Raw genomic sequence first — 57,671 nt, forward strand, 5'->3', positions numbered from 1 at the left:
TGTTTTTTCTCTATCAGCAGCGTTGATTCTATTCATTGCGTTTTTAACTTGAATATCAGGATCAATATCAGTAACCAAAGTATTGATAATGTCGTATCCATAAGTGGTCATTGCCTCGTTCAATTCACGTTTTACAGCAATGGCAATATCATCTTTTCTAACGAAAACGTCGTCCAAAATCAATTTAGGAACTTCAGCACGAACCACGTCAAAAACATAAGCCGTAATCTGATCGTGTGGGTATTCTAATTTATAAAAAGCTTCATAAACTTTGTCTTGAATTACTTTAAACTGAACCGAAACTTTCATTTTGATAAATACATTATCTTTTGTTTTGGTTTCAATCAATACATCAAGTTGTTGAATTCTTAAGTTTACTCTTCCGGCAACTCTGTCAATAATTGGAATTTTAAGTTGTAAACCTGAGTTTCTAATACTTGTAAATTTTCCAAAACGTTCAATGACTACCGCGGTTTGTTGCTTTACAGTAAAGAAAGAAGAGAATAAAATAATTAATCCGAAGAAAGCTAAAACAATTAAAAAGACTTCCATTATATAATATTTAGTTTGTTAATACAATTATTATACGAGAATAACTTATGTTTGTTACAAATTAATTCTACATAATGAAGAAATCTTTTTTTACAATTGCTTTTTGTGTTTTTACAACTTTATGTTTTTCTCAGTATAGAAATCGTGATGGAAATAGAATAGGGTTGTCTGCCGGAGTTTCACAAACTAGTTTATTTACAACAGATTTTGATTCCAAACCAGGAATGGGCTTTGCAGGTGGACTTTCTGTAAGAGGAAATTATTACAACAATTGGAGTATGATTTATGGAATGCAATTTTTCAGCAATAATTTTAGTCTTGAATCAACATCGTTAACTTCATTAGCTAAAGAAACAGAATTCAATTTACAAGGCGTACAAGTGCGATTATTGTTAAGTTATAATGTTGTTGAAGATCATGTATCGTTTGATTTTGGTCCTGTTTTACAAATAAATGGAAAGCTTTCTGTTAACGAAAGAGATCAAAATAATATTCTAAAAGGAACTATATTAACAGCAAAACAAATTGAAGAAGTTTCTACTATTAATGGAAATTTTTATGTTGGATTTTCAGCTGGAAGTAAAGTAGTTCGTGCAGTAATTTTTTATGAATACGGATTTACTAATATCTTCAGTAAATTGAATAAGAATGATGATTTTAAATTACTTACAGGTAACGAAAGTATAAAAGGAAATCTAGGAACAATTAATGGACAGATTATTTTTAACTTATAATAAAAAAGCCCTGAATTTCAGGGCTTTTCTTTTTCTATAAATTTGCAATTGCTTTTTCTAATCGTTTGATGGTTTCGTCTTTTCCAATCAATTCTACAATATCAAAAAGATGTGGACCTTTTAATGCGCCAACCAAACTCAATCGGAAAGGTTGCATTACTTTACCCATTCCAATTTCATTTTTAGTCATCCAATCTTTTACGATTGTTTCAATATTTACCGAATTGAAATCTTCGATTGGTTTTAAAACTTCAATCAATTGTAGCATTAAATTAGGTGTTTCTTCTTTCCAGTTTTTAGCTGCTTTTTCATCGTAAGAAGTTGGTGCAACAAAAAAGAAGTCACTCATTTCCCAAAAATCTGAAACGAAATTAGCACGTTCTTTTATGGATGAAACTATTTTTATTAAGGTTGTATAATCTACATCAATTCCTTTTTCATAAACAATAGGAGCAAAGGCTTTCGCCAAATCTTCATCATTTTGCTTTTGCAAATACTGATGATTGAACCATTTGTTTTTTTCAGGATCAAATTTTGCTCCAGCTTTATGAACTCTATTTAAATCAAAATTTTCTGCCAATTCTTCTAATGAAAATAGTTCTTGATCTGTTCCGTCATTCCAACCTAAAAGAGCCAAAAAGTTAATTACGGCTTCAGGAAAGAATCCTTTTTCTCTATAGCCAGATGAAATTCCTTCTTCTGTTTTCCATTCTAAAGGAAATACAGGAAAGCCCATTTTATCGCCATCACGTTTTGATAATTTTCCGTTTCCAATTGGTTTTAAAATTAATGGTAAATGCGCAAATTCTGGAGCTTCCCAACCAAATGCTTTGTATAATAAAACATGTAAAGGCATACTTGGCAACCATTCTTCACCACGAATAACGTGAGAAGTTTCCATCAAATGATCATCAACAATATTGGCTAAATGATAAGTTGGCATACCGTCTGACTTAAATAAAACTTTATCGTCTAATAAATTTGTTTCAAATTTAATATCACCACGAATGATGTCATTCAAATGCAACGTTTCATTCACTGGAGTTTTAAATCGGATAACATAATCTGCTCCAGACGCAATTCGTTTATCAGTTTCTTCTTTAGAAATTACTAATGAAGTATCTAATTTTTCACGATTATGCCAGTTGTAAATAAACGTTTTTCCTTCTGCTTCGTGCTGTTTTCTATGTGCATCCAAAGTTTCTGCTGTGTCAAATGCATAATAAGCCCAACCTGAAGCAATCAATTGGTCAGCATATTGTTTGTATAAATCTTTTCTTTCAGACTGACGATAAGGTCCAAATTTTTCGTTTTTCCCAACGGTTTCACTTGGTGCAATTCCCAACCATTCCATAGCTTCCATAATGTATTCTTCTGCTCGAGGAACAAATCGATTTTGGTCGGTATCTTCAATTCGTAAATAGAAAACACCACCATTTTTTTTCGCAAATAAATAATTAAATAAAGCGGTTCTTACACCACCAATATGCAATGGTCCAGTTGGACTTGGTGCAAAACGCACACGAACTTGTTTAGACATTATGTAATAATTTTTGCAAAGATACAATTTGCTATTGAAATTGTTATTGTCATTGCTTTTTGTGTTTAATAAAGATTTAACTTTTATCGTAAGTATAAATTTGTATTTTTATCGGTTATAAACAAAGTATTAACAATTTTGGAACATCAAAACATAATATTCGATAAACTCGAACAGTTTATTAAGAAGTTTTATACAAACGAATTACTACGTGGAACCATTTTCTTCGTCGGAATTGGGTTGCTTTATTTTCTTTTTACACTTTTTGTAGAATATTTCCTTTGGCTAAAACCAACAGCGAGAACAGTTTTGTTTTGGACATTCATTGCTGTAGAACTTTTCTTGTTGTCACGATTTATTTTATTTCCTCTCTTTAAATTATTCAAACTTCAAAAAGGAATTAATTATGACGACGCTTCCAAAATTATTGGAAATCATTTTAATGAAGTAGGTGATAAGCTTACCAATTTTTTACAATTATCTCAAGATAAAAACAAATCAGAATTATTAGTTGCTTCAATAGAACAGAAAGCGAATACACTGCAACCCATTCCTTTTGGAAATGCAATTAATTTCGGAAGTAATAAGAAATTTTTACCGTTAGCAATTATTCCAATTTTGTTTTTTGCGTTTTTCTATTTGTCAGGAAATAGTAGTTTTATTTCTCAAAGTTTGAATCGTGTGGTTAATTACAAACAACAATTTTTACCGCCAGCTCCATTTGAATTTCAACTTTTGAATAAATCTTTACAAACCGAACAAAACCAAGATTTTCTTTTGAAAGTTAAAACAGTCGGAAAAATAGTTCCAGAAAATGCTATGATTTTTATTGGTGAGGAAAGCTATTTCATGGAAAGTACTAAGCCAGGAGAATTTCAGTTTGTTATTCCTAAACCAAAAGAGAATTTAGAATTTCATATTGAGGCAAATGAGGTTTCGTCTAATGATTATGAATTGAATGTTTTTACAGTTCCATCGATAGCAAACTTCGAAATGGTTTTGAATTTTCCTGGGTATTTGAATAAAAAAGCAGAAGTAATTAAAGGAACAGGAAATGCTGTCATTCCAGAAGGTACGCGAGTAACTTGGAGAATGAATACCTTAGCTACTCAAAAAGTGGAATGGTTGGATGCTTCAGCTAAGTATGCTTTTACAAAACAAGAAAATCAATTTTTGTTGTCAAAAAATATTGTTCAAAATACAGATTATCAAATTGTTACTTCAAATAATAAGGTTCAAAACTACGAAAAACTTAATTATCAGATTTCCGTGGTTAAAGATCAATTTCCAACAATTACTGTAGGAAATGCGCCAGACAGTCTTAAAATCGAAAAAAACTATGTTTTAGGACAAGTGTCAGATGATTACGGGCTTTCAAAATTACAAGTAGTTTATTATCCTAAAGACAAACCAAATTTTGCCAAACGTGGAGCAATTGCAGTAAAAAGAGATGTCTACGACCAATTTGTATTTGCTTTTCCAAGTAATTTACCAGTTGAAGAAGGTGTTTCTTATGAATATTATTTTGAGATTTTTGATAACGATGCTTTACACAATTTTAAAAGTGCCAAGTCTTCTGTTTTCACTAATAGAGTTGCCACAGAAAGTGAAAAGGAAGATCAAGTATTACAACAACAAAATGATAATATTAATTCTCTAGAAAAGTCTTTAAAAACTCAAGACAAGCAATTAAACGAAATGGAGAAGTTGCAAAAAATGGGTAAAGAGAAAGACAATCTTGAATTTAAAGAACAGCAAAAGGTTAATGATTTTTTAAACAAACAAAAGCAGCAAGATGAATTGATGAAAAATTTTGCTGAAAAGATGAAAGAGAATTTAGACAAAGTTAAAACTGAAAAGAAAGATGAAGTAAAAGAGGTTTTAAAAGAACGTCTAGATAAAGTTGAAAAAGATTTAGAAAAAAATAAAAAGCTTTTAGATGAACTTCAAAAGTTAAATGAAAAACTTCAAAAAGAAGAGTTGTTTGAAAAGATGGATAAGCTCAAACAGCAGAGTAAAAATCAAACAAAGAGTCTTCAACAATTAGTTGAATTGACTAAGAAATATTATGTAGAAAAGAAAGCAGAACAAATTGCAGATAAATTAGATAAGCTTTCAGAAAAGCAAGAAAAGTTATCGGATAATGACAAGGAAAATTCTACTGAAAAACAAGAAGAAATTAACAAAGAGTTCGATAAAATTCAAGAAGAGCTTAATGAATTAGAAAAAGAAAATAAAGAATTAAAAACTCCGGTTGAACTTCCAGATACAGCTCCGAAAGAGAAAAGTATTGATGAAGATTTAAAGAAAGCATCAGATGAATTAAAGAAAGACTCTAAGTCAGCTGCAAAACCAAAACAAAAAAGTGCTTCAAAGAAAATGAAGCAAATGAGTCAAGACATGCAAGCTAGTATGGAATCTGGCGAGATGGAACAAATGGATGAAGATGTTGCAATGTTGCGTCAAATTCTTGATAATCTATTAGCTTATTCTTTTTCACAAGAAAACGTTATGAAAGAGTTTAGAGGTTTAAAAAGAGTTTCTTTGAGTTTTAATAAAAACCTTAAAATCCAACAAGATTTAAAACAACAGTTTAAACATGTAGATGATAGTTTATTTGCACTTTCATTACGTAATCCTAAAATAGCTGAAGAGGTAACTACTGAGGTAGGTAATGTTCAATACAACGTTGACAAATCTTTAGAAACTTTGGCAGATGCAAATGTCCCAAAAGGAATTTCTCACCAACAATTTGCTACAAGTTCGGCTAATAAATTGGCAGACATGTTAGCAGATACCATGAATAATATGCAGATGTCTATGTCAATGTCTGGCGCAGGAAAAGGTAAGCCAAAACCTGGTGAAGGAAGCGGAATGCAATTACCAGACATCATTAAAAAGCAAGAAGGACTTGGTGAAAAAATGAAGAAAGGCATGAAACCTGGTCAAAAGCCAGGTGATGGAAAAGATGGAAAAGAAGGTGAACAAGGAAGTGGTAAAGAAGGTCAGAAGGAAGGAAAAGATGGTAAAGGTAAATCTGGAAAAGACGGAAAAAGCGGCGGTAGCGGAAATAGTCAAGGTGATTCTGATGGAGAAAACGGCGAAGATGGAGAAGGCGATGCAAAAGCAATCATGGAGATTTATAAAGAGCAACAACAGTTAAGAGAGGCTTTACAAAATGAACTTAACAAACAAGGTTTAGGTGGTCAAGGTCAAAACGCTTTAAATCAAATGAAGCAAATAGAGAAACAATTATTAAACAAAGGTTTTAATAATGAAGTGCTTCAGAAGATGCTTAATCTAAAATATGAAATGCTCAAATTAGAAAAAGCAATTCAACAACAAGGCGAAGAAAAGAAACGTCAGTCAGAGACTAATAAAAAAGAATTTACTAATTTAACGAATGCTTTACCTAAACGTTTGCAAGAATATTTGAATAGCGTTGAAATTTTAAACCGACAAACCTTACCTTTGCGCTCCAATTTTAACCAAAAGGTTCAAAAATATTTCAAAACAAATGATTAGTTTCAATTACGAATTAGAGTTTCAACTTGAAAACGAAGAACAATATTCTTCATGGATTTCAAATGTTATTTCATCTGAAAACAAAAAGGAAGGTGATATTAATTATATCTTTTGTGATGACGAATACATCCTTGAAATCAACAAGCAATACCTAAATCACGACTATTATACAGACATTATTAGCTTTGATTATTCTGTAGGAAACGAATTACACGGCGATATTTTTGTTTCTATAGAAAGAGTTCGTGAAAACGCTATAGAATTTGAAGTTACTTTTGATGAAGAATTCAAAAGAGTACTTGCTCATGGTGTTTTGCATTATTGTGGTTATAAAGATAAAACAGGAGAAGAAGAGCTGTTAATGCGCTCCAAAGAAGATGAGAAAATCAAAATGTTTCACGTGGAACATTAATTGTTTTTTATAAATTGAATTTACAAACGTTCCACGTGGAACAATAAATAAATCGAGCATATAGTTGTCTCGAATCAAAATAAAATGTTTTTAGAAAAATACGATGTTATTGTTGTTGGTGCCGGTCATGCTGGTTGTGAAGCCGCTGCTGCTGCTGCCAATTTAGGCTGTTCAACCTTGTTGGTTACAATGAGTTTGCAAAACATTGCTCAAATGTCTTGCAATCCTGCTATGGGCGGAATTGCTAAAGGACAAATTGTTCGTGAAATTGATGCGCTTGGCGGTTATTCAGGAATTGTTTCTGACAAAACAGCTATCCAGTTTAAGATGCTTAATAAATCAAAAGGTCCAGCAATGTGGTCGCCAAGAGTTCAATCAGACCGAATGCGTTTTGCTGAAGAATGGCGATTAATGCTTGAGCGAACTCCTAATGTAGATTTTTATCAAGAAATGGTTTCGGGTTTGAGTATCAAAAACGGAAAAATTGAAGGAATAAAAACTTCTTTGGGAATTGAAATTAAAGCTAAAACAGTTGTTCTTACAAATGGTACTTTTCTAAATGGTTTGATTCATATAGGTGATAAACAGTTTGGAGGAGGAAGAGCTGGTGAAAGCGCTGCTTATGGAATAACAGAAGATTTATTAAAAGTAGGTTTTGAATCAGGAAGAATGAAAACCGGAACTCCACCAAGAGTTGATGGTCGTTCATTAGATTATTCAAAAATGCAAGAAGAAGCTGGAGATGTAAATCCAGATAAGTTTTCGTATTCAGATGAAACAAAACCACTAATACATCAAAGATCTTGTCACATGACGTATACTTCACTTGAAGTTCACGATATTTTGAGAGAAGGTTTTGATAGGTCACCAATGTTTAATGGAAGAATTAAATCACTCGGACCAAGATATTGTCCGTCTATTGAAGATAAAATTAATCGTTTTGCAGATAAAGAAAGACATCAACTTTTTGTCGAACCAGAAGGTTGGGATACGGTTGAAGTTTATGTAAATGGTTTTTCAACATCTTTACCAGAAGATGTTCAGTTTAAAGCATTACGTTCTGTTGCAGGTTTTGAAAAAGTAAAATTCTTTAGACCAGGATATGCCATAGAATATGATTATTTTCCACCAACACAATTGAAACACACTTTAGAAACCAAGTTAGTTAGTGGTTTATATTTTGCTGGTCAAATAAACGGAACAACTGGTTATGAAGAAGCAGCTTCTCAAGGAATGATGGCTGGTATTAACGCTGCTCTTAAAGTAAAAGATCAAGAACCAATGATTCTTAAAAGAGACGAAGCTTATATTGGCGTTTTAATAGATGATTTAATTACTAAAGGAACAGAAGAGCCTTACAGAATGTTTACTTCTCGCGCTGAGTTTAGAACACTTTTGAGGCAAGATAATGCGGATTCTCGTTTAACGCCAAAATCATTTGAGATTGGTTTGGCTTCAGAAAAAAGAATGCGTAGAATGGAAGAAAAGTTTGCGAAAAGTGATGCTATGGTAAATTTCTTTAAAGAAACTAGTGTAACTATAGAAGAAGCAAATCCTGTTTTAGAAGCTAAAGGAAGTTCGCCAATGATTCAATCGGATAAAATGTTTAAAGTTTTTTCTCGTCCACAAATAGATCTAGACGATTTCATAAAATTTGATAAAGTAAAGCAATATATTGAGGATAATAATTTAGATAAAGAAATTATCGAACAAGCAGAAATTAATGTTAAGTATTCAGGCTACATTGAAAAAGAAAGAAATAATGCCGATAAACTTACACGTTTGGAGGATATGAAAATTCCGGAGGATTTTGACTACAATAAAATAAAATCGATGTCAATTGAAGCACGACAAAAGTTAAGTAAAATTCGTCCTGTAACAATTTCACAAGCTTCAAGAATAAGCGGAGTTTCTCCAAGTGATATTTCAGTATTGCTAATTTACATGGGAAGATAATTCAAAACAAGATTAATAAAGTTTAGAACACGACGTAAAATAAATATTGAATTTTAACCTTCGTATTTTGTATTTCTAACTTTTAACTTAGAAATGTTCCACGTGAAACTAACTTTGTTAACACCTATAAATAAAGAGAATTTAATGAATATTGAAAAGACAAAACATTTTTTAAACGTAAAAGATCATTCGGTTTCAAAAGAAACTTTTAAATTGCTTTATGAAGAAGATTTGGATATGTTGATTACGCATCCACAACCTTCTTTAGAAAAACTTCCTAGTTATTATGAAAGTGTAGATTACATTTCTCACACTGATGGAAACAAATCGTTGTTTGAAAAAATGTATCAGTTTGTAAAAGGAATTGCTTTAAAAAATAAATTAAGGTTAATCAATACAGAATCTGCAAAAGGAAGAATTTTAGATATTGGAGCAGGAGTTGGTGATTTTTTATCGGTTTGTAAAAATGATGGTTGGGAAACAATTGGAATTGAACCAAGCGATAAAGCTAAAACAATTGCAATCAAAAAAGGAGTTTCATTCGTAGAACATCTTTCAGAATTAGAAAGTAATTCATTTGATGTAATCACAATGTGGCATGTATTAGAACACGTTCCTGATTTAGAAAACCAGATTAAAGAATTAAAAAGATTAATCAAACCAAACGGAACGATTATAATAGCTGTTCCAAATTTTAAATCATTTGATGCAAAACATTATGGAGTTTTTTGGGCTGCATACGATGTGCCAATTCATTTATGGCATTTTTCTAAAACAGCAATTAAAAAATTATTTGCTAAAGAAAATTTAGAATTAGTAAAAGTGCTTCCAATGAAGTTTGATAGTTTTTATGTTAGTCTTTTATCTGAAAAATATAAATCTGGAAAAATTAATTTCATCAAAGCATTTTTCGTTGGATTGAAGTCAAATTGGAAAGGAAGTCAAAATTCTGAGTATTCTTCGCATATTTATGTGATAAAAAACGCTAAAAACTAAAATAAACGCTAAATTTTAATCATTTTCAACACAACAATCACTTTGGTTGTCAAAAACGAGAAGGTTTCTTAAACTGCTTTATTTCGATTCGTTTTTAATAGAGGATTACTATTTAAGTTTATAAAACAATAACAAACACTTATATTGCTAAAATTCGCCCAATTTTATAACTTTTTATCTTTTACGACTAAAATTTTATACTTTTGGCAAATAGAAAAAAATAACACTTTTAAAATGAAAAAAATTATAGTATGTCTTGCAATGGCAGTTGCAATTGTATCATGTAACAAAACTACAGACGCAAAAGAATTTAAAACAGCTTATATCGATACCAATAAACTTTTGGATGAATCTACAGAGAAAAAAGATATTGAAGAAAAATACAAAGCTAAAGCTGATGTAATGGATTCAAGATTGAAAGTCGCTGCAGAAAAATTCCAAAGTGAAGCAGCTAGTTTCAAACAAAATGCAATGGCCAATGGTCAAGCTTGGGCTCAACAAAAAGGTGCAGAATTGCAACAAAGAGAACAAGAATTACAATATGCTCAACAAGGAATGTTGCAACAATTGCAAACAGAAAGCGGAAAGGAAATGGATTCTTTAGTAACTAAATACAAGAAAATTTTCAAAGAATACGGAAAAGACAAAGGATACGATTATGTTTTCGGAACAGGTGAAGCTGCTACCGTATTGTATGCTAAAGACAGTTACGATATCACTAAAGAATTAATCAAATTGGTTAATGATAAATACAAGTCTGAAGGCAAAAAAGAGGAAAAACCTGCAGATAAAAAAGAAGAAGCTAAGAAATAATTTTAGTTTTAAATTTTAGATAAACGCCTTTCAAAAGAAGGCGTTTTTTCTTTGTATATTGATTAACAAACTTTTATATTTGCTTTTTAAAATATAAGCCATGGAATTTGTATCAGCAGAAGCAAAATATGTTTTGCAATTTATTAACCAAACCAACCGTTCTGTATTCCTTACAGGAAAAGCAGGAACCGGAAAAACTACTCTTCTTAAAGAAATTATTAGAACCACTCACAAGAATTGTGTAGTTGTTGCACCCACAGGAATTGCCGCTTTAAATGCCGGTGGCGTAACAATTCATTCAATGTTTCAATTGCCTTTTGGTGGGTTTATTCCGGATAATTCTACACCACAATTTGCAGAAAATTCTAAGTTTGAAAGCCGATCTACACTTCGTAGACATTTCAAAATGAGCGGATTAAAAAAATCCGTAATAAAAAATATGGAATTGCTGATTATCGACGAAGTCAGTATGTTGCGTTCCGATTTATTGGATGCTATGGATTTTATGTTGCAATCGGTTCGAAAAAAAACGCAGCCTTTTGGAGGAGTTCAAGTACTTTTTATTGGTGATTTACTACAACTTCCACCTGTTATTCGCGATGATGAATGGAGAACTTTAAAACAATATTACAGAGGAAAATTCTTTTTTCATTCACATGTTATCGAACAAAATCCTCCTTTATATATTGAACTTTCGAAGATCTTTAGACAAACAGATGATCGTTTTATTTCGGTGCTTAATAATTTGAGAAACAATCGAATAACGCAAAACGACATCCAAATTTTAAATGAGTTTGTTAAACCAGATTTTGATTTAAAAGCAAATAAAGGTTACATAACACTTACAACACATAACGTAAAAGCAGATACAATAAATTCAGAATCTCTTCAAGATTTAGAAGGAAGATCAAAAATCTATTATGCCGAAATAACTGGTGATTTTCCAGATAAGATTTATCCAATTGAAGAAAAATTAGAGCTCAAAGTTGGAGCTCAAATCATGTTTATTAAAAATGATTTGTCTTTTGATAAGAAATTCTTTAATGGTAAAATGGGCTTCGTAAAATCTATTTCAGAAAAAGAAATAATGATTCATTTTCCAGATGAAAATAAAACCATTGAAGTTGAAAAATATGAATGGCAAAATATTAGATATTCAATAGACGAGAACACAAAAGAGGTTCAAGAAGAGGTTTTGGGTACATTTGTTCATTATCCAATTAAATTGGCATGGGCAATAACCGTTCATAAAAGTCAAGGACTAACTTTTGACAAAGCAGCGCTCGATGTTTCGCAAGTTTTTCTTCCAGGACAAGCGTATGTTGCACTTTCTCGTTTACGTTCTTTAAACGGTTTAATTTTACTTTCTCAGTTAAGAATGAACGGAATTTCTAACGATCAAGATGTAATGGATTATTCTTTGAATAAAGCATCAGAAGATCACTTAGAAAATGCTTTACAAAATGAAACTAAGAGCTTTATTCATAATTATTTAATAAACAGTTTTAATTGGACTGAACTTGCTCAAGAATGGCGTAATCATAAATTTAGTTACCTTGATAGTGATAAATCTGTAAAGTCTAAATCTGCCAATTGGTCTACGCAACAGTTAGAACTTTGTGATTCAATTATTGATCCGTCTAGGAAATTTATTTCTCAGTTAAATAAGTTGTTTTCACAAGAAAACACTGATTATCAATACATAAATGAAAGAATTCAAGCAGCTTACAGTTATTTTTTTGATAAATTAGACAAGCTAGAATATGAAATTTTATACAAAATTGAAGAAATAAAAAGAGTCAAACTAGTAAAACAATTTTATGATGAGTTGTTAGATCTGGAAGATTTACAAACCAAAGCTGTTTTGCGATTAATGAAAGCTAAATTGTTAATGGAAACGATTATGAATAGAAAGACCATTAGCAAAGAAAGTTTAAACTCAACAGAAATAAAGAATTACAAATTGAACAAAATTGAGAGAGTTGTTGAAGATTTCAAACGAAACAATCTTAATTTGATAGAAGATAAAGAAGGCGTTAGTTATTACGAGCCAAAGAAAAAGAAGTCAGAAAAAACGCCAAAAAAACCAACGTCTCAAATCACTTATGAACTTTGGGTAGAAAGAAATACAATAGAAGAAATTGCCAATTTGAGAAAGCTTACTGTTGCAACAATTTTATCACATTTTACAAAACTTATTCAAGATAAAGCCGTTAGCATCAACGATATTATGCCAGAAGATAAAATTGAAATTTTAACTAAAGCATTTTATGGTTACAAAGAAGAGTCATTAACACCAATGAAAGAACAATTAGGCGACGATTTTTCTTGGGAAGAATTAAGAATGTTTAAGGCGAGTTTGAATGTTTAACTCAACCAAAAAACGCCTAAAATAGCTATAACAAAGTAAATAGCTATCGTTCTAGCTCCATCGAAATCTTTTGCCAATCGTTGACCAAATAACATCATTAGTAGTGAGATACAAGAAAAAACGGCACCATAAAAACCAAACATTCTGCCACCATTAATGTAAAGTTCGATGATTCCTACAACACAAGAAATTCCTGCTATTAATTCGAAAAAAACTAAAACTCCAACAGCTTGAGGAACATAGTTTTTTAATATAGTTTTTTCAAAATGAGGTTTCATCCATGCCATATTATCATTCCAATGAAAAAGCTTATCGTGTGCCGACATTATGAAAGTTATAGTTAGAAAAACCAAAACCAAAACAGATGCAGTATTATTCATATATGTAAAATTTATTTTTTAGCGGTCATATATGGTATCGCCTTTTTATTTATTGGGGTTTGCTTGCGCAAACAAGTTATTAATGGCGATTTCATAGTTTATTTTTTGTGAATTAATCGAGTAAGTTTTATTGATAAATCAGTAAGAATTATTTTTGCGTTTCCATTGCGTTCAATGTGATACGATGCTTCTGATAGTTCTTTAAAAATTTCAGTAATATTGTTTCCAGTTACAAAAGGCGCAAAATTTTCTAGTTTAAATTTATCAACCGTTGGTTCCATGTAGACCAATTTTTCAGCTTGATAATTTAGCAATAATGCTTGGCGGAACATATCGATACAATAATTTAAAAATTTCTTTTGTGCTTCACGACCCAAACTTGCAATTTGTTCACTCCAGGTGATTAAATCCTGTATAGCAGCAGCATTTCCTTTTGCTCTAAATGCAGCACGAACCCAATCTACAAACCACTTTTCAAAAGGCAACTCGTCATTATCTTCTTTTAAGATGTGTAAAGCTTTGTTATAATTTCCTTGAGACTGGTGAGCAATCTTATTGGCTAATTTTTCATCAATATTTTCACGTGAAACCAAAGCTTTAGTTATAATACTTTCTGGCAAAGCATTAAAGTGTAATACTTGACAACGCGAACGAATAGTTTGAATTATATCTTCTTCGTTTTCAGAAATTAATATAAAAACTGTTTTATCTGTTGGTTCTTCAAGTAATTTTAAAAGTTTATTGGAAGCATCTAAATTCATTTTATCTGCCATCCAAATAATCATTATTTTGTAACCTCCTTCATGGGATTTCAATGCTAATGATTTTAATACTTCAGAAGCATCTTCAACACGAATCATTCCCTGTTTATTCTGAACTCCCAATATTTTGTACCAATCAAATAAGCCACCATAAACATTCTCAGCAATGAATTGACGCCATTCTTGAATAAAATCTAAACTTTTTGGTTTTGTTTTTACATCTTCAGTAGAAACAGTTGGATAAACAAAATGTAAATCAGGATGTTGTAAGTGATTGAATTTTAAATTACAAGCTTCATTCTGTCCAATATTTTCATTTTCAGAATTTTGGCAGACGATATATTGTGCATAAGCAATTGCCATTGCTAAAGTTCCACATCCTTCTTGACCAACAAATAGTTGTGCATGTGGAATTCTTCCAAGACTTGCACTTCTAATTAAGTGGTTTTTAATATGTTCTTGACCTAAAATTTCTGAAAACTGCATAAGCAAAGATAATAAAAATTAGCATTTATTTTGTTAATAACTTTATAAAAAAAGTAAGAAAAAACGTTCAAAATATTAGAAAACAGCAGGAAACACCCTCTAAAAACATTAAAAAACAGCATTTAGTCGTTGAAAAAACACATTTTGTCGATATTTATTATAATTTTGAATTGTTAATAACCATTGTTTTAAATGTTTTAAAGACCCCAATCTAAAAAACTTAGAATTATGAATGCTAAAATTACTCTTCGAAAAATAGTTTTGCTAACTATGCTATTGGTTTGCGCAACCAATTTTGCTCAACTTTCGGTTCCGTTTAAAATTCGTTACCAAGGATTTGTTAAAGGTGATATGACTATAATTGCCAATAACATCGTAAACAGAGTTGACTTTACAAGTGGGCCAAACGAGCCATACTATAATCTTACTTCGTATGCCAAATTGAATGATGAATTTGATATGGCTTATATTGATATTGATGAAGATGAATCTACTTTTTCTTCAAGTAGCGCAGAGTTATATCTTGATAATTCAAACAGAAAAAAAATTGTCTATGCAGGATTATATTGGTCTGCAACCTATCGTTACAATACAGGAATTCAAAAATCAGAAAAAAAGTTTGTTCCAACAGATGCTTCGAGAGGAACTTTTTCTAGTGTAAAATTAAAGTTACCTAATAATGAGAAATACATAGATATTTCAGGTCAAGTACTATTTGATGGTGCTGGCAAAAATGAGTTTGATGAAATTGCTCCCTACGCAGTTTACGCTGATATTACAGATTATTTAAAAGCATTATCAAATGCTTCTGGTGTTTATTCAGTTGCTAATGTGAAAGCAACTCAAGGGATAATCGAAGGTGGTGTTTCAGCAGGATGGACTATTTTTGTTGTCTATGAGGACCAAAATATGAGTGGAAAATTTGTAACAAGCTATGATGGTTTCGCGGGTGTTACAGACAAGTCAACAGATATTGTATTTAATGGATTTCAAACTTTACCTGAAGGAAATGTTAGAGCTAAAATTGCCTGTGCTACTTTAGAAGGCGATAATAATCTCTTGGGAGATCAATTACTTTTTAGTTCTAACGAAAGTAAATTTTTTACACCATTAAGCACAAATATTAGAAAAGACAACAACTTTTTTAATAGCTCTATTACGATAGAAAATCAGAATTTCATTAATAGATATCCTGATAGTAAAAATACACTAGGTTACGACACTTGTCTGTTTACAATACCAAATCTGAATAATACAATAATAGGAAATAATATAAAAGAAGCTACTTTAAGACTTAAATCAAATGGTGATAGATGTTTTATGTTTTTTACAGCGTTTGGAGTAGAAGTAACGCCATCAACTGACGAAATTATTTATGCTGCAACTGATGATAAACCATTAAAAGTCGCTTCAAAAAACAATCTATTAAAATTTATACCAGCCAATAAAGATTTTTTAATCGAAGATTATAGAACAAGTTCATCTATTAACAGAAATAGAAAAAACACTTTTATCGATAGTAAAAATAACATTATTGAGGTTCAAACGGCATCAATTTCATCAGTAACTTCGGGTTATTATATAATAGCTAATATTTTCAAATCAGAGCAAAGCGCAATAGAATTCGTAACTTTTCTAAAATCAAAAGATATTGAAGCAGACTTTTTTACTAATATTTTAAACAATTATCGATATGTTTATCTAAAGAAGAACAATGATTTAAATGAAATAGTAGATTTATATCTTTCAAAACTAGACGATACATACGAAGATAGAATTCAGATTTTAGCAATCAACAAAAACAACAATGATTTGATAGCCGATGCAAGTAAAAAAGAGTTGCCTAGCAAACAAGTAGTTACAATAAAAGAATCAAACAAAAAAGAACTTTTTGATGTTCAGATTGTTTCAATACCAAATGAACCAAGAGGATATTATATTGTTGCCAATGTGTTTTCAGTTTCAGAAAATTCGGTTAACTTTTTCAATTCACTAAAAGCAAAAGGATTGACGCCCAAAGTGTTAATTAACCCAATGAATAACTATAAATATGTTTATTTAAAAAAGGTTGAAAATGAACAAGAAGCGCAAGCATTGTATTTATCTAAAATAAATAATACTTATCAAGGTAAACTTTGGATTTTATCAGTAAACAATAACAACTCTTTAATTACAGACAATGACGATTAATATACTTATATACGGAATCTACAAATCAGTTATAGAAAAGAAAAATATGTTTCCAAAAATTATTCAAGAAATTGAATTTAAATCAAGTATTTTTGGACGTGAAGGAGTAAAAATACACTCAGTACGTGACGAAGAAACAGATAGTGAGTAGACTTGATATTTCTCATTTTTAATAAAAAACAAAATACTTATATTTGCAGATTAATATCAATTAATACTGCAATTCAAATGAAAACCTTAAAAGATTTCAATTTCAAAGATAAAAAAGCTTTAATCAGAGTAGATTTTAATGTTCCGTTAGACGAAAATTTTAATGTTACAGATACCAATAGAATTGAAGCCGCAAAGCCAACAATTGATAAAATTCTTGCGGACGGCGGAAGTGTAATTCTAATGTCTCACTTAGGAAGACCAAAAGGAAAAGAAGAAAAATATTCTTTAAAACATATCGTTAAAACAGTCTCAGAAGTTCTTGGAACAAATATTGAATTTGCTTCAGATTGCAGAGGAGAAGTTGCTTTTAATGCTGCCGAAAATTTAAAACCAGGTCAAGTCTTACTACTAGAAAATTTACGTTTTTATCCAGAAGAAGAAGCTGGAGATATTGATTTTGCTAGAGAACTTTCTCAGCTTGGAGATATTTATGTAAATGATGCTTTTGGAACTGCTCACAGAGCTCATGCCTCTACAACAATTGTTGCACAATTTTTCCCAAGTCAAAAATGTTTCGGATTGCTTTTGGCAAAAGAAATAGATAGTTTGAATAGAGTTTTAAATAATTCTGTCAAACCAGTTACCGCTATTCTTGGCGGCTCTAAAGTTTCTTCTAAAATCACAGTTATTGAAAATATTTTAGATAAGGTAGACCACATGATTATTGGTGGTGGAATGACTTTTACATTCATCAAGGCCTTGGGAGGAAAAGTTGGAGATTCTATTTGTGAAGACGATAAATTAGATTTAGCCTTAGAAATTTTACATAAAGCTAAATTAAAGAATGTTCACATTCATATTCCTGTAGATGTTGTTGCTGCCAACGCTTTTTCAAATGATGCAGAAACACAAATTGTTGATGTTCGTGAAATTCCTGACGGATGGCAAGGACTTGATGCTGGACCAAAATCTTTAGAAAATTTCAAAAAAATTATAATGGATTCAAAAACAATTCTTTGGAATGGTCCATTAGGTGTTTTTGAAATGGAAAAATTTGCTCACGGAACCATTACTCTAGGTGAGTATATTGCAGAATCTACTGCTAATGGCGCCTTTTCACTTGTTGGTGGCGGTGACTCAGTTTCTGCTGTAAAACAGTTTGGATTAGAAGATAAAATGAGCTACGTTTCAACTGGTGGTGGTGCTATGTTAGAGATGCTCGAAGGAAAAGTTTTACCAGGTATTCAAGCCATTTTAGACTAAAAAATCACTTTAACAATAATTAAACACATTGTTGCGTTATAGTTAGTAACTTTGCATTTAGGCATAAAATGCTGATTAACAAATTTTTGAGAATAAAAAATATGATTATAAAAAATAAATTAACAACGTTTCTTTTGGTTGCTTCTTCAGTTGTTTTCGGACAAGAAGTTGCAACACAACAAGATTCGATTGTAAAAAAAGAGACCAAAATGTCCTACCTAGATTCAATCAAAGCTACTTTCGTTAATGACGAAATGGCTTCATGTATTGATAGTCTTTGGATGAAAGAATTAACCTCTTTAGACGTTTACAGCACTCTTCTAGAAGATATAAAAAACATTGATATCGATAAACCTGTTGATTATGAATTGCCAACAGAATTATTGAAAGAACGTTTAAAGATATTAGACGAAAAATCACCTTTCAATATTGAGTACAATATTGGTTTAGAAAATGTTATCAAATCTTTCTTAAAAAATAGAAAAAAAGGATTTGAACGTTTGATGGGAATATCTCAGTTTTATTTTCCAATTTTTGAAGAAGCTTTAGCGGTTCAAAACATCCCATTAGAAATTAAATATCTTGCAGTTGTCGAATCTGCTTTAAATCCGAGAGCGGTTTCTAGAGTTGGCGCAACAGGTTTGTGGCAATTTATGTATCAAACAGGAAAACAATATGGTTTGAACATTACTTCCTATGTTGATGAAAGAAGCGATCCTTTAAGAGCAAGTCAAGCGGCAACACAATACATGACCAATATGTATAAAATTTTTGGTGATTGGGATTTAGTTTTAGCGTCTTACAATTCTGGTCCTGGAAATGTTGCTAAAGCCATTCGACGTTCAGGAGGTCAACAAAATTATTGGAACATTAGAAAAAACCTTCCAAAAGAAACTCAAGGATACCTTCCGGCTTTTTTAGCAACAATGTATATTTTTGAATATCATAAAGAGCATGGAATAGTTCCAAATAAAGCAGTCGCTAATCATTTTGCAACTGACACAATTATGATTAAAAACCACATGACTTTCAAGCAAATTTCAGATTTGTTAGATGTTCCAGTTGCTGAAATCCAGTTTTTCAATCCTTCGTTTAAGAGAAATGAAATTCCAGCAATTTCTGGTGAAAAAAACTTCTTGAGATTACCAAAAGATAAGATTGCAATTTTTGCTTCCAATGAAGATAAGGTTTATGCATACGTAAAATATCAAGCAGATAAAAGAGAACGTCCTTATGAGCGTCTAGCATCTGTAAAACAAAATGACTCTACTAATGTTGCTTTTGCCGAGAGAGAATTTGTAACTCGAACAAAATATCATAAAGTAAGGAAAGGTGATAATCTTAGTGAAATAGCAGATAAATATCAAGTTTCAATTGGTGATATCAAAAAGTGGAATAGATTGAAGAGTAATAAGGCTCCATTAGGAAGAAATCTTAAGATTGTCTCTACAGAAAGAATAGCTTACAAAGACAAAAAAGATTCAAAAGCCGATTCAGTTATAACCAAATTGCCTAAAGTAATTTCTAATGAAAACGCTAGTATTGCTTCAAATGAAGTAAAAGCTGAAAAAGTTTTCAAGACAGAAAAAGTGGTAACTTACAAAGATGTTACTAAATATCATAAAGTTAAAAAAGGTGATGTACTTGGTGAAATTGCCGATAAATATGAAGTTTCTGTTGCAGACATTAAGAAATGGAACAAAATAAAAGGAAGCAATATTGGACTTGGAGATAACCTAAAAATCATTAAAAACGAGAAAGTAGTTACAACCGTTAAGAAAGAAGTTAAACAGCCTTTTGCATCTAAAAAAGAAGAAATAGCATTAGTTGAACCAAAAACTTTTAAAGCAAAAAAAGAAGAAAAAGTTGACACAACTTCAAAATCTGAAAACTATTATGTTGTAGCTAAAGGTGATAATTTGACTGCTATTGCTAAGAAAAACAATGTAACAGTTCAAAACATTAAAGAATGGAACAATTTAATTGATACCAATGTAAAAGTAGGAACGCAATTAATTATTTCAGGTGAAAGTTTAGCAGAAGCTAAAGAGGAATTAATTTCTAAAGGAGAACTAAAAAACATTGAACACGTAGTTGGTAAAGGTGAATATCTTGGAACTATTGCTAGAAAATATAATACAACAGTTAATGATTTATTAGACTTAAATTCGCTTTCAGATACAAATATCAAAGAAGGTGACAAACTAATAGTTGGTAAAGAAGAAATCGCTTCAATAGCTGATAAAAAAGCTAAGAAAAACGATTATGCAGCCAATCAGAAGAAAGCTAAAGAGAAAATGTACCAAGTAAGAAAAGGAGATTCTTTATTTAGTATTTCTCAAAAATTCCCTGGAGTTACCATTTCAGACATTAAAAAATGGAATAATATCAAAGGCGAAAGTATCCAACCTGGAATGAAATTAAAAATTAACGGATAATACAAAAATCTTACATAAATTTGGGCTTTATTTCTAATCATGAATAAAGCCCTTTTTTTATTTTCTATTGTAGTTATTTTTCTAACTTCTTGCGATTCTAAAGAAGTTAAGAACACAAGTGAAACTTCCCGAAAAACTAACGAAGTTGCCGTTATTATTGACGACCAACTTTGGAATGGAGAAATAGGCGATAGCGTGAGAAATAAATTTGCCTCTCCAGTTGTAGGTTTGCCTCAAGAAGAACCCATTTTTACTTTGAATCAATATCCAGTAAAACTACTAGAAGGTTTTATGAGCAATAGTAGAAATATTATTGTAGTTAAAAAAGAGGCTAAAAGTCAGTTTAGAATTGAAAATAATGAATATGCTAATCCTCAAGTAGTTGTTCATGTTTCAGGCAAAACGGTTCAAGAGATTTTAGATACCATTCAAGCAAATGATTCGCTTATTATAAGCAGAATAAAAACTTCTGAAATTAAGGTTTTTCAAGACAGAATAAAAAAAGATTCGGTTTTAGATTTTAAAAAAGTTGCCGAAAAATTCAACATCAAGATTAACATTCCTTCTAAATACCGAATGGTAATGCATGGAAAAAGGTTTATTTGGTTTAAAAAAGACATTACAAGTGGCAACATGAGTTTGGTTTTTTATCAAGTACCACTTAATAGTATTAAAGATAACAGTAAAGCTGTCAACAGAATAATTCAAATTCGCGATTCAATTGGCAGAATATACATTCATGGAGCTGTTCCAAAAACCAGAATGATTACAGAACCAGCATTTTCACCTTATTTTTCTAAAACCAAAATTTTCAATAAAGAAACATTTGAAACTAAAGGAAATTGGGAATTACTTCACGAATCAATGAATGGACCATTCATCAATTATGCTATTATTGACAAAACCAACAACAGAATTTTAATAATTGAAGGATTTTGCTACGCACCATCAAAACAAAAAAGAGATTTAATGTTTGAATTGGAATCCATTATTAAATCGGTGCAGTTTTTAAAAAAGAAATAAAATGGCAGAAAACATTCAGTGGAAAATAAAGCGATTTAACGAGCTTTCTCTTCAAGAACTATATTCTTTGTTGCAACTCCGCTCTCTTGTCTTTGTAGTGGAGCAAAATTGCGTTTATCAAGACATTGATGGCAAAGATGAAAAAGCATTACACTTACTTGGCGAGTTAGAAGGCAAAATTGTAGCCTACGCAAGATTGTTTAAAGCTGGAGACTATTTCGATAATGCTTCCATCGGAAGAGTTATTGTTCATCCAGAAGCGCGCGATAAAAAGTTTGGACACGAAATGATGCAACAAGCAATTGAAGGGATAGAAACTTATTTTGAGGAAACCAAAATAACTATTTCAGCTCAACTTTATTTGAAGAAATTCTACGAAAGCCATGATTTTGTTCAAACAAGTGAAATGTATCTAGAAGACGATATTCCGCATATTGAAATGAAAAGAGAGTATTAAACCTTTGTAATTAAAATTTCCACACGCTTATTATCAGATTCAATTCCACCAGGAATAGGATATTTTCTTCCGTAACCCATGTGTGTCATTCTGCTTGTCGAGATTCCTTTTTCAATTAAATAGTCATATATCTTTTGTGCTCTAGTATGAGATAAGTTATTTTTACCAGAAAATCGGTCATGAGCATCGCTGTGAGCACTTCCTATGCAACAAACATGACCTTGAATTTCGATAGTTGTGTTGGGATTTTCATTTAGATAAGTTACAATTTTTTCCAGCTCGATTATTGCTTCTTCTGGATTTTCAAAAATCGTTAGACTACCTTTAAAAAGTAGATTTTTGATAATGATTTTATCACCAACAACTAATTTATCTGAAAAAGTTTTGTAATTTTTGTAACGCTTTTCAGAGTCTTTGTTTGATAAAATATTTTCTTCAGAACTTTTAGAGAAAGTAATTTTTAGAATAGCTTTTCTATTGTTTTTTCTTGATTCATCAACAGAAGAATTCATCAAAGGAAGTTCACCTTTGCCAAGAATAGAGTTGCAATTCAGATTAAATTCTTTTTTTAAAAAATTTTCAACAGATTGCGCTCTATTAGTTGATAAAATTAAGTTGTTTTCATCAGAACCAACATCATCACAAAAACCTTCAATTGAAATAGATGAAATGACTAAAGTTTCATCAGAAAAAAAAGCACTTAAAGTTCCTTCAGCTTCAGAAGATAAAGCAAATTCGTTTGAATTAAATAAAACTACAATTGATTTTTGTTCTTCTTGTGAATATAGAATGGAACAACAAAAAAGTAACAACAAATAAATTCGGTTCATAAATTATATCTTGGTAATTACCAACTCAACACGTCGGTCATATTCTGGTTCTTTACCAAGCGGAACAGTATTTCCGTATCCTTTAAATGTCATTCTGTTTTTTGGAACTCTTCTAAATGCCAAATATTTATAGACAGATTGTGCTCTATTGGTTGATAATTGACGTTTTTTAGTGTCTTTATCAATAGCTTCTTTTTGATTGGGTGGAGTGCAACAAACATGTCCTTGAATTTCAAACTCAATGTTTTTATATCTCAAACACAAAAGCGCTACCTTATCTAATTCACTTTTGGCTTTAGTTGTAAGGTGACTGCTACCTTTGTCAAAAAGAATATTTTCAAGATAAATATGATCGCCTACCACATGATTTTTTTGAATCATATTATAAAACCCAGGCAAAACCAATTTAGGAAGTTCTTTTAGGTTTAAAACAACGTCCACACGGCGATTTTTAGAGCGTTTTTCGGGAAGATTATCTACAATATCATCATCTATAAGTATTCTACCTTTTCCTTCAATGGTAACAATGATTTTGTTTTTGACACCATTTTCTATCAGCTTATTTTGGATGGTATTGGCTCTGTTTGTAGAAAGTTTAAAATTATAAGCTTCTTTTCCAATGTCATCGGTATAACCAAAAATTTGTACTGATTCAATTCTTGTAGAATCCATATTTTTAATGAAATTGACTACTTCTTTGGCTTGTTTTTCATCTAAAGAAAATTTATCAAATTCAAAATAAACAGAATAAACTGCTTCCTCTTGGGCAGAAACAAAACCAAAAAACAAAAGGGGTAAATATTTTAAAAATCGAAACATTATTGTAGTATTTTGTTGTACTCAGTTGGGTTAGCCAAAATAGAACTCGCTTTAGCAATTTCTGGATTATTTTTTACATAAAATTGGTACAATCCTTCTTTGTATTGATAACGTTTAATAATTTCATCCAGAATTAATTTCTTAATTTCCTTCTGATTTTTATCTAAAAGTGCTTCTTCACTTTTTTGCAGAGCAGCAAATAATTGATCGTATTGAACTTTTATAGTTTCGTCAATCTTTTCTTTTTTTGCTTTTTCTAAAGTGTTTTTCAACGCCAATTCTGTTTCGGTGTCGAAGCTAATTTTTTCCTTTTTTAAAAATGCTTTAAAGTCTGCAAAATCTGCATCGGTAATGGTTGGAATTTTATCTCCAAGTGAAGGATTTTTGTAGTAGTAATTAGTTACATAATTAAAAATACCATCGTTTTTTTGAAGAACCTCAGCAATAGTGCTTAGTTTAGTTTCTTCCAATTCTATATCAGGCTGAATTCCTCCACCATCATAAACCGTTCTTCCTTTTTTGGTTTTGAAAGCTGTATATTTTGAGGCATCTGTACGAGTAGCTTTTCCGTCTTTGTCTTTATGCCAATAGTCTAATGCCTGAATACATCTTCCGGATGGAGTATAATATCGAGAAATTGTAACTTTTACTTGAGTTCCATAAGTCATATCAATTGGTCTTTGAACCAAACCTTTTCCGAAACTTCGGCTACCAATTACAACGGCACGATCTAAATCTTGCAAAGCACCAGAAACAATTTCTGAAGCCGAAGCACTTTTTCCATCAACAATAATAGCTAGTGGAATTTGTAAATCAATAGGTTCTTTAGTAGTCTTGTAAGTAACATTATACTTAGGATTTTTAGATTTAGTTGTTACAATAACTTCACCTTTGGGCACAAAAAGATTGCACACATTTACAGCTTCGTTCAAAAGACCTCCCGGATTTCCTCTTAAATCTAAAATGATTCTTTCCGCACCATCAGCTTTTAGTTTTTCAAGTGCTTCTTTGGTTTCTTGAGTGGTTTTTCTGTTGAAAGCAGAAAGCACAATATATCCTGTTTTTTCATCAATTTTTGAGAAAAACGGAACGGCTTTTATTTCTACTTCATCTAAAACGATTTGTGCTGTTAGTTTTTTTCCTTGACGAAGGTATTTTACTTCAACTTTAGTGTTTTTGGCTCCTTTTAATAATTGAGACGCGTCTTCTTTAAAATCTGCTAAAAGCACATCTCCAATTTGAATAATGGCATCACCAGCTTTCAATCCTGCTTTATCTGCAGGAAAACCTTTGTAAGGTTCTTTTATGATTAGCTTATCTTCTTTTCGAGTAATCATCGCGCCAATTCCAGTATATTCGCCAGTGTTGTTTATTTTAAATTTTACAACATCTTGTTCGTTGAAATAATTAGTATACGGATCTAAATCTGCTAACATACTTTTGATAGCTTTATCCATCAATTCAGAAGGATTTACTTCATCAACATAGTTTTGATTTACGGTTTTGAAAAGCGTTGTGAAAATTTCAATTTGCTTGGCAATTTCAAAAAAATCGTCTTTGAAACTAGCGCCAACAAATAAAAAACCCGAGGCAACAATTGGAATTATATATCTTTTTTTAAAGTACTGAAACATAATTGTATTTCTTTTTTCTTGAATTTTATTTTACGAATGTAATAAACAGCGTCAAATATATTGTAATAAGATTAGAAAACTATTTTTTTAATTAATCATTAATAGTTCAATTTCAAATTTCCTTCTTTAAGAGTAGTAATCCATTTTTCGAAAAGCAAAATTGTTTTTTCATTTATTTCGGAATAAGTCAGTCGTTCTTTGGTTTGATAAAAAAACATGATAGCATATTTTTGGTCTAAATTATCGAGAATCAAATGTTTATTTAATCGATAGCATTCTCTTAAAACGCGTTTAAAGTAATTTCTATCCACAGCATGTTTGAAATGTTTTTTGGAAACAGAAACGCCAAATTTTATTTTTCCTTCGCAATCTTCTATAGGTGTATAAACCAATCGTAAAGGAAATTTTGAGACAGATTTTCCTTCAGTAAAAAGCAAATCGATAGTTTTTCTGCTTTTAAGTTTTTCGTTTTTCGGATATTTGAAATCCACTTCTGTTGACAAATTATTTGGTAGTATAAATATTGTACACCATTTTCAAATCTGGATAGTTGATGTAAAATTGCATTCTATTGTTTTCTTTTTTGCGAGTTACAATAAGAATAGCACATTTAACACCATCATTATCGGTACAAATAAAACCTAAAGTGTCATCATTTTCATTGGATGTTTTTTCAAGATAAGATTCAATCTTATACAATTGAAGCTCTTTTGAATTAATAACAAATCGGTCTTTATTTGCATCTAAAGTAATTATAATTTCAGCTTTTTTAAATTCAGTCCATTCGTTCCAACCTCCTTTAGAATTTTTATCCATAACACTCAAACTACTCGTTTTGAAAGTGTAGACTTGTGCTGAGGTTTTATGTAAACCTAGGTTTAGGGTAAGTAAAAAAAGTATAAAATGTAAAGGTTTCATATGTTTAAATTTTATTTTTTTTGGTAACATATGTTATCGCTTTTAATCAAAGGTGTTTGCTTGTGCAAACTTTAGTTTAAGGCGATTTCATAAATAAGAAATTTAATCGAGTGTAAAATTACAAATTCTATTCCAAAAAAAAGCGTTCCAACTTTAGAACGCTTTTTGGTTTATTTTATTTCATATAAGAAAATATGATTTTTATAGGTCATATATGGTATCGCCTTTATTTATTGGTGTTTGCTTGCGCAAACTTTTATTTTGTGGCGATTTCGTAAGAATTATTATCAGGCATTACATCTGCCATTAAACTGCTTGGATCAATACTAATTTTTTTAATTGCTGTTTTCTCTTTATCAATTTCAAAGAAATAATTTGGATTTCCCCATGCCCAATCTTTCAGCACTGTTCTTTTAATTTCAGGAGTTGGGTTTTCTTTTTCAAAACTCATCATTCGCAACGGAATGTAAAAAGTTTCTTTTGTGCCATCGGTATATTCTACTAAAATATCTATTGGCATTGGCATTCTTCCAATTCTTTCGAGAGAAACACCAGTTTTTTTAACACCATCTGTTGCGCTATCAACATTTTTAATTCCGTAATCAATAGTGTTCAAAGTTTTAGTCCAATCAGTTAAATACCAATCTAGATTTGCTCCCGAAACCCTTTCTGCTGTTCGTTTTATATCGTTTGGAGTTGGATGCTTGAATTTGAATTCTGAGTAAAATCTTTTTACTGTTTTCATCAAATTCTCTTTTCCAATAAGATATTCTAACTGAGTTAAGAAAAGTTCGCCTTTACTATAAGAAGCAATGCTATAACTTCTATTTTCGTCATATCGATCTGAATGTGTTGATAGTGGTTGTTCTTTGCCAGAATTAGCCAAATTGATATACGATTTATAAGAACCTGAAAAAGGATTGGCTGATTTTTTCTCAGCAAGTTCGTTGACTCCCAAATCTTCAATAAAAGAGGTAAATCCTTCGTCCATCCATGAGTGTTTACTTTCATTTGTTGCAAGTACATGTTGAAACCATGAATGTCCCATTTCGTGAGCAATTACTCCAACAAGTCCTTCAAAAGTTCCTTCTCCCAAGATTAAGGTGCACATGGCATATTCCATTCCGCCATCACCACCTTGTATAACAGAATATTGCTCATAAGGATATTTGCCAACAATAGTGTTGAAATAGTTCATTAACGCAGCAGTTTTCGGTTGAGCTTGTTTCCAGTTTTCAAGAATTTTAGGATTGTTTTTGTAAATAAAATGAAGTGTTGTTCCGAAATCTGTTTTTACAACATCATGAAGGTAATTTCTGTCAGCAGCCCAAGTAAAATCGTGCACCATTGGAGCAAAAAAATGCCAAGTTAATGCTTTCTGTTTTTTAGGGATTTTTACAATAACACCTTCGTTTTGATAGTTATATCCAATTTCATTTCCGTTTTGAAGATAACCAGTTCCTCCTAAAAGATATTTCTTATCAATTGTTATTTTTACATCAAAGTTACCCCAAACACCATGAAATTCTCTTGCGATGTAAGGATCGGCGTGCCATCCTTCAAAATCAAATTCGGCAATTTTAGGATACCATTGTGCCATTGAAAGTTCTACACCTTCTTTGTTATTTCGTCCAGAACGGCGAATTTGAATTGGAACTTGTCCATCAAAATCTAATGTAAAAGTTGAGGTTTTACCTGGTAAGATAGGATTTGCTAAAGTAACTTCTAAGATAGTTTCTACTTCTTTAGCAACAGCACTTTGGCCGTCTTGTTTAAAATTTGAAATGTGTAAATAACCAATTTCATTTGGTAGTAATTTGGCTATTCTACTTTCGTTTTTAGTTGTTTTATCGTCAACTTTAATTTTATTTACCATTCTACCATCTGGATCTTTTACAGACTGTAATCGCATATCCATTTCGCTTCCTGGTTGAAAAGCATTGTTGTACAAATGATAGAAAACTTTTCGTAAAGTATCTGAAGAATTATTAGTGTAAATTAATTCTTGTTTTCCTTTGTATTGGTATGTTTTAACATCCATCGAAACTTCCATTTTGTAATCAGCTTTTTGTTGCCAATAACCATTACTTTGCGAAAAAGAAGTTGAAAAACTTGTAATAAAAAAAGAAAGCGCAATAAATTTTTTCATCAGATTTTAAATAAAAAATGGAAGAACGTTATGCTCTTCCATTAGTTTGATATATAGTTTTTTATTTTTTTGACATTTGTTCTGCCATTAACAAAGCATTGTAAGCATTAACAATTTTACCTGAAACACAAGTATTAGAAAAAGGAATCGTTGTTTTTTGTTCACCTACAACAACAGTTGTAGAGATTGGAGTTCCAGAATCCATAAGAATATGTTTCACCTGAGATGCTGTCAAATTTGGATAATAAGAACGAATTAACGCAGCAACTCCAGCAGCATTTGGTGATGCCATTGATGTTCCTTGTTCATATTTGTATTTGTTGTTCGGAATAGTTGCATAAATTTTAACTCCAGGAGCAAAAACATCAACGTTTTTCAAACCATAATTTGAGAAATCAGCAACAAGTTTTGAGCCATATTCATGGTTTAAAGCTCCAATTGTGATAAGATTATCAGCAATTTCAGTTCCATTTACTTCATCTGTTGGGAAATTTGGAGCCGTATCAATATTTTTTGAATCATTTCCAGCTGCATGAACTATTAAAACGTCTTTGCTAGCCGCATATTTTATAGCATCTTGAACCCAATCAGAATGTGGCGAATAGTCTTTTCCAAAACTTCCATTAATTACTTTAGCACCATTATCTACAGCATAGCGAATAGCTAATGCAATATCTTTATCATATTCATCTCCGTTTGGAACAGCACGAAGAGCCATTATTTCTACATTGCTAGTCACAACGCCATCTCCACCTTTATTGTTTCCTTTTACTTGAGCAATAATTCCAGCTACGTGTGTACCATGAAGTGCATCTTCAACATCCGGGCCTTTTAAGTTTCCGTTACCATATTTTTTATCATTAATGTCTTCAGGGTTATCACCAACAGCTTTTCTACCATCAAAATTAACATTCAAGTTATAGTTAATCTGGTCGTATACATAATCTATTTGACCTTTCATTTCCTCTTGAAAATTTGGACCAACTTGTGTTGCAACGCTCAACATTATCATTTTGTTTTGATTTAAAGCAGCATCCGTGGTAACGATTTTTTTCAAATCATCAATCGTGTAAATTTCTTTTTTCAAATGAGTTTTAATCGCTTTATCAGCTTTAGAAATCATATCCATTTGAGGTTTGTATTGCATCATTTCTGCTAATTTAGCATCTAATTCTGCTTTAGCTTCAGCATAATTTGGTGTATTTGGACCTTTTTTTACAATACGAGTTAACTCTAAATTCTCATCGGTTGCTTCACCTAAAAAGTTCCAACCATGAACATCATCAGTATATCCATTATTGTCATCGTCTTTTTTGTTACCAGCAATTTCTTTTTTATTGGTCCAGATTTTACCTTTCAAATCTTCGTGATCGATATCAAGTCCAGAATCTACTACACCAACTATAATTTTTGTCCCCTTTTTACTTTTCAAAAGCTCTTTATATGCTTTGTCAACACTCATTCCAGGAATAGTATCTTTAACTAAATCTAAATGACTCCATCTAAGCATATCAGCTTCACTAATTGGAGTTGTTTTTAATGGAGTTTTATCAATATTGGCTGGATTAGTTCCAATAATTGGAGCTAATGATGGACTACAACTTGTAAGTGCAAGCGCTACTACAGCGGAGATAAAAAAAGGTTTAATAAATTTCATTATTTTTATTTTTTTTAAAAATTGGTTTAAAAGTATTTAGTTTTATTAGAATTTAAAAATGATTAACATTAGATTAAGACATCTTCACATTTAAAAACTTCTTTCAATCGAATGCCTTTTTCTGTTTTTTCTACGGTGATGATTTCGTTATGCGCATCGTGTTCCAACAATAAGTAAAAATTATTTTCCGCACAATTTTCTAAAAACTTCGATTTTTCAGGCATTGTTAAAAGTGGTCGCGTATCATAACCCATAACATAAGGTAAAGGTAAATGTCCGGCAGTTGGAATCAAATCGGCACAAAAAACAATAGTTTTATCTTGATATTGAATATGCGGAATCATCATTTTTTCTGTGTGCCCATCAACGAAGAAAACTCCAAAATCAAGTTCCGACTTTTCTAAGAAATCACTTTCAGGTCTTTTTATGAAATTAAGTTGACCGCTTTCTTGCATTGGTAAAATATTTTCTGAAAGAAATGATGCTTTCTCACGCTGATTTGGTTTGGTTGCCCATTCCCAATGGTTTTCATTGGTCCAAAATTTGGCATTCTTGAAAGCAACTTCAAAACCTGTTTTGTCTTTATTCCAATTTACGCTTCCGCCACAATGATCAAAATGCAAATGCGACATAAAAACATCGGTTACATCATCACGATGAAAACCATATTTAGCCAATGATTTATCTAAGGAATGATTTCCCCAAAGCGAATAATAACTAAAAAATTTTTCCGATTGTTTATTTCCCATGCCAGTGTCAATAAGGATTAAGCGATTCCCTTCTTCAATTAAAAGACAACGAGCCGCAATGTCAATAAGATTATTTTCATCAGCCGGATTGGTTTTATTCCAAATGGTTTTTGGTACTACACCAAACATAGCCCCTCCATCTAACTTAAAATTTCCTGCTTCAATTGGGTAAAGTTTCATGATTTTTATTTTAAAAACGTTGCAATTTACTAAATAGGTTGGTTTGATAAACGATAAAATCAATTTTTTCTATGGAAATATTAGTTATAAAAATGTTAGCGTTTGTTGATAAAATCGATAATTGTAGTAACTTTGCGGTTAATTTAGACAAAATCAAAATAAGCAATGATAAAAGTTTCTGATTCAGCAAGCAAAAAAATCATCGACATGATGAAAGATGACGGTTTTGACGCTGCCCAAGATTACGTTAGAGTAGGCGTAAAAAGCGGTGGTTGCTCGGGTTTGTCATATGAATTAAAATTTGACAAAGAGCTTGGAGAAAACGATAAAGTTTTTGAAGATAATAATATAAAAATTGCCGTTGAGAAGAAATCGTTTTTGTATTTAGCAGGAACAATTTTAGAATTTTCAGGCGGATTGAACGGAAAAGGATTTGTATTTAATAATCCAAATGCAAGTAGAACTTGTGGTTGCGGAGAATCATTTTCGTTATAAAAAACTATGGCAAAATATACTGAAGACGACTTAAAAGTCGAATTAGAAAATAAAGAATACGAATATGGATTCTACACCGATTTGGATTCGGAGACGTTTCCTATTGGGTTAAACGAAGACATTGTTCGTGCGATTTCTTTGAAAAAAGAAGAACCACAATGGATGACTGATTGGCGTATTGAAGCTTTTCGTGCATGGCAAGAAATGGTTGAACCAGAATGGGCAAATGTTCATTATGAAAAACCCGATTTTCAAGCCATTTCATACTATTCAGCACCAAAAAAAGCGGATCCAAATAAAACACTCGACGATGTAGATCCAGATCTTTTAGAGATGTATAAAAAATTGGGAATTTCTGTCGACGAACAAAAAATGATGAACAATGTTGCTATGGATATTGTAGTCGATTCCGTTTCGGTAGCTACTACTTTCAAGAAAACATTGGCGGAAAAAGGCATCATTTTCATGAGTATTTCGGAAGCCATTCGTGAATATCCAGAATTAGTTCAAAAATATTTAGGAACCGTTGTACCTCAAAGAGATAATTTTTATGCAGCATTAAATTCGGCTGTTTTTTCCGACGGAAGTTTCTGTTATATTCCAAAAGGCGTTCGTTGTCCGATGGAATTATCAACCTATTTTAGAATAAATCAAGCAGGAACAGGTCAATTTGAAAGAACACTTCTTATTGCTGATGAAGGCAGTTATGTTTCTTACTTAGAAGGTTGTACAGCACCAAGTCGTGATGAAAATCAATTGCACGCAGCTGTTGTGGAGTTAATTGCTTTAGACGATGCTGAAATCAAATATTCAACCGTTCAAAACTGGTATCCTGGAAATAAAGAAGGAAAAGGCGGCGTTTTTAATTTTGTAACCAAAAGAGGAATTTGCGAAAAAAATGCAAAAATCTCATGGACGCAAGTTGAAACAGGTTCGGCAGTAACATGGAAATATCCTTCAGTGGTTTTAAAAGGAGATAATTCAATAGGCGAATTTTATTCGATTGCGGTTACAAATAATTTTCAACAAGCCGATACAGGAACTAAAATGGTTCATTTAGGAAAAAACACTAAATCAACTATTATTTCAAAAGGAATTTCTGCAGGAAAATCACAAAACAGTTATAGAGGATTGGTTAGAATTAGTGCTAATGCAGATAATGCTAGAAATTTCTCGCAATGTGACTCCCTTTTGATGGGAAATAATTGTGGTGCGCATACGTTTCCATATATTGAAAGTAAAAATTCAAGCGCCAAAATCGAACATGAAGCAACGACTTCAAAAATCGGTGAAGACCAAGTGTTCTATTGCAATCAAAGAGGAATTCCAACCGAAAAAGCAATTGCATTGATTGTAAATGGTTTCAGTAAAGAAGTTTTGAATAAATTACCAATGGAATTTGCGGTTGAAGCTCAAAAATTATTGGAAATTTCGTTAGAAGGTTCCGTAGGATAATCAATATTAAATCAGAATAAAAAACACATTCAAAAAATGTTATCAATAAAAAATTTACACGCTTCAGTTGAAGACAAAGAAATATTAAAAGGAATTAATCTTGAGATAAAAGCTGGAGAAGTTCACGCTATAATGGGACCAAATGGTGCCGGGAAATCAACACTTTCTTCCATCATTGCAGGAAATGAAAATTACGAAGTTTCGGAAGGTGAAATCCTTTTAGAAGGTGAAGATATTTCAGAATTAGCTCCAGAAGAAAGAGCACACAAAGGTGTTTTCTTGTCGTTTCAATATCCAGTAGAAATTCCAGGAGTTTCTGTTACGAATTTTATCAAAACAGCCATCAACGAGAAGAGAAAAGCTAACGGGCAAGAAGAAATGCCAGCCAATGAAATGTTGAAGTTAATTCGTGAAAAATCAGAATTATTGGAAATGGATAGAAAATTCTTGTCACGTTCATTAAACGAAGGTTTTTCTGGTGGAGAAAAGAAACGTAATGAAATCTTCCAAATGGCAATGTTAGAACCAAAAATCGCGATTCTTGACGAAACCGATTCAGGTCTTGATATTGATGCGCTTCGAATTGTAGCTAATGGCGTTAACAAATTGAAAAATGAAAACAACGCAGTGTTAGTAATCACGCACTACCAACGTTTGTTAGATTATATTATTCCAGATTTTGTTCATGTATTAATGGACGGAAAAATCGTAAAGTCCGGAGGAAAAGAGTTGGCTTACGAATTAGAAGAAAAAGGATACGATTGGATAAAAAGTGAATTAGTTTAAAAAGTTATCAGTTGTCTGTTATCGGTTTCAAACTGACAACAAAAACAACTGACAACCGACAACAAAATTATGGATTTAAAAGAAAAATTAGTATCGTCTTTCATGGCTTTTGAAGAGCAAATCGATGTGACTTCTCAGTTGCACGATGTACGTACTTCGGCTATAAAAAACTTTGAAAATAAAGGTTTCCCAACCAAAAAAGAGGAAGCATGGAAATATACTTCGTTGAACGCCATCTTAAAAAATGACTTCACCGTTTTTCCAAAACACGAGAATGCTATTGAATTCGCTGAGGTTAAAAAATACTTCTTGCACGAAATTGACACCTACAAAGTGATTTTTGTGGACGGAAAATTCTCTTCGTTTTTATCATCAACTACACATGATGGATTGGATGTTTGCTTAATGTCATCGGCATTGACCAAACCAAAATACAAAATGGTTATTGACGAGTATTTCAATAAAATCGCTAGTAAAGACGAGACTTTAACTACGTTGAATACCGCTTTTGCAAACGAAGGTGCGTACATCAACATTCCGAAAAGTAAAGTGGTTGAAAAACCAATCGAAATCATTTATTTTTCTACAGGAAAAGAAGATGCTTTGATGGTGCAACCTCGAAATTTGGTAATTGTAGGCGAAAATGCTCACGTTCAAATCATTGAAAGACATCAATCCTTGAATGAGAATCCAGTATTGACCAATTCGGTTACAGAGATTTTTGCTCAAAAACGTGCTATCGTAGATTATTATAAAATTCAAAATGATTTACTAACGGCAAACCTAATTAATAATACGTATATTTCTCAAAAACAAGAAAGTAGAGTTTCGGTGCATACGTTTTCTTTTGGTGGAAATATCACTAGAAATAACTTGAATTTCTATCATTTTGGAGAAAGAATCGATTCAACTTTAAAAGGAATTACGATTATTGGCGACAAGCAACATGTTGATCATTATACGCTTGTAAATCATGCAACGCCTAATTGCGAAAGCCATCAAAATTATAAAACGATTTTAGCAGACAGTTCAACAGGAGTTTTCAACGGAAAAATTTACGTAGAAAAAGAAGCTCAAAAAACGGATGCTTTCCAGCAAAATAACAATATTTTAATTGGTGATAAAGCAACAATAAACGCAAAACCACAATTAGAAATTTTTGCCGATGATGTAAAATGTTCGCACGGTTGCACCATAGGTCAATTAGACGAAAGTGCAATGTTTTACATGCAACAACGCGGTATTCCAAGGAAAGAAGCTAAAGCACTATTGATGTATGCGTTTTCAAATACTGTAATCGAAAGCATAAAAATACCTGAATTAAAACAACGAATTACTAAGATTATTGCTAATAAATTGGGTGTTAATTTAGGGTTTGATTTATAGAAAAAAAGCAATTTTAATACAGCAAAAAAGCTTTCCATTTCGGAAAGCTTTTTTTATAATTAAAGTTTTTATGATTCGTCCTTAGTTGTTTTAATCAATCCTATACCAGAAACAAAAAACACAACACCCAATACTCCATAAATAATTAATGACTTTATATCTCTTTCACTTCCAGCTGTACTTGAAAAAACTATGGCAGTATATACAAGTCCAACAATTCCTAAAATTGTAAGGAATCCACCAAAAATCCTTTTCATATTCATGATTTTATTTTTTTAGATTACCTAACAAAAGTAGTTACAAGTTAACCAGAAATATTACACATTTAAAGTAAAAACTTATATTTTTATGTGCCTATTTTCCTAAACTCCTAACAATCCCACTCAACAACCCATTAAAATCAAATTCAGGATCTTCTTTCAATCCCATTCGAACGATAACTAAATCGTGACTTGGGAAAATTGCTACCATTTGTCCTTGATAGCCACTTGCGTAGAACATGTCTTTTGGAGCATTTGGAAATCTTCCTCCAGCGTTTAACCAAAATTGTGCACCATATTGTCCATCGGAAGTATTCGTTGGTGTAGACACGTATTTCGCCCAACTTTCGTCAAAGATTTGTTCGCCGTTCCAATTGCCTTTGTGTAAGTACAATAAGCCGAATTTTGCCCAATCACGTGTGGTTGCCCAACCATAGGACGAACCCACAAAATTTCCAGCCATATCGGTTTCAACAATTGCAGAATTCATGCCGGTTTTGTCTAATAAATTGCTGTACCAAAAATCCAAATATTCTTGATGCGTTTTGAATTGTTTTCGCAAAATCCCACTCAATAAATTAGTTGTTCCTGAAGAGTAATTCCAAGTGTTATTGGGTTTTCCAATTAGTGGTTTATTGATTTGTGATTTAGTCATATCTTCTTCAATGAAAAGCATTTTAGTCACATCCGAAATTTTTCCATAATCTTCTTCCCATTCCAATCCTGAATTCATGTGAAGTAAATCGTTTGTGGTAATTTTTGAACGTTCGTCGTTCTTCCATTCCGCAATTGGAGCTGGCTTCATGATATCGAATTTGCCTTGTTTTTGCAAGATTCCAAATAAAGTTCCTGTGATACTTTTAGTCATTGACCAACCTAAAATTCTTGAGTTTTTATTGAAACCATCAGCGTATTTTTCGGCAATAATTTTGTTTTTATAAATTACAATTACCGAGCGTGTCCGCTTGTCTTTTTGACCTTTTTTATCGAAAGCATTTTCAACAACAGCTTTTAATTTGACATAGTCAATATTTGAAAAAACAGTGTCTTTTGGTTCTAAATTTCCATAAGGAAAAGGTAAATTAGTATTAATTTTAGTCCTTTTCGGAACATTGTAAGGTTTTGAAAAATCAAAATCATCGTTAATCAATGTTGCTCCTAATCCTTCACGATAAATAGCTTTTCGTTCTTTTAATCCATAAACTTTTGAAGTAACAAATCGTTCCGCGTCATTAATTTCATTGGTTGCCCAATCTATTTTATCAATATCATTATCGCCTTGTTCAATGGTTTCCAAAGAACGATTGTCTAAAAAATGTCCTGAGGTAACGCTTTTAGATGAAAAACCAGTTATCATATCAAGCTGCGGATAAATTTCTATTCGAAGATAAACTAAAACTAATATTAGTAAAACCGCGAATATTTTGAAGAATTTTTTCATTGTAAATAGATTTTCATGCAATTTATAAATTAAAAATGAAATCAGTAATCATTACAAAATTTTACATCTATAAAACTATGATTTTATTAACATCTGTTTGGTAAAAATCAGTTTCAATTTTATTACTTTTGTATTTAGAAAAATTCTAAATAAAGAAATGTTAGATATAAATAAAATACGTGCTGATTTCCCAATATTATCGCAACAGATTTATTGTAAACCGTTGATTTATTTTGATAATGGCGCTACTTCGCAAAAACCTAAAGTAGTCATTGATGCTATTACAAAATATTATGAGCAATTGAATGCAAATATTCATAGGGGTGTGCATAAATTGAGTCAGGATGCTACCGATGCGTATGAGATCTCTCGTGGTAAAGTTCAAAATCATATCAATGCTAAATTTCCATATGAAGTAATTTTCACTTCGGGAACTACACATTCTATAAATGCTGTTGCAAATGGATTTGCTTCAATTTTGAAAACAGGTGATGAGGTTTTGGTTTCTGCTTTAGAACATCATAGTAATATTGTGCCTTGGCAAATGTTGTGCGAAAAAACCGGAGCCGTTTTGAAAGTAATTCCAATGAATGAGGCTGGTGAATTAATACTATCAGAGTATGATAATTTGCTTTCAAATAAAACTAAAATTGTAACCGTAAATCATATTTCAAATGCCTTGGGAACGATTAATCCTATTGAATATATGATTAAAAAAGCACATGAAGTTGGTGCAGCTATTTTAATTGATGGTGCACAAGCAACACCGCATTTAAAACCTGATGTTCAAGCTTTAGATTGTGATTTTTATGTGTTTTCAGGACATAAAATTTGTGGACCAACAGGCGTTGGAATTTTATATGGAAAAGAAGAATGGCTTCGAAAATTACCTCCTTATCAAGGTGGTGGTGAAATGATTGCAACGGTTTCATTTGAAAAAACCACTTATGCCGATTTGCCTCATAAATTTGAAGCAGGAACACCCAACATTGAAGGTGGAATTGTACTTGGAACAGCAATTGATTACATGAATGAAATTGGTTTTGACAATATTGCTTCCTACGAACAAGAATTATTAGAATACGGAACAAAAAAACTTTTAGAAATAGAAGGTTTAAAAATCTATGGAACGGCTAAAGAAAAAGCTTCTGTAATTTCGTTTAATATTGATGACATTCATCCTTATGACATTGGCACGATAATAGATAAATTAGGAATAGCAGTAAGAACTGGGCATCATTGTGCACAACCGATAATGGATTTCTTTTGTATTCCAGGAACTATTAGAGCAAGCTTTGCCTTTTATAATACTAAGGAAGAAATCGATATATTTGTCGAAGCAGTTAAAAAAGCTAAAATGATGCTAACTTAAACAATCATTATGAAAGTATTTACATTATTAGTACTAACCATTTTCATGGCAAAAGGATGTTCACAAGAGGCAAAAAACGATATTGCTAATGCAAAAATTGTTTACACAGCTAATACACGTGGTTTTTATCAAAAAATAACAATACAAAATCAAGAAATTTCTGTTTCTAGAGAAAGAGACTCCGCCGACAAAGGAGTTACTTCCAAAATTTCTGATGCTGATTGGAAAGAGTTAGTTGGATATTTTGAAAAAATAGAACTTGATAGTTTATCAACCTATAAAGACCCGACTCAAAAAAGAGTTTATGATGGGGCAGCCATTGCGGAGTTGATAATTAATTACAAAGAGAAAGAATATCAAACCAAAAATTTTGACCATGGTTATCCACCAGTTGAAATTGAAAAGTTTGTGAACAAATTGGTTTCTTTGGTTAAAGAAGAATAAATAGATTATAATTGATACTGAAATAATTCAGCATAATATGACAATACAAGAAATACAGGACACAATTGTTGATGAATTTTCGATGTTTGACGATTGGATGCAACGCTACGAGTACATTATCGATTTAGGGAAAGCACTTCCTTTAATTGATGAAAATTACAAAACAGAAGATAATATTATAAAAGGGTGTCAATCTAAAGTTTGGGTTCATGCAGAACAAAATCATGATAAGATAGTTTTTACAGCAGATAGTGACGCTATTTTAACAAAAGGAATAATTGCAATATTGATTAGAGCCTTTTCAAATCAAAAAGCTGTGGATATTTTAGAGGCAAATACCGACTTTATAGATGAAATAGGATTGAAAGAACATCTTTCTCCAACTCGTGCCAATGGTTTGGTATCAATGATTAAACAAATAAAAATGTATGCTTTGGCTTATAATGCTAAAAATTAAATAATTATGGAAGAATTTAAAGACGAAATTAATTTAGGTGAGAATGTAGTTAAGGTTTTGAAAGGAATTTACGACCCAGAAATCCCTGTTGATATATATGAGTTAGGTTTGATTTATGACGTGATGATTAATGAGGATAATGAAGTAAAAGTATTAATGACTTTAACATCACCAAATTGCCCTGTAGCAGAAACTTTGCCACGTGAAGTGGAAGAAAAAGTAACTAAAATTGATGTTGTTAAATCATGCGAAGTTGAAATAACTTTTGATCCACCATGGAGCAAAGATTTAATGAGTGAAGAAGCAAAACTAGAATTAGGAATGTTATAAAATGTCAGAAGAAATTATAAATAAAGTTGCCAATTCTGTGCTTGAAGTTTTCGATTTGGAAGATTATTATCCAAATGGAGTTCGAACTCAAATAGACATATCAAAATGGCTTTATGAAGGATTTCTTTTGAAAGAGAAAGACTTTCGTGAAGCATTAAAAAATCACGATTGGTCGCAATATCAAGGTCATTTAGTTGCAGTATATTGTTCTACAGATGCCATAATTCCGGCTTGGGCAAGTATCCTTGTTACTGTTTATGTTTCTCCATTTGCAAAGAAGGTTGTTTTAGGTAATTTATCTGATTTAGATACTTTATTGTATCAAGAGATTTTGTCTGAAATTGATTATTCTACATATCAAGATAAGCCTGTTATTTTAAAAGGTTGTTCTAAAAAACCAGTACCAGAAAGTGCTTACATCATTGCAATTCAAAATCTTCAACGAGTTGCAAAAAGTATAATGTATGGCGAAGCATGTTCAGCGGTGCCATTATACAAGAAAAAGTAGTTTAAATTCTACAAAATCAACAGCTTACATTTTTTCATATGGTTTGTTAAAGTCAAATGTATTTTTACCTTTGCACTCGAAAATTTTAAAACAAAACAAAATGAAAAAAATTTTACTTTCAATACTTTTTTTAATGACTGTGAGTTTATCAATAGCTCAAACCGCAGAAAAAGAGAACTTAAAAAAAACTGAAGAAGCCGCAAAAGTTGCTGCAGATAAACCTAATGGATGGGTTAAAAAAGGGACTTTTACTTTTTTAGCAAATCAAGCAACTTTCAATAATTGGTTAGCAGGTGGTCAAAGTAACATCTCAGGAAATGTGGGATTAAATTATGATTTCAATTACAAAAGCGGAGATTGGAATTGGGACAACAGATTATTTGCTGCTTACGGTCTTACAAAAATAAAAGATCAAGAAATGCAAAAGTCTGATGATCGATTGGAATTCAATTCGTTATTGGGTAAAAAAGCTTCAGGATACTGGTTTTATTCAGCGTTTTTTAACTTTAAAACTCAATTAGATTCAGGTTTTGATTTAGCCTCTGGTATAAAAACTTCTCATTTCTTTTCACCTGCCTTTTTTCAATTTGGACCAGGTATGATGTGGAAAAAAAGTGACAATTTGAAAGTAAATATTGCTCCTGCAACTTCTAAATTAATTATTGTTCATCCTCATTTTACAACAGTTGGTTCTTCATTTGGTGTTGCACAAGGTGATAATACACGTTTTGAATTTGGAGCAGCGGTAAATGGTTATTACAAATTTAAGTTAATGGAAAATGTTACTGTTGAAAATATATTAAATTTATATTCAAACTATTTAGAAGATCCTCAAAATGTAGATATTGATTATACTTTAAATATCGCAATGAAAATAAATAAAACTTTATCCACAAATTTTGCATTCCAAACAATTTATGATGACAATGCATTCAGAGGTTTTCAAACTAGACAAATTATTGGTTTAGGGGTGAATTATGGTTTTTTATTCTTCTTTTTCTATAGCATCTTTGTAATCTGGATAAAGAAATTTATTGTACGGAAATCTAGTTACATGAATTTCTCTTACAGCTTCATAAACAATTTCTCTAAATTGTTCAAAGTTTTCTTTTTCTGTGGCAGAAATAAATAAGGCATTTTTTTCACCAACATTACTCATCCAAGTTTGTTTCCATTCATCCAAAGTGAAATGTTTAGATGTTCTTTCGGTTATTAGATCATCTTCTTCAATTGTAAGATGTTTATACGCATCAATTTTGTTAAAGACCATAATTGTTGGTTTGTCATTGCTTTTAATATCCATCAGAATCTGATTTACAGATGCTATATGATCTTCAAAATCAGGATGTGAAATATCAACAACATGAAGTAACAAATCAGCTTCACGAACTTCGTCTAATGTACTTTTAAATGACTCTACCAATTGAGTAGGTAATTTTCTAATAAACCCAACAGTATCAGACAATAAGAAAGGTAAATTTTTAATTACAACTTTTCTAACAGTTGTGTCTAATGTGGCAAATAATTTGTTTTCAACAAATACATCACTTTTTCCAACGGCATTCATCAAAGTTGATTTTCCAACGTTTGTATATCCAACCAAAGCAACTCTAACCATTGCACCACGATTACTTCTTTGAACAGACATTTGTCTATCTATTGTTTTAATTTTATCTTTTAATAAAGCAATTCTATCTCTAACAATTCTTCTATCAGTTTCAATTTCGGTCTCTCCTGGACCACGAAGACCAATACCTCCCTTCTGTCTCTCAAGGTGCGTCCACATTCCAGAAAGTCTTGGTAATAAATATTGACACTGAGCTAATTCTACTTGTGTTCTAGCATAGGAAGTTTCTGCTCTTTGGGCAAAAATATCCAAAATAAGATTGGTTCTATCTAATACTTTACAATCTAAAATTTTTGAAATATTCTTTTGTTGTGAAGGTGATAATTCATCATCAAAAATTACTGTAGATATTTCATGTTCTTTTACATAAAGATGAATTTCATCCATTTTTCCTGTACCTAAAAATGTCTTAGGATTTGGTTTATCCATTTTTTGCCAAAATCTTTTTACAACTTCACCTCCAGCAGTAAAAGTTAAAAATTCTAGTTCATCCAAATATTCAACAAGTTTTTCCTCATTTTGATTTTGAGTTACTATACCAACAACAACCGTTTTTTCAAAATCTATTTTTTCTTTTTCTAACATAATATTCTTTTCTATGTGCAAAAATAGACAAAATGCATAAAAAATCGACAATCTGCAACATGAAATATTTTTAGCAATTTTATTTAGTTAAAAACACCATTTTTATAGCTTTATTTATAAATTTTGTTAAATTTGGAGATTAAAACCAAACAAACACATAATAATAATTAACTTAAATTACTACGTTAATGAAGAAAATTACTTTACTAATTGTTGCTTTATTGTTTACAATAGTTGGTTATTCTCAGTTTCCTACTCCAGGTTCTGAAGGATTTGAAGGTACCACAGGTGCCGATTTACCAACTCCAACAACTCCAACTCCATGGAGTTTAGGTACAGGAGCAACAGGAAATCAATGGGCTGTTTTTGATAACGGTGTTGGTTTAACAAGAAGATGGGGTATAAACTCTGTTGTAGCGAATGTTTATCAAGGTGTAAATTCCGCTTACATGGATCGAGAAAATATTGGTCTCGGAAACACTTCTGAAGATTACTTAGCTACACCATTAGTAACTGTTCCTTCAAATGGACAACTACGTTTTTGGACAAGATCAACAATCAGTGGTGCTAATGGTACAGAATATTTAATTAAGGTTTTTGATCAAACCGCACAAGGCGCAGGAAGTCAGACAAATATTGCTAATTATATTAACACACCAGTTCAATGGACTGAGGCTACCTTAAATGCAACTTATAATATATATGAAGAAAAAGTTGTAGACCTTACCGCTTTTGCTGGACATCAAGTTCACATCGCTTTTGTAATGCGTTTTACTCAACCAACAGCTGGGTTAGGCGGAGATAGATGGTTGGTAGATGATATTAGATTAGTTCAAAGGTGTTTAGAACCTACAAATTTATCAGCAGGTTCAATTACGCAGAATTCAGCAAATTTAAGTTGGTTAAATCCAAGTGGTTCTACTTCATGGGAAATTGAAGTTTTTCCATCAGCAACTGGAACTCAAACAGGAGTTGGAGTTGTTTACAATGGTGCTCTGCCATACCCTGCAACAGGATTATTACCAGGTACAGCATACGTTTATTATGTTCGCTCTCTTTGTACAGATGGTTCAAGTAACTGGGTAGGTCCTTTTAATTTTGCAACTACAACACCCGGTTTATCATGTGTAGCTCCAATTACGGTTACAACACTACCCTATAGCACAAATGATAATACAGCTAATTATGGAGATACAACAGATACTAATCAAGGAACAGCTTGTGGTTCAGCCACAAATTTCATGACAGGAAATGATGTGTTTTATTCTTACACACCTACAACTACTGGAGCTATTAGTATTACTATGACTCCTGGTTCAAATAGCTCTTCGATTTTTGTATATCAAGGATGTGCTAACGTTGGCGCTACTTGTTTGGCGGGTGTTGCTAATACTACCAATACAGTAAGATCAATTCCAAGTTTAAACGTAACAGCGGGTCAACAATACATTATTGTACTTTCTGGAACAACAGCAGCTCAAACATATGCTTACTCTCTGGTTATTCAACAGTTAAATTGTGCTCAGCCAACAAACTTAGCAGTATCAGGAATATCATTGAACGGAGGAAACCTATCTTGGAGTAATCCAGGAGGAGCAACTTCATGGGAATATGTTGTGCAAACAGCCGGTTCGCCAATTCCATCTGGCTCAGGTACCCAAACAAGTTCTAATACAACAAATCCTATTACAGGTTTAAATCCTGATACAGCTTATCAATATTGGGTAAGAGCAGATTGTGGAAATGGAACTTTTAGTGCTTGGTCTGGACCTTTTGTATTTAATACATTAGTACCGCCACCAGCATGTGGAGGAACATTTACAGATCCTGGTGGAGCTGCAGCTAATTATGCAGATAATTTAGATTCAACAGTAGTTATTTGTCCATCTACTCCAGGCGAAGTAGTAACTGTAACTTTTACTTCTTTCAATACGCAAGCAAGTAATGATGGATTATATATATTCAACGGAAATTCAGTTGCATCACCTCAATTTTTAAGTGGTAATCCTGCAGGAACTGTTCCTGGAGGTTTAGCAGGTTCTTATTGGGGAACAACTAATCCTGGAGCGTTTACATCTTCAAGTGCTGATGGATGTTTAACATTCAGATTTAGAAGTAATGCAACCACTAATGCTGCAGGATGGGTTGCTAATGTAACTTGTGCATTACCTCCAGCATGTCCGGCTCCTTTTTCTGTAACAGCAAATACAATTTTATCTAGTTCAGCTAATATAGCTTGGACTGCGGCAGGACCTGCAACACAGTGGCAAGTATTAGCTTTACCTTGTGGATCACCAGCACCAAATGCTGCATCTACAGGATGGGTAACGGCAAACACGAATCCTTTTCCATTAACAGGATTGACAGGAGAAACTTGTTATAATGTTTATGTTAGAAGCGCTTGTTCCGTATCAAATTTAAGCACTTGGTCTGGTCCAGCAGTTTTTACTACAACATTAGCGCCACCAGCATGTGGTGGAACATTCAGCGATCCAGGTGGAGTAGCTGCAAATTATGCGAATAATGCTGACTCAACTGTAACAATTTGTCCAACACTTCCCGGACAAGTAGTAACAGTAACTTTTACAACTTTTAATACCGAGGCAACATGGGACGGATTGTATGTATTTAATGGAAATGCAATTACATCTCCTCAGATAGCAAGTGCCAATGGAGCAGGAAATGTTCCTGGTGGCTTAGCAGGATCTTATTGGGGTAACTTAACAGGAGCTAATTTACCGGGTCCATTCACATCTACGGCTCCTAATGGTTGTTTAACTTTCAGATTTAGAAGTGATGGGTCAGTTAACAATCCTGGGTGGGTTGCAAATGTAACATGTGCAGTGCCGCCAACTTGTCCAAATCCAAATACTTTAACAACATCTGCAGTTACTTCAAACTCAGCTACTTTAGCATGGGTTAATCCAAATACTGCAACTACATGGCATGTTTTAGCGTTACCTTGTGGTTCTCCAGCTCCAAATGCATCTACAACAACTTTCATAACAACTACTACAAATCCTCATATATTTACAGGATTAACACCAGATACTTGTTATAATTTATATGTTAGAGCTGTATGTCCTGGAAATGATTTAAGTAACTGGGTAGGGCCAACTACTATAACTACTCAAATTGCTCCTCCGGCTTGTGGAGGAATATTTACAGATCCAGCTGGTGCAACTGTTAATTATGCTAATGGTTCAGATTATACAGTTACTATTTGCCCAACAATACCTACAGAACAAGTAACAGTAACTTTTACAACATTTAATACTGAGGCTAACTGGGATGGATTATATGTTTTTGATGGAAATTCAATAACAGCTCCTCAATTAGCTAGTGCTAATTTAGCAGGAAATGTTCCTGGAGGTTTACCAGGTTCTTATTGGGGTACTTTAACAGGTGCTAATTTACCTGGTCCTTTCACAGCATCAAGTGCAAATGGGTGTTTAACTTTCAGGTTTAGAAGTGATGGTTCTGTAAACGCTCCGGGTTGGGTTGCAAATGTAACTTGTGCTCCAGCTCCTACTTGTCCAAAGCCAACTGCGGTTGTTATATCGAGTGTTACTCAAACAGGTGCCACAATTTCTTGGACTGAAATAGGAACAGCAACAACATGGGAAGTACTTATTTTACCAGCTGGTTCTCCTCCTCCTACAGCAGGATCTGCAGGGATTATTACCACAACTAACCCTTATATAGCAACAGGATTAAGTTCAGGAACACAATATGTTGTTTATGTAAGATCAATTTGCGGACCTTCAGATATAAGTTTATGGTCTAATGTTAGGTCATTTACAACATTAATTGCAAATGATGAATGTGCCAATGCTACAGTAGCGCCAGTTAATCCAACAACAACATGTACTCAAACAGTATCAGGAACAGTAGTTGGAGCAACAGCTTCATCACAACCTAACGCATGTGGCGGAACTGATGATGATGATGTCTGGTTCCAATTTACAGCAACTAGTACCACACATACTATAAACTTAAATAATGTTACCGGAAGTACTACAGATTTATTTCATGTACTTTATTCGGGAACTTGTGGCAATTTAACACAACTATATTGTAGTGATCCTAATACAAGTACTGCTAATAATTTAGTTCCAGGTCAAACTTATTATATAAGAGTTTACACTTGGACAGCAACTGCAAATCAAACTTCTGCTTTTACGTTATGTATAGGTACTCCAGTTCCACCTCCTAGTTGTATAACAAATACTCCAGCAGGAAATACATGTACTGTCGCTACACCTATATGTAATTTGAATGGATATTGCGGAAATACATCAGCATCATATACATCAAATTCATGGCCAGAATTAACAACAGAGTTTTGCGGTTCATTAGAAAACAACTCCTTTCTGACTTTTGTTGCATCTTCATCAACTATATCTTTAGATGTATGGATAACTAGTTCTCTGGATAATTTAGGTATTCAAATTATGATATTTGGAGCTGCTACATGCGGATCTGGGCCTGTTACAGAATATTTATGTTGGAGCCCGGGGAACGTTCCTGCAGGATCAACTAATTTAACTGCAACAGGGTTAACTCCTGGTCAGACCTATTATGTCATGATTGATGGTTTTGCAGGTGATGTATGTAATTATGTTATTGGAGCAAACACTGGTATTCAAACGCCTGTTGCTATTAATACTTCTACAACAACAACTTCTCCTACAATTTGTTTAGGACAAACAGCAACATTAAATGCTACAGGAGGTAATGGTGTTTATACTTGGACTCCATCTACTCAATTAAATACAACAACAGGAAGTAGTGTTATATTCTCTCCAACAGCAGTTGGTACATATAATATAACAGCAACATCTTCTGATAATAACCCATTATGTCCTCAATCGGCATCAAGTACACAAACGATAATAGTTGTTGATTATGTTAATGCAACATTTAATCAGATAGCGCCATTCTGTGAAGGTACAACACCTCCTATTTTACCAACAACTTCTACTACTGGAGTTATAGGAACCTGGTCACCACCAGTTGTTAGTAATACAGTCGGTACAACAACCTATACATTTACACCAGCAATTACTCAATGTTCATTCCCAACAACTATGGATATTGTTGTGACACCGAGTATTGTTCCTGCTTTTTTAGCACCTGCACCAATTTGTCCAGGTTCTCCAGCACCAGTATTGCCAACATCTTCAAATAATGCAGTTCCAATAACAGGAACTTGGTCTCCACCAACAGTAAGTAACACTGCTTCTGGAACCTATACGTTTACTCCAAATGCTGGACAATGTGCAACAACAACAACTTTAAATGTTACTGTCTTACCGAGTTGTGATTTTGGTAGTTATGCAAGTGCTGTTTGGTTGACCAATTGTGCAACTTCAAATTTCTTTAATACTGTTGGAACAGGTGTAGATATAATTGGGCCTGCAACAAATGTTTTCCCAAATACAGATTTAGGAACTTATGTTCAAAATTCAAATGCATTAATTTTAAGAGGTGCAGAAGTAAAAACATTTAAATCTGCATCAGCTAATGTTTGTAGTGCTAGATTAAATTATAGAATTTATCCTGCGGCTTCAACTCCAGGCGCTTTTACAGTAATGAACTTGCCTTTCTTAGATAACTGTGGTGGAGGTACTTTCCCTTCAGGTGGGCCATGTAATACTGGAGATCAAAAATGGCAAAGAGTATTGAATGATTCTCAATCTCCAATTAACTTGACAGCTTATGCTCCAGGTGATTATGTTTTAGAAGTTTATTATGATGTTACAGGAGATGTAAACTCATCAACTGCTTGTGATGATACTATTTTAATTAATAATAATGGTGCAAATTATATTGCTACATATACAATTCAAGCTCAACCTTTATATACGAGTACAAATCCTACAATTTGTGGAGGTACAGATGGTACAATTACAATTTCTGGTTTAGCTCCTAATGAGATTTATAATTTAACTTACCAAGATGATACGACTTCTATTGGTCCTAATAGTATTACTACGAATGCCTCTGGAGAATTTGTTATTACTGGTTTAAATTCTGGTAATTACTCTAACTTCCTATTGTCTATCAATAGTTGTTTATTAACTAATAGCGCACCAATAATTCTGGTTGATGCTAATAGTCCAACAGTAACTGTGAATAGTCCAACAGTTTGTGCTGGTACTCCAGCTACAGTAACTGCTACGCCAGGAACTTCAGGAACTTATAACTATGTTTGGACAGTTCCAACAGGAGCAACTGACCCAGGAAACGTTGCAACATTTGATGCAATATTATCAGGAACATATTCAGTGGTTATAACTAATACGACAACTTTGTGTAGTAGTACTAGTATTTCTTCAGTTGTTACAATAAATGCTAATCCTATAGTTATTGTTAACAGCCCAACAGTATGTGCTGGTACTCCAGCTACAGTAACTGCTACGCCAGGAGCTTCAGGAACTTATAACTATGTTTGGACGGTTCCAACAGGAGCAACAGATCCAGGGAACGTTGCAACATTTGATGCAACATTATCAGGAACTTACTCAGTTGTTATCACTGATACTGCTTCAGGTTGTACTAGTTTAAGTGCATCAGGAATTGTAACTATTAATGCAATCCCAACGGTTACAGTTAATAGTCCGACAGTATGTGCAGGTACTCCAGCTACAGTAACTGCTACTCCTGGTGCAGCAGGAACATATAACTATTCTTGGACAGTTCCAACAGGCGCAACAGACCCAGGAAACGTTGCAACATTTGATGCGGCTATTTCAGGAACTTACTCAGTTGTTATTACTGATACAACTTCAGGTTGTAGTAGTACAAGTGTTTCTTCAGTTGTAACTATTAATACTATTCCTGCAGTAACTGTGAATAGCCCAACAGTTTGCGTTGGTATTCCAGCCACAGTAACTGCAACGCCAGGTGCAGCAGGAACATATAACTATGTTTGGACGGTTCCAACAGGAGCAACAGATCCAGGGAACGTTGCAACATTTGATGCAACATTATCAGGAACTTACACAGTTGTTATTACAGATACAACTTCAGGCTGTAGTAGTTCTAGTACATCAGGAATTGTAACTATAAATGCTAATCCTACAGTAACTGTGAATAGTCCAACAGTTTGTGCTGGTACTCCAGCTACAGTAACTGCTACGCCAGGAACTTCAGGAACTTATAACTATGTTTGGACTGTTCCAACAGGAGCAACAAATCCAGGAAACGTTGCAACATTTAATGCAACATTATCAGGAACTTACTCAGTTGTTATTACAGATACAACTTCAGGTTGTAGTAGCGCAAGTGTTTCTTTAGTTGTAACTATTAATGCTAATCCTACAGTTACTGTGAATAGTTCTACAGTTTGTGCTGGTATTCCAGCTACAGTAACTGCTACGCCAGGTACATCAGGAACTTATAACTATGTTTGGATTGTTCCAATAGGAGCAACTGACCCAGGAAACGCTGCAACATTTACTACAACGGTATCAGGAACTTACTCAGTTGTTATTACAAATACAGCTACAAGTTGTATTAGTTCTAGTGCATCAGGAATTGTAACTATAAATGCTAATCCTACAGTTACTGTTAGTAGCTCAACAGTTTGTCAAGGTTCAACAGCAACAATTACTGCAACACCGGGAATTTCAGGAACATATACTTATGCTTGGACAGTTCCAACAGGAGCTACAAACCCAGGAAATGTTGCTACAGTAAACACTACAATTGCAGGGACATATAGTGTTATTATAACAAATACAGCCACTGGATGTATAAGTTCTAGTGCAAGCGGAACTGTTACAGTAAATTCAAATCCTACGGTTACAGTAAATGATGTAACAATTTGTCAAGGTGGTTCAACAACAGTTACAGCATCACCTGGAACATCTGGAACATATAATTATGTTTGGACTGTACCTACAACAGTTACGAATCCAGGAAACGTTTCTTCTTTCTCTACCAATATATCAGGAGTATATTCCGTAATTATTACAGATACTACAACAGGTTGTTCAAGTTTAAGTGATTCAGGAACTGTAACATTTGTACCATCATTTGATTTTGTAATTGATGGAGCTTGTGTTAATAATAATTTTGTTTTAGAAGTTACACCAACAAATGGTAGTTTTGATGTAGATACAGCAAGTTTTGCATGGACATATGGTACTACACCAGTTGGTAATAATGATTCAACATTCAACGTTACATCATTTGTAAGTTCAACTCCAGCAAATGAGCCGTTACCATTAACTTTTAATGTAACTGTTACTACTTCTGCAGGTTGTATTTTATCGCACCCTATAACATTAGCAGGTATTTATTGTACTATTCAAAAAGGTATTTCTCCTAACAGTGATGGTTTAAACGAATTCTTTGACTTACAGTATCTAGATGTTCAGAAATTAAGTATCTACAACAGATATGGTGCAAATGTTTATTCTAAAACGGAATATACTAAAGAATGGGTAGGACAATCCGATAATGGAAATGAATTGCCAGATGGAACATATTACTATGTTATAGAGTTTAAAAACAATCAGCCAAGCAAAACAGGTTGGATTTATATTAACAGAGAAATAAAATAACAAACTAACTATATAATGATAAATTTCAAAACAATGAAAAAAATATATTTCTTAACTGCGTTTGCTTTGTTGACATTCCTTGATATGAGTGCACAGCAAGACCCTCACTACACTCAGTATATGTATAACATGAGTGTTATTAACCCTGCTTATGCTGGATCTAAAGAAAACCTTGCAGGAGGTTTACTTTACAGAAAACAATGGGTTCAAATTGAAGATGCTCCAACAACAGGAACTTTCTTTTTACATAGTCCAACTGGCAAAAATGTCGGACTTGGATTGTCTGTTATAAATGATAAAATTGGTCCTGTAGAAGAAACAAATATCTATGGTGATTTTTCTTATACCTTAAATTTGGGTGGAGAACATAGATTAGCTTTAGGTCTTAAAGCAGGAGCAACTTTTCATAAGGTTGGTTTACTTGATGAAGTGTTTTATAATGTTCCAGATGCTAATGATGATGCATTTGCATCTAATACCAACAACACCTTTTTAAATATCGGAACAGGTTTATTTTATTATACAAATAAGTATTATGTTGCATTTTCTGTCCCAAATATGTTAAAATCGCAACACTTAGATTTTAATGGTAGACAGTTTGGAACTGAAACATTACACTATTTCTTAACTGGAGGATATGTGTTTGATTTAACTCCTAACGTTAAATTTAAACCATTTGCAATGATTAAATCTGCATTTAACGCCCCAACATCTCTTGATGTATCAACAAACTTTATGTTCAATGATAAATTTGAAGTTGGTGCAACTTACAGATTAGAAGATTCGTTTGGTGCTATGGTTAATTATGCGATTACTCCAAATTTAAAAATTGGATATGCTTATGACCATATCGTTTCAGATTTAAATATAACAACACCATCCTCTCACGAAGTAATTTTGTTGTTTGATTTGAACTTCCCGAAAAAAGTATCACAATCTCCAAGATATTTCTAACATAAATAATAGTAAAAAATGAAAAATCTATATATAGCATTAAGTTTTGTAGCAATTAGCGCATCTGTTTTTGCACAAAATAAAGACACAAAAGCAGCAGACAAATTATTCAGTAGATATGAATATGTTTCTGCAGCTAAGGAATATCAAAAATTGGTTGATAATGGTAAAGGTGATGGATATGTTTATAAGCAACTTGCTGATACATACTATAACATGTTTAACACAACTGAGGCTTCAACTTGGTATGCTAAAGCAACAGAATCTTCTCAAGATGCTGAAACCTATTTTAGATATGCTCAAATGCTTAAAGCAAATGGAAAGTATGAAGAAGCAAACAAGCAAATGAATAAGTTTGCTTCAATGGTTCCTAATGATTTGAGAGCTAAAGCTTTCAAAGAAAACCCAAACTATGTTCCAAAAATTTTAGGAAAAGGCGTTAGTTATACAGTAAATTCTTTACCTATAAGTTCTGATAAATCAGATTTTGGTGCAGTAATGTATGATAACACACTTTATTTTACTAGTGCAAGAAATGGTGCTAGAAAAAATTATGGATGGAATGACGAACCGTTTTTAGATGTTTACACTTCTACAATGGGTGATTCAGGAACTTTTTCTGAAGCGTCTACTTTAACTTCTGTTAATTCAAAGTTTCATGATGGACCAGTAACAATCAGTACTGATGGAAATACAATGTATTTTTCAAGTGATAGTTTTAGAGAAGGTCTTTTCGAAAAAGATAAAGTTAATAAGTTAAAACTTGGTAAAAACAATCTTTATGTTGCTATAAAATCTGGTGATACTTGGACTAATATTAAACCACTACCTTTTAACAGCAAGGATTATTCATTAAGTAATCCAAGTTTAAGTAGAGATGGCAAAACATTATATTTCTCTTCTAATATGCCAGGAAGTTTAGGTGGTGTTGATATTTGGAAGGTATCTATAAATGGGGATTCTTATGGTGCTCCTGAAAATTTAGGAAATAAAGTAAACACAGAAGGAAATGAAAGTTTCCCTTTCATTGCTGATGATAATTCTACATTATATTTTGCTTCTAGCGGAAAACAAGGTTTAGGTGGATATGATGTTTATCAAATTGATTTAGCCAAAGGAACTGAAGCTATAAATATGGGTAAACCAATTAATACTGAAAAAGATGATTTCGCTTTTACTTTTAATAAAGCTAAAAACTTAGGTTTCTTATCTAGTAACAGAAATGGTAATGATGATATCTTTAGCGCTACACCAATTTGTGCAGTTGATTTATTAGTTATTGTGACTAATGCAAAAACTGGAGAAATACTTGCTAATGCAAAAGTGGCAATCCTTGATGACAAGAAAAATGTTATTGCAACTGAAACTTCTAATGATAAAGGTGAAGTTAGTTTCAAAGTTGAATGCGATAAGCCTTATTCAATTCAAGCTTCTAAAGATGGTTTCGAAGGAAATGTATTCCCAGTTGCTAAAAGCAAAGGACCAAGTGCTAAAATTGATGCTGCATTACAACCAATTGATGTAATTGTTACTCCAACAGAGATTATTTTAAAACCAATTTATTTTGAATTTGATAAGAGCAACATCACTCAAGAAGGAGCTTTTGAATTGGATAAATTAGTTCAAGTGATGAAAAATAATGACAAGTTAGTAATTTATGCTAAATCTCACACAGATAGAAGAGGAAGTGATGATTACAACATGACTTTATCTGAGAGAAGAGCTCAAGCGACTGTTCAATATGTAATCTCTAAAGGTATTTCAGCTGAAAGAATTTCAGGAAAAGGATTCGGAGAATCTGAGCCTAAAGTTGCATGTGATAAATGTACCGAAGAAGAACACTCTCAAAACAGACGTTCAGAATTCTTAATCGTGAAATAATTAAGATTTATTCAATAAGATTTAAAAACCGAGATGAAATTCTCGGTTTTTTTTGTTTTCTAATCCAAAGAAGTGTCACGATTAATAGTGTTTTTATTTATTTTAAGACATTTTTCTGATAAATACCTAGTATCTTTTCAAAGTCTAAGAACTTGTTTAAAACGCAATTTATTTCAATTTCTCTTTAGTTAAAATAATAAACACTATTTATGTGAGTTATAATTTAGAATACATTGTTGATGAATTTTTTTAAGCAGAAAAATGAAAAAAAAAATTATATTATTTATCTTATTGGTTTTTTTGTTTTCCTCTTTTATCTCTTACAAAGAACGTTGGGATGAAAGTAGAGATTGTTGGTCACCTTTAATGGTTGCTATTTATAAAAATAAAATTAAGAAGTTTGAAAAATTTATAAAAAGCAAAAAAGGTATAACTTATGTTTCTATTTGTGATAAAAGTGACTATGAATTAACACCTTTAGAAGTTGCTATTAGATGTGAAAATGCATATGCCGTTGAGCTTTTATTGAAAACAAGAGCGTACAAAAATCTTGATGAGTATTTATTAATTGCATCTGGTCATGAAAGTATAAGAACTGTTGCTTTAATAATTCAATATGGAGGAAATCCAAATTACAAAGATGAAAATAATCATACTATAATCATGCAAGCTACTAGCTTTAGCACCGTTGAAGTTTTAAAGACTATACTAAGTTTTAGTTCACAAAACATAAACATTCAGAGAAATAAAAACTCAGCGACTGCGTTAATGCTCGCTTCATATGCAAAAGATATAGATAAAGTTAAACTTCTTTTAGAATATAAGTCAGATATAAAAATAAAAGACAATAAAGGTAGAACAGCATATGATTATCTAAACACAGATTATATTAATAAAAACTGTAATGAACAGCAAATGAATGAACTACGAAAATTGCTAAAAATTGATTAGTGAATAGTAAACAAAAAAAGAGCTTCCAATTCTGGAAGCTCTTTTACTATAAAGTCTATTGTAATTTAGTTAATGACAATATTGTCAATATTACAATTTGTAGTATTTAAACTTGTACCAGAAATATTACTACCTGTATATTCAAAAATGATATAACCGTTTCCTTGCACTGATGTTGGAATAGTATAAGTTCCAGCAGAAACAAAAGAAGTTGTATTAGCACCTGGGAATGTAAAGCTAGATGAAATATCAAACAAAGTAGCTTTAGAAAGTTTTTGACCTGGTACATAGTCAGTAGATCTATATACTTTCAAACCAAATGCAGTACTATAGAAGTCAGCATCAACTTGAAAAGTTAAAGAATTAGCAGCTGTAAAATCTACAGGAACAACAAAATAAGATTTGTTGCTCTCTAAAGAACCTCCAAAAGCAGACATTTGAATACATTTAGATCCATTTACAGTTTTAATAATCCAATCTTTGGTACCAGAAGTAGCAAAATTTAAATAGCTTGTAAAACCTTTTTGGTTAGAAGCAAAACTCTCAAAGTTTTCAGTTAAACTAGGATTAAAAGTATAAGTTCTAGGATTAGTTAATTTAACATCATTTTGATGTCTAACAATAAACTGATAATCTGAGCCATATTTAGTCATTACACCTCTAATAATACCTCTTCCTGAAGGAACATTTTGATAAGCAAAAAGAGCGAATTGACTAACTCTAAAGTATCTTGTAGTACCACCAGCAATATCAACGATATTGTGATTAGTTGCGCTACCTCCAGAATCAACATCAAAATAAGTTCTTGCTAATGAACCATCAGCAAATTGAACATTAGTTATTTCAATTAGTGTATTCAAGTTTGCATTGGATGCAGCGGTTGATAATGATACTTGTCTTACCATATCATCTTCAGAAACTTTAGTTGCCGATACGAAAAGGTATTTTTGCCATTCATTTTCAGAAATTCTTCCAATTTCTCCATTGTATAGAGATCCAATTTTTAATGATCCGTCAACAACAGCAGTATATAAACCTTTCAATTTAATATAGGCCTTTCTACCAGGTGTAAATCCTTTTCCATATGATGAAAAATTTGCAGTTACACTAAAACCTACTGGTTGCGATGTGTTTGTTGCAATATTTTGAAAACTGATAGAGTTATAAAAAGTACCAGTTTCATCAGTAGAGGTAACATATCCTTCAATGATGTCATCTGCCGTATATTGTACAGGAATTGCAGAATTGTTAAATGTAACAATATCTTGTACAGTTTTTGTAGCAGTAAGTTCGTAAGTAACAATACCAGTATCTGGATTGTCCATGTTGGTGTCATCGTCAACGCAGCTAGTAAAACTAACTACAAGAGCGAAAATGGATAAAGATGTGATAAATTTTTTCATAGTTTTTTAGTAATAAAGTCTTATGTTATCAATTTGATAAGTAGCATCTAAACTAGTATTGGTTCCAGAACCTTTAACTTTAAATGCAAAATATAATGTACCATTAAATTTTGATAAGTCTACTTCGCCAGAATTTACCCATTCGTAAAAGTCATTACTAGGTTTAGGCGTAGTTACAGGCAAACTTAACCAACTAGATTGATTAAAATTAGCGATGTTTCCATCATAATCAGTTGAAACCATCAATTCTAAAGTGTTATCAGCAGATGTTAAAAATGCATGGGCAGCTTGGAAAACCAATTTTTCACCATCTTGTTTACTCATATCAAATGCTGGAGAAATAAGCCAAGCGATATTTGAAGCTTGACTAGAACCAAATGATGTAAATTCAGCATATCCATTACCAGAGTATACCTCTTCCGTAAATTTCTTAGTTCCTGCTTGAGCATAATTTGCCCAACCAGTAGAATTTAGAACTTGACCATCAGTATTGTCTGTGAAATTTTCAACAAACAATGTTGTTTTAGCTTTAGGATATTCTACGTCACTTTCACTTGTACAACTTGTAAAAGACGTAAAACCTGCAATAACTAAAAGCGAATAAATAAATGTCTTTTTCATGCTTTTTAATTAAAAGTTAATGTATAAGTTAACGAAATAGGTTCTTCCAAAACCATAAAAATATTTAGGTCCAAAAGCAGGCGTATGAGAAACATATTGGTTTGTTGATGCATCAATGTGTCCAGAATCCTGATTTAATTGTCTAAAGCTTGAATTTCTTGCTTGTTCAAAACCACCAGTTTTGTAGGTAACGTCAAAAACATTATTGATACTTGCAAAGAAACCAAAAGTTTGATTACCTACTTTCCAAGATTTTCCACCAGTTAAATTAATTAATGTAAATGGATCGAATTTTTCTTGTTTTAATAATTGATCAACTCTCTCTTGAGTTGCTTCAAAGAAAGGAGTAGATCCGTTACCGAAAGTTTGATCAACTAAAAATGCGTCTGTTCTTAAAATTGGAGCTACATCAATATAACTACTTCCTAAGTAATTTGCATTAGCACCAATCCACCAAAATTTAGGATCTCTATATTCTAAACCAAATGAAGCTGCAGTTTGCGGCATACCTGGTTGTCTGTAATTTTTCAATTTAGCTACACCATAATCTTTTATAGGAAAAGTATTAGTTTCACTAGCTTGACTATCAATATTTAACTGAACAGTTGGGTTACTATCATAAGTATATTCCCCATAAGAACCAGCTAAAGTAGCTTTAAGAGTTTTTGTAATTTGATATTCTAAACCAAATTCAGCACCAATATTTTTTTTGTTTAAACCATTAATTGTTTCAGCAACAAATGAGCTTTCACCATTACCAGTATCACCATCGTCAATTGCATCTGCAAAGAAGAATGATGTTTCAGTTGCTCCAGTTATATAAGAGTAAAACCCTGTAATTCTAGCTTTTAAGTTTGGAGTTCTTATGATGTAACTTGCATCAGCACTTGCAATAGTTTCACTTTTTAATTCTGGAAACACATTGTTGTTGATTCTAGCATTTGGGAAAGTATTCCTCATGTTAGGCGCTTTAGTTGCGTAGTAACCATTAAAATCAAGGAATTGTCTTCCAGTAATTTTATATGTTAAACCACCTTTGAAACCAAAGTTGTCAAATTCAACTTTTTTACTTTTCCCATAAGAATTAGTTGGATAATATCCATTTTTGTATAAACCATCTCTTTGGTATTCTGAACGAGAATAGTTTTGAGCTACA

At 32.2% G+C, this 57,671-nt stretch carries 44 protein-coding genes and 1 pseudogene (2 of these 45 running past the window's edge); 27 read left to right on the plus strand and 18 right to left on the minus strand.

Translation table 11 applies throughout. The features are described from left to right. Positions 1 to 552: the 5' portion of an SPFH domain-containing protein gene (locus ABD771_RS08560; RefSeq protein WP_345093524.1), read on the minus strand. Its footprint begins 435 nt before the window's first position; the window shows 552 of its 987 coding nt (coding positions 1–552); its start codon is at positions 550 to 552; the stop codon falls past the left edge of the window. A 74-nt stretch (positions 553 to 626) separates the two neighbouring features. On the opposite strand from ABD771_RS08560, the gene ABD771_RS08565 reads away from it, so the two are divergent. Beyond that, positions 627 to 1,286: a PorT family protein gene (locus ABD771_RS08565; protein ID WP_345093527.1), complete on the plus strand. Its 660-nt coding sequence runs from the start codon at positions 627 to 629 to the stop codon at positions 1,284 to 1,286. 34 nt (positions 1,287 to 1,320) lie between these two features. On the opposite strand, the gene gltX is transcribed toward ABD771_RS08565, so the two are convergent. Beyond that, on the minus strand, positions 1,321 to 2,826 hold the full coding sequence (gltX, locus tag ABD771_RS08570; protein ID WP_345093532.1) for a glutamate--tRNA ligase: 1,506 nt from the start codon (positions 2,824 to 2,826) through the stop codon (positions 1,321 to 1,323). A 138-nt stretch (positions 2,827 to 2,964) separates the two neighbouring features. Between gltX and ABD771_RS08575 the strand changes: the two genes are divergently transcribed. The 6 genes from ABD771_RS08575 to ABD771_RS08600 all read left to right on the plus strand — a co-directional run bounded on the left by ABD771_RS08575 (position 2,965) and on the right by ABD771_RS08600 (position 12,899). Continuing rightward, a complete protein-coding gene (locus ABD771_RS08575; RefSeq protein WP_345093537.1) occupies positions 2,965 to 6,351 on the plus strand; it encodes a hypothetical protein in 3,387 nt (1,128 codons plus the stop codon). Continuing rightward, complete coding sequence (gene ybeY / locus ABD771_RS08580; protein WP_345093541.1) at positions 6,344 to 6,763, plus strand: rRNA maturation RNase YbeY; 420 nt, start codon at positions 6,344 to 6,346, stop codon at positions 6,761 to 6,763. Before ABD771_RS08575 ends, ybeY begins: the two co-directional genes overlap by 8 nt. A gap of 84 nt (positions 6,764 to 6,847) precedes the next feature. Further along, complete coding sequence (gene mnmG / locus ABD771_RS08585) at positions 6,848 to 8,719, plus strand: tRNA uridine-5-carboxymethylaminomethyl(34) synthesis enzyme MnmG (RefSeq protein ID WP_345093545.1); 1,872 nt, start codon at positions 6,848 to 6,850, stop codon at positions 8,717 to 8,719. Positions 8,720 to 8,863: 144 nt separating this feature from the next. Next, on the plus strand, positions 8,864 to 9,715 hold the full coding sequence (locus ABD771_RS08590) for a class I SAM-dependent methyltransferase (protein WP_345093548.1): 852 nt from the start codon (positions 8,864 to 8,866) through the stop codon (positions 9,713 to 9,715). Positions 9,716 to 9,949: 234 nt separating this feature from the next. Continuing rightward, positions 9,950 to 10,528, plus strand: a complete 579-nt coding sequence (locus tag ABD771_RS08595; protein ID WP_345093551.1) for an OmpH/Skp family outer membrane protein — start codon at positions 9,950 to 9,952, stop codon at positions 10,526 to 10,528. A gap of 100 nt (positions 10,529 to 10,628) precedes the next feature. Further along, positions 10,629 to 12,899, plus strand: a complete 2,271-nt coding sequence (locus ABD771_RS08600) for a helix-turn-helix domain-containing protein (RefSeq protein ID WP_345093555.1) — start codon at positions 10,629 to 10,631, stop codon at positions 12,897 to 12,899. Here ABD771_RS08600 and ABD771_RS08605 read toward each other — a convergent pair. After that, positions 12,896 to 13,279, minus strand: a complete 384-nt coding sequence (locus ABD771_RS08605; RefSeq protein WP_345093559.1) for a DoxX family protein — start codon at positions 13,277 to 13,279, stop codon at positions 12,896 to 12,898. The genes ABD771_RS08600 and ABD771_RS08605 overlap by 4 nt on opposite strands. 98 nt (positions 13,280 to 13,377) lie before the next feature. Beyond that, a complete protein-coding gene (locus tag ABD771_RS08610) occupies positions 13,378 to 14,526 on the minus strand; it encodes a DNA polymerase III subunit (RefSeq protein ID WP_345093562.1) in 1,149 nt (382 codons plus the stop codon). A 228-nt stretch (positions 14,527 to 14,754) separates the two neighbouring features. Between ABD771_RS08610 and ABD771_RS08615 the strand changes: the two genes are divergently transcribed. The 6 genes from ABD771_RS08615 (at position 14,755) to ABD771_RS08640 (ending at position 22,050) form a co-directional block, all read left to right on the plus strand. After that, positions 14,755 to 16,716 (plus strand): hypothetical protein, encoded by a 1,962-nt coding sequence (locus ABD771_RS08615; protein WP_345093565.1) that lies wholly within the window; start codon positions 14,755 to 14,757, stop codon positions 16,714 to 16,716. Further along, the gene (locus tag ABD771_RS08620; protein WP_345093569.1) at positions 16,706 to 16,867 is read left to right on the plus strand and encodes a hypothetical protein; all 162 of its coding nucleotides are present in this window, start codon (positions 16,706 to 16,708) and stop codon (positions 16,865 to 16,867) included. Before ABD771_RS08615 ends, ABD771_RS08620 begins: the two co-directional genes overlap by 11 nt. A 77-nt stretch (positions 16,868 to 16,944) precedes the next feature. After that, the gene (locus ABD771_RS08625) at positions 16,945 to 18,132 is read left to right on the plus strand and encodes a phosphoglycerate kinase (protein WP_345093572.1); all 1,188 of its coding nucleotides are present in this window, start codon (positions 16,945 to 16,947) and stop codon (positions 18,130 to 18,132) included. A 101-nt stretch (positions 18,133 to 18,233) separates the two neighbouring features. Then, positions 18,234 to 20,570, plus strand: a complete 2,337-nt coding sequence (locus ABD771_RS08630) for a LysM peptidoglycan-binding domain-containing protein (protein ID WP_345093576.1) — start codon at positions 18,234 to 18,236, stop codon at positions 20,568 to 20,570. Positions 20,571 to 20,609: 39 nt separating this feature from the next. Then, positions 20,610 to 21,593: a DUF4837 family protein gene (locus tag ABD771_RS08635; protein WP_345093579.1), complete on the plus strand. Its 984-nt coding sequence runs from the start codon at positions 20,610 to 20,612 to the stop codon at positions 21,591 to 21,593. Position 21,594: 1 nt separating this feature from the next. Beyond that, the gene (locus ABD771_RS08640) at positions 21,595 to 22,050 is read left to right on the plus strand and encodes a GNAT family N-acetyltransferase (protein ID WP_345093582.1); all 456 of its coding nucleotides are present in this window, start codon (positions 21,595 to 21,597) and stop codon (positions 22,048 to 22,050) included. Here the strand turns inward: ABD771_RS08640 and ABD771_RS08645 are convergent. The 8 genes from ABD771_RS08645 to ABD771_RS08680 form a co-directional block, all read right to left on the minus strand. Beyond that, positions 22,047 to 22,880: an OmpA family protein gene (locus ABD771_RS08645; protein WP_345093584.1), complete on the minus strand. Its 834-nt coding sequence runs from the start codon at positions 22,878 to 22,880 to the stop codon at positions 22,047 to 22,049. The two genes, ABD771_RS08640 and ABD771_RS08645, sit on opposite strands and share 4 nt — an antisense overlap. Positions 22,881 to 22,883: 3 nt before the next feature. After that, positions 22,884 to 23,699 carry an OmpA family protein gene (locus ABD771_RS08650; RefSeq protein ID WP_345093586.1) on the minus strand — a complete coding sequence of 272 codons (816 nt, stop codon included), beginning with the start codon at positions 23,697 to 23,699 and terminating at the stop codon, positions 22,884 to 22,886. Next, positions 23,699 to 25,333, minus strand: a complete 1,635-nt coding sequence (locus tag ABD771_RS08655; RefSeq protein ID WP_345093588.1) for a S41 family peptidase — start codon at positions 25,331 to 25,333, stop codon at positions 23,699 to 23,701. Before ABD771_RS08655 ends, ABD771_RS08650 begins: the two co-directional genes overlap by 1 nt. Before the next feature lie 98 nt (positions 25,334 to 25,431). Continuing rightward, a complete protein-coding gene (rnpA, locus tag ABD771_RS08660; RefSeq protein WP_345093710.1) occupies positions 25,432 to 25,824 on the minus strand; it encodes a ribonuclease P protein component in 393 nt (130 codons plus the stop codon). A 13-nt stretch (positions 25,825 to 25,837) separates the two neighbouring features. After that, complete coding sequence (locus ABD771_RS08665) at positions 25,838 to 26,251, minus strand: hypothetical protein (protein ID WP_345093590.1); 414 nt, start codon at positions 26,249 to 26,251, stop codon at positions 25,838 to 25,840. A gap of 256 nt (positions 26,252 to 26,507) precedes the next feature. Next, entirely contained in the window at positions 26,508 to 28,400 is a 1,893-nt protein-coding gene (locus ABD771_RS08670; RefSeq protein ID WP_345093592.1) for a M1 family metallopeptidase, read from the minus strand. Between the two features lie 61 nt (positions 28,401 to 28,461). Continuing rightward, positions 28,462 to 30,057, minus strand: a complete 1,596-nt coding sequence (locus ABD771_RS08675) for a S8 family peptidase (RefSeq protein WP_345093594.1) — start codon at positions 30,055 to 30,057, stop codon at positions 28,462 to 28,464. 68 nt (positions 30,058 to 30,125) lie between these two features. Next, complete coding sequence (locus ABD771_RS08680) at positions 30,126 to 30,986, minus strand: MBL fold metallo-hydrolase (RefSeq protein ID WP_345093596.1); 861 nt, start codon at positions 30,984 to 30,986, stop codon at positions 30,126 to 30,128. 165 nt (positions 30,987 to 31,151) lie between these two features. Between ABD771_RS08680 and ABD771_RS08685 the strand changes: the two genes are divergently transcribed. The 4 genes from ABD771_RS08685 to sufD all read left to right on the plus strand — a co-directional run bounded on the left by ABD771_RS08685 (position 31,152) and on the right by sufD (position 35,108). Then, positions 31,152 to 31,481 (plus strand): HesB/IscA family protein, encoded by a 330-nt coding sequence (locus tag ABD771_RS08685; RefSeq protein WP_345093598.1) that lies wholly within the window; start codon positions 31,152 to 31,154, stop codon positions 31,479 to 31,481. A gap of 6 nt (positions 31,482 to 31,487) precedes the next feature. Next, positions 31,488 to 32,936: a Fe-S cluster assembly protein SufB gene (gene sufB / locus ABD771_RS08690; RefSeq protein WP_345093600.1), complete on the plus strand. Its 1,449-nt coding sequence runs from the start codon at positions 31,488 to 31,490 to the stop codon at positions 32,934 to 32,936. 36 nt (positions 32,937 to 32,972) lie between these two features. After that, on the plus strand, positions 32,973 to 33,722 hold the full coding sequence (gene sufC / locus ABD771_RS08695; protein WP_298117636.1) for a Fe-S cluster assembly ATPase SufC: 750 nt from the start codon (positions 32,973 to 32,975) through the stop codon (positions 33,720 to 33,722). A gap of 69 nt (positions 33,723 to 33,791) precedes the next feature. Continuing rightward, on the plus strand, positions 33,792 to 35,108 hold the full coding sequence (gene sufD / locus ABD771_RS08700; protein WP_345093603.1) for a Fe-S cluster assembly protein SufD: 1,317 nt from the start codon (positions 33,792 to 33,794) through the stop codon (positions 35,106 to 35,108). Positions 35,109 to 35,176: 68 nt separating this feature from the next. On the opposite strand, the gene ABD771_RS08705 is transcribed toward sufD, so the two are convergent. After that, the gene (locus tag ABD771_RS08705) at positions 35,177 to 35,365 is read right to left on the minus strand and encodes a hypothetical protein (RefSeq protein WP_345093606.1); all 189 of its coding nucleotides are present in this window, start codon (positions 35,363 to 35,365) and stop codon (positions 35,177 to 35,179) included. A gap of 97 nt (positions 35,366 to 35,462) precedes the next feature. After that, positions 35,463 to 36,809, minus strand: a complete 1,347-nt coding sequence (locus tag ABD771_RS08710; protein WP_345093608.1) for a serine hydrolase domain-containing protein — start codon at positions 36,807 to 36,809, stop codon at positions 35,463 to 35,465. Between the two features lie 157 nt (positions 36,810 to 36,966). Between ABD771_RS08710 and ABD771_RS08715 the strand changes: the two genes are divergently transcribed. From ABD771_RS08715 to ABD771_RS08740, 6 genes and pseudogenes are all read left to right on the plus strand, one after another. Further along, positions 36,967 to 38,181: an aminotransferase class V-fold PLP-dependent enzyme gene (locus ABD771_RS08715; RefSeq protein ID WP_345093610.1), complete on the plus strand. Its 1,215-nt coding sequence runs from the start codon at positions 36,967 to 36,969 to the stop codon at positions 38,179 to 38,181. A 9-nt stretch (positions 38,182 to 38,190) separates the two neighbouring features. Beyond that, the gene (locus ABD771_RS08720; protein WP_344815765.1) at positions 38,191 to 38,625 is read left to right on the plus strand and encodes a hypothetical protein; all 435 of its coding nucleotides are present in this window, start codon (positions 38,191 to 38,193) and stop codon (positions 38,623 to 38,625) included. 37 nt (positions 38,626 to 38,662) lie between these two features. Then, positions 38,663 to 39,082, plus strand: a complete 420-nt coding sequence (locus ABD771_RS08725) for a SufE family protein (RefSeq protein WP_345093613.1) — start codon at positions 38,663 to 38,665, stop codon at positions 39,080 to 39,082. Between the two features lie 6 nt (positions 39,083 to 39,088). Next, positions 39,089 to 39,412 carry an SUF system Fe-S cluster assembly protein gene (locus ABD771_RS08730; protein WP_298117622.1) on the plus strand — a complete coding sequence of 108 codons (324 nt, stop codon included), beginning with the start codon at positions 39,089 to 39,091 and terminating at the stop codon, positions 39,410 to 39,412. Between the two features lies 1 nt (position 39,413). Further along, the gene (locus ABD771_RS08735; RefSeq protein ID WP_345093616.1) at positions 39,414 to 39,920 is read left to right on the plus strand and encodes a DUF2480 family protein; all 507 of its coding nucleotides are present in this window, start codon (positions 39,414 to 39,416) and stop codon (positions 39,918 to 39,920) included. A gap of 100 nt (positions 39,921 to 40,020) precedes the next feature. Next, positions 40,021 to 40,905, plus strand: a pseudogene (locus ABD771_RS08740) (DUF3078 domain-containing protein); the annotation flags it as partial. On the opposite strand, the gene hflX reads toward ABD771_RS08740, so the two are convergent. Continuing rightward, positions 40,906 to 42,132: a GTPase HflX gene (hflX, locus tag ABD771_RS08745; RefSeq protein ID WP_345093618.1), complete on the minus strand. Its 1,227-nt coding sequence runs from the start codon at positions 42,130 to 42,132 to the stop codon at positions 40,906 to 40,908. It abuts the pseudogene before it with no gap. A 188-nt stretch (positions 42,133 to 42,320) separates the two neighbouring features. On the opposite strand from hflX, the gene ABD771_RS08750 reads away from it, so the two are divergent. From ABD771_RS08750 to ABD771_RS08765, 4 genes are all read left to right on the plus strand, one after another. Further along, positions 42,321 to 50,705 carry a fibronectin type III domain-containing protein gene (locus tag ABD771_RS08750; RefSeq protein ID WP_345093620.1) on the plus strand — a complete coding sequence of 2,795 codons (8,385 nt, stop codon included), beginning with the start codon at positions 42,321 to 42,323 and terminating at the stop codon, positions 50,703 to 50,705. 33 nt (positions 50,706 to 50,738) lie between these two features. Then, positions 50,739 to 51,659, plus strand: a complete 921-nt coding sequence (locus tag ABD771_RS08755) for a PorP/SprF family type IX secretion system membrane protein (protein WP_345093622.1) — start codon at positions 50,739 to 50,741, stop codon at positions 51,657 to 51,659. Between the two features lie 18 nt (positions 51,660 to 51,677). Next, positions 51,678 to 53,540 carry an OmpA family protein gene (locus tag ABD771_RS08760; protein ID WP_345093624.1) on the plus strand — a complete coding sequence of 621 codons (1,863 nt, stop codon included), beginning with the start codon at positions 51,678 to 51,680 and terminating at the stop codon, positions 53,538 to 53,540. A gap of 261 nt (positions 53,541 to 53,801) precedes the next feature. Continuing rightward, the gene (locus ABD771_RS08765; RefSeq protein WP_345093627.1) at positions 53,802 to 54,491 is read left to right on the plus strand and encodes an ankyrin repeat domain-containing protein; all 690 of its coding nucleotides are present in this window, start codon (positions 53,802 to 53,804) and stop codon (positions 54,489 to 54,491) included. A 65-nt stretch (positions 54,492 to 54,556) separates the two neighbouring features. Here ABD771_RS08765 and ABD771_RS08770 read toward each other — a convergent pair whose 3' ends face one another. The 3 genes in view from ABD771_RS08770 to ABD771_RS08780 are tightly spaced (at most 9 nt apart) and all read right to left on the minus strand, a layout consistent with a single transcriptional unit that may run on beyond the window. Further along, on the minus strand, positions 54,557 to 55,894 hold the full coding sequence (locus ABD771_RS08770; RefSeq protein WP_345093629.1) for a DUF5689 domain-containing protein: 1,338 nt from the start codon (positions 55,892 to 55,894) through the stop codon (positions 54,557 to 54,559). A 6-nt stretch (positions 55,895 to 55,900) separates the two neighbouring features. Beyond that, a complete protein-coding gene (locus ABD771_RS08775; RefSeq protein ID WP_345093631.1) occupies positions 55,901 to 56,515 on the minus strand; it encodes a choice-of-anchor J domain-containing protein in 615 nt (204 codons plus the stop codon). A 9-nt stretch (positions 56,516 to 56,524) separates the two neighbouring features. After that, positions 56,525 to 57,671, minus strand: the end of a protein-coding gene (locus ABD771_RS08780) for a carboxypeptidase-like regulatory domain-containing protein (protein ID WP_345093633.1). Its footprint extends 1,688 nt past the window's final position; only the last 1,147 of its 2,835 coding nucleotides appear in the window; the start codon falls outside the window, past its right edge — the gene reads right to left on this strand; the stop codon is at positions 56,525 to 56,527.

The organism is Flavobacterium chungnamense (genome assembly GCF_039539165.1).
GTDB lineage: Bacteria > Bacteroidota > Bacteroidia > Flavobacteriales > Flavobacteriaceae > Flavobacterium > Flavobacterium chungnamense.

Bases quoted from the DNA above. Each gene is read 5' to 3' on its own strand.
- ABD771_RS08760 (WP_345093624.1), top strand. From the start codon at position 51,678: ATGAAAAATCTATATATAGCATTAAGTTTTGTAGCAATTAGCGCATCT.
- ABD771_RS08775 (WP_345093631.1), bottom strand. From the start codon at position 56,515: ATGAAAAAGACATTTATTTATTCGCTTTTAGTTATTGCAGGTTTTACG.
- gltX (WP_345093532.1), bottom strand. From the start codon at position 2,826: ATGTCTAAACAAGTTCGTGTGCGTTTTGCACCAAGTCCAACTGGACCA.
- ABD771_RS08620 (WP_345093569.1), top strand. From the start codon at position 16,706: ATGACGATTAATATACTTATATACGGAATCTACAAATCAGTTATAGAA.
- ABD771_RS08565 (WP_345093527.1), top strand. From the start codon at position 627: ATGAAGAAATCTTTTTTTACAATTGCTTTTTGTGTTTTTACAACTTTA.
- ABD771_RS08735 (WP_345093616.1), top strand. From the start codon at position 39,414: ATGTCAGAAGAAATTATAAATAAAGTTGCCAATTCTGTGCTTGAAGTT.
- ABD771_RS08685 (WP_345093598.1), top strand. From the start codon at position 31,152: ATGATAAAAGTTTCTGATTCAGCAAGCAAAAAAATCATCGACATGATG.
- ybeY (WP_345093541.1), top strand. From the start codon at position 6,344: ATGATTAGTTTCAATTACGAATTAGAGTTTCAACTTGAAAACGAAGAA.
- hflX (WP_345093618.1), bottom strand. From the start codon at position 42,132: ATGTTAGAAAAAGAAAAAATAGATTTTGAAAAAACGGTTGTTGTTGGT.
- ABD771_RS08770 (WP_345093629.1), bottom strand. From the start codon at position 55,894: ATGAAAAAATTTATCACATCTTTATCCATTTTCGCTCTTGTAGTTAGT.
- ABD771_RS08595 (WP_345093551.1), top strand. From the start codon at position 9,950: ATGAAAAAAATTATAGTATGTCTTGCAATGGCAGTTGCAATTGTATCA.
- ABD771_RS08650 (WP_345093586.1), bottom strand. From the start codon at position 23,699: ATGTTTCGATTTTTAAAATATTTACCCCTTTTGTTTTTTGGTTTTGTT.
- ABD771_RS08600 (WP_345093555.1), top strand. From the start codon at position 10,629: ATGGAATTTGTATCAGCAGAAGCAAAATATGTTTTGCAATTTATTAAC.
- ABD771_RS08710 (WP_345093608.1), bottom strand. From the start codon at position 36,809: ATGAAAAAATTCTTCAAAATATTCGCGGTTTTACTAATATTAGTTTTA.
- ABD771_RS08705 (WP_345093606.1), bottom strand. From the start codon at position 35,365: ATGAAAAGGATTTTTGGTGGATTCCTTACAATTTTAGGAATTGTTGGA.
- ABD771_RS08605 (WP_345093559.1), bottom strand. From the start codon at position 13,279: ATGAATAATACTGCATCTGTTTTGGTTTTGGTTTTTCTAACTATAACT.
- ABD771_RS08675 (WP_345093594.1), bottom strand. From the start codon at position 30,057: ATGAAATTTATTAAACCTTTTTTTATCTCCGCTGTAGTAGCGCTTGCA.
- ABD771_RS08750 (WP_345093620.1), top strand. From the start codon at position 42,321: ATGAAGAAAATTACTTTACTAATTGTTGCTTTATTGTTTACAATAGTT.
- ABD771_RS08625 (WP_345093572.1), top strand. From the start codon at position 16,945: ATGAAAACCTTAAAAGATTTCAATTTCAAAGATAAAAAAGCTTTAATC.
- ABD771_RS08590 (WP_345093548.1), top strand. From the start codon at position 8,864: ATGAATATTGAAAAGACAAAACATTTTTTAAACGTAAAAGATCATTCG.
- ABD771_RS08610 (WP_345093562.1), bottom strand. From the start codon at position 14,526: ATGCAGTTTTCAGAAATTTTAGGTCAAGAACATATTAAAAACCACTTA.
- ABD771_RS08725 (WP_345093613.1), top strand. From the start codon at position 38,663: ATGACAATACAAGAAATACAGGACACAATTGTTGATGAATTTTCGATG.
- ABD771_RS08630 (WP_345093576.1), top strand. From the start codon at position 18,234: ATGATTATAAAAAATAAATTAACAACGTTTCTTTTGGTTGCTTCTTCA.
- ABD771_RS08640 (WP_345093582.1), top strand. From the start codon at position 21,595: ATGGCAGAAAACATTCAGTGGAAAATAAAGCGATTTAACGAGCTTTCT.
- ABD771_RS08765 (WP_345093627.1), top strand. From the start codon at position 53,802: ATGAAAAAAAAAATTATATTATTTATCTTATTGGTTTTTTTGTTTTCC.
- ABD771_RS08665 (WP_345093590.1), bottom strand. From the start codon at position 26,251: ATGAAACCTTTACATTTTATACTTTTTTTACTTACCCTAAACCTAGGT.
- ABD771_RS08755 (WP_345093622.1), top strand. From the start codon at position 50,739: ATGAAAAAAATATATTTCTTAACTGCGTTTGCTTTGTTGACATTCCTT.
- ABD771_RS08680 (WP_345093596.1), bottom strand. From the start codon at position 30,986: ATGAAACTTTACCCAATTGAAGCAGGAAATTTTAAGTTAGATGGAGGG.
- sufD (WP_345093603.1), top strand. From the start codon at position 33,792: ATGGATTTAAAAGAAAAATTAGTATCGTCTTTCATGGCTTTTGAAGAG.
- ABD771_RS08615 (WP_345093565.1), top strand. From the start codon at position 14,755: ATGAATGCTAAAATTACTCTTCGAAAAATAGTTTTGCTAACTATGCTA.
- ABD771_RS08730 (WP_298117622.1), top strand. From the start codon at position 39,089: ATGGAAGAATTTAAAGACGAAATTAATTTAGGTGAGAATGTAGTTAAG.
- sufB (WP_345093600.1), top strand. From the start codon at position 31,488: ATGGCAAAATATACTGAAGACGACTTAAAAGTCGAATTAGAAAATAAA.
- sufC (WP_298117636.1), top strand. From the start codon at position 32,973: ATGTTATCAATAAAAAATTTACACGCTTCAGTTGAAGACAAAGAAATA.
- ABD771_RS08670 (WP_345093592.1), bottom strand. From the start codon at position 28,400: ATGAAAAAATTTATTGCGCTTTCTTTTTTTATTACAAGTTTTTCAACT.
- ABD771_RS08655 (WP_345093588.1), bottom strand. From the start codon at position 25,333: ATGTTTCAGTACTTTAAAAAAAGATATATAATTCCAATTGTTGCCTCG.
- ABD771_RS08635 (WP_345093579.1), top strand. From the start codon at position 20,610: ATGAATAAAGCCCTTTTTTTATTTTCTATTGTAGTTATTTTTCTAACT.
- mnmG (WP_345093545.1), top strand. From the start codon at position 6,848: ATGTTTTTAGAAAAATACGATGTTATTGTTGTTGGTGCCGGTCATGCT.
- ABD771_RS08720 (WP_344815765.1), top strand. From the start codon at position 38,191: ATGAAAGTATTTACATTATTAGTACTAACCATTTTCATGGCAAAAGGA.
- ABD771_RS08715 (WP_345093610.1), top strand. From the start codon at position 36,967: ATGTTAGATATAAATAAAATACGTGCTGATTTCCCAATATTATCGCAA.
- ABD771_RS08645 (WP_345093584.1), bottom strand. From the start codon at position 22,880: ATGAACCGAATTTATTTGTTGTTACTTTTTTGTTGTTCCATTCTATAT.